48 protein-coding genes and 1 pseudogene (1 of these 49 only partly in view) are annotated in these 56,572 nt (G+C 62.3%); 17 read left to right on the top strand and 32 right to left on the bottom strand.

What is annotated here, in order from left to right:
• Positions 1-1,424, bottom strand: the 5' portion of a protein-coding gene (locus PSH66_RS16545; protein ID WP_042944802.1) for an amidase. 283 nt of this gene lie to the left of the window's left edge; the window shows 1,424 of its 1,707 coding nt (coding positions 1-1,424); it begins with the start codon at positions 1,422-1,424; its stop codon lies beyond the left edge, outside the window.
• A 56-nt stretch (positions 1,425-1,480) separates the two neighbouring features.
• Positions 1,481-2,269, bottom strand: coding sequence for a helix-turn-helix domain-containing protein (locus PSH66_RS16540; protein ID WP_305427239.1), 789 nt, complete (start codon positions 2,267-2,269; stop codon positions 1,481-1,483).
• 83 nt (positions 2,270-2,352) lie between these two features.
• On the opposite strand from PSH66_RS16540, the gene PSH66_RS16535 reads away from it, so the two are divergent.
• Together PSH66_RS16535 and PSH66_RS16530 are read left to right on the top strand one after the other, a co-directional pair.
• Positions 2,353-2,658: a DUF2834 domain-containing protein gene (locus tag PSH66_RS16535; RefSeq protein WP_078733019.1), complete on the top strand. Its 306-nt coding sequence runs from the start codon at positions 2,353-2,355 to the stop codon at positions 2,656-2,658.
• A complete protein-coding gene (locus PSH66_RS16530) occupies positions 2,651-3,073 on the top strand; it encodes an MAPEG family protein (RefSeq protein ID WP_078733020.1) in 423 nt (140 codons plus the stop codon). Before PSH66_RS16535 ends, PSH66_RS16530 begins: the two co-directional genes overlap by 8 nt.
• A 27-nt stretch (positions 3,074-3,100) precedes the next feature.
• Here PSH66_RS16530 and PSH66_RS16525 read toward each other — a convergent pair whose 3' ends face one another.
• The 3 genes from PSH66_RS16525 to PSH66_RS16515 all read right to left on the bottom strand — a co-directional run bounded on the left by PSH66_RS16525 (position 3,101) and on the right by PSH66_RS16515 (position 6,825).
• Positions 3,101-4,267: a GGDEF domain-containing protein gene (locus tag PSH66_RS16525; protein ID WP_305427238.1), complete on the bottom strand. Its 1,167-nt coding sequence runs from the start codon at positions 4,265-4,267 to the stop codon at positions 3,101-3,103.
• A gap of 96 nt (positions 4,268-4,363) precedes the next feature.
• Positions 4,364-5,494 (bottom strand): sensor histidine kinase, encoded by a 1,131-nt coding sequence (locus PSH66_RS16520; protein WP_305427237.1) that lies wholly within the window; start codon positions 5,492-5,494, stop codon positions 4,364-4,366.
• 119 nt (positions 5,495-5,613) lie between these two features.
• Positions 5,614-6,825, bottom strand: a complete 1,212-nt coding sequence (locus tag PSH66_RS16515; protein WP_078733023.1) for an MFS transporter — start codon at positions 6,823-6,825, stop codon at positions 5,614-5,616.
• A 97-nt stretch (positions 6,826-6,922) separates the two neighbouring features.
• Between PSH66_RS16515 and PSH66_RS16510 the strand changes: the two genes are divergently transcribed.
• Positions 6,923-7,744: a helix-turn-helix domain-containing protein gene (locus tag PSH66_RS16510; protein WP_003174285.1), complete on the top strand. Its 822-nt coding sequence runs from the start codon at positions 6,923-6,925 to the stop codon at positions 7,742-7,744.
• Here the strand turns inward: PSH66_RS16510 and PSH66_RS16505 are convergent.
• The 3 genes from PSH66_RS16505 to PSH66_RS16495 all read right to left on the bottom strand — a co-directional run bounded on the left by PSH66_RS16505 (position 7,729) and on the right by PSH66_RS16495 (position 12,598).
• Positions 7,729-10,317, bottom strand: a complete 2,589-nt coding sequence (locus PSH66_RS16505) for an EAL domain-containing protein (RefSeq protein WP_305427236.1) — start codon at positions 10,315-10,317, stop codon at positions 7,729-7,731. The genes PSH66_RS16510 and PSH66_RS16505 overlap by 16 nt on opposite strands.
• 74 nt (positions 10,318-10,391) lie before the next feature.
• Positions 10,392-11,576, bottom strand: coding sequence for an MFS transporter (locus tag PSH66_RS16500; RefSeq protein ID WP_305427235.1), 1,185 nt, complete (start codon positions 11,574-11,576; stop codon positions 10,392-10,394).
• On the bottom strand, positions 11,576-12,598 hold the full coding sequence (locus PSH66_RS16495; RefSeq protein WP_003174281.1) for an alpha/beta hydrolase: 1,023 nt from the start codon (positions 12,596-12,598) through the stop codon (positions 11,576-11,578). The genes PSH66_RS16500 and PSH66_RS16495 overlap by 1 nt, the downstream gene beginning before the upstream one ends.
• 164 nt (positions 12,599-12,762) lie before the next feature.
• Here PSH66_RS16495 and PSH66_RS16490 point away from each other — a divergent pair, with 164 nt between their 5' ends.
• Positions 12,763-13,686 carry an AraC family transcriptional regulator gene (locus PSH66_RS16490; protein WP_305427234.1) on the top strand — a complete coding sequence of 308 codons (924 nt, stop codon included), beginning with the start codon at positions 12,763-12,765 and terminating at the stop codon, positions 13,684-13,686.
• On the opposite strand, the gene PSH66_RS16485 is transcribed toward PSH66_RS16490, so the two are convergent.
• Together PSH66_RS16485 and proP are read right to left on the bottom strand one after the other, a co-directional pair.
• Positions 13,661-14,167: a GAF domain-containing protein gene (locus tag PSH66_RS16485; RefSeq protein WP_141063960.1), complete on the bottom strand. Its 507-nt coding sequence runs from the start codon at positions 14,165-14,167 to the stop codon at positions 13,661-13,663. The genes PSH66_RS16490 and PSH66_RS16485 overlap by 26 nt on opposite strands.
• Positions 14,168-14,218: 51 nt before the next feature.
• Positions 14,219-15,721: a glycine betaine/L-proline transporter ProP gene (gene proP, locus PSH66_RS16480; RefSeq protein ID WP_078733030.1), complete on the bottom strand. Its 1,503-nt coding sequence runs from the start codon at positions 15,719-15,721 to the stop codon at positions 14,219-14,221.
• Positions 15,722-16,022: 301 nt separating this feature from the next.
• On the opposite strand from proP, the gene PSH66_RS16475 reads away from it, so the two are divergent.
• The gene (locus tag PSH66_RS16475; protein ID WP_305427233.1) at positions 16,023-17,426 is read left to right on the top strand and encodes an MFS transporter; all 1,404 of its coding nucleotides are present in this window, start codon (positions 16,023-16,025) and stop codon (positions 17,424-17,426) included.
• On the opposite strand, the gene PSH66_RS16470 is transcribed toward PSH66_RS16475, so the two are convergent.
• Entirely contained in the window at positions 17,413-18,411 is a 999-nt protein-coding gene (locus PSH66_RS16470; protein WP_141063959.1) for a DMT family transporter, read from the bottom strand. The genes PSH66_RS16475 and PSH66_RS16470 overlap by 14 nt on opposite strands.
• 92 nt (positions 18,412-18,503) lie before the next feature.
• On the opposite strand from PSH66_RS16470, the gene PSH66_RS16465 reads away from it, so the two are divergent.
• Positions 18,504-19,418, top strand: coding sequence for a LysR substrate-binding domain-containing protein (locus PSH66_RS16465; protein ID WP_003174275.1), 915 nt, complete (start codon positions 18,504-18,506; stop codon positions 19,416-19,418).
• 76 nt (positions 19,419-19,494) lie between these two features.
• On the opposite strand, the gene PSH66_RS16460 is transcribed toward PSH66_RS16465, so the two are convergent.
• Together PSH66_RS16460 and PSH66_RS16455 are read right to left on the bottom strand one after the other, a co-directional pair.
• Complete coding sequence (locus tag PSH66_RS16460) at positions 19,495-20,787, bottom strand: sorbosone dehydrogenase family protein (protein ID WP_305427232.1); 1,293 nt, start codon at positions 20,785-20,787, stop codon at positions 19,495-19,497.
• Positions 20,784-21,197, bottom strand: coding sequence for a DUF2231 domain-containing protein (locus tag PSH66_RS16455; RefSeq protein WP_305427231.1), 414 nt, complete (start codon positions 21,195-21,197; stop codon positions 20,784-20,786). Before PSH66_RS16455 ends, PSH66_RS16460 begins: the two co-directional genes overlap by 4 nt.
• Positions 21,198-21,366: 169 nt before the next feature.
• Here PSH66_RS16455 and PSH66_RS16450 point away from each other — a divergent pair, with 169 nt between their 5' ends.
• Positions 21,367-21,846, top strand: coding sequence for an ATP-binding protein (locus PSH66_RS16450; RefSeq protein WP_003174272.1), 480 nt, complete (start codon positions 21,367-21,369; stop codon positions 21,844-21,846).
• Positions 21,843-22,616, top strand: a complete 774-nt coding sequence (locus PSH66_RS16445; protein WP_305427230.1) for a nucleotidyltransferase domain-containing protein — start codon at positions 21,843-21,845, stop codon at positions 22,614-22,616. Before PSH66_RS16450 ends, PSH66_RS16445 begins: the two co-directional genes overlap by 4 nt.
• 30 nt (positions 22,617-22,646) lie before the next feature.
• Here PSH66_RS16445 and PSH66_RS30200 read toward each other — a convergent pair whose 3' ends face one another.
• The 3 genes and pseudogenes from PSH66_RS30200 to PSH66_RS16435 all read right to left on the bottom strand — a co-directional run bounded on the left by PSH66_RS30200 (position 22,647) and on the right by PSH66_RS16435 (position 28,724).
• A complete protein-coding gene (locus PSH66_RS30200; protein WP_370694856.1) occupies positions 22,647-23,351 on the bottom strand; it encodes a methyl-accepting chemotaxis protein in 705 nt (234 codons plus the stop codon).
• 198 nt (positions 23,352-23,549) lie between these two features.
• Positions 23,550-24,389, bottom strand: a pseudogene (locus tag PSH66_RS30195) (cache domain-containing protein); the annotation flags it as partial.
• A gap of 348 nt (positions 24,390-24,737) precedes the next feature.
• Complete coding sequence (locus PSH66_RS16435) at positions 24,738-28,724, bottom strand: bifunctional nitrate reductase/sulfite reductase flavoprotein subunit alpha (RefSeq protein WP_305427228.1); 3,987 nt, start codon at positions 28,722-28,724, stop codon at positions 24,738-24,740.
• A gap of 578 nt (positions 28,725-29,302) precedes the next feature.
• Here PSH66_RS16435 and nirB point away from each other — a divergent pair.
• Both nirB and nirD read left to right on the top strand, forming a co-directional pair.
• A complete protein-coding gene (gene nirB, locus PSH66_RS16430; protein ID WP_305427227.1) occupies positions 29,303-31,864 on the top strand; it encodes a nitrite reductase large subunit NirB in 2,562 nt (853 codons plus the stop codon).
• Positions 31,864-32,226, top strand: coding sequence for a nitrite reductase small subunit NirD (gene nirD / locus PSH66_RS16425; RefSeq protein WP_003174265.1), 363 nt, complete (start codon positions 31,864-31,866; stop codon positions 32,224-32,226). Before nirB ends, nirD begins: the two co-directional genes overlap by 1 nt.
• 74 nt (positions 32,227-32,300) lie before the next feature.
• On the opposite strand, the gene PSH66_RS16420 is transcribed toward nirD, so the two are convergent.
• Genes PSH66_RS16420 through PSH66_RS16400 form a run of 5 tightly spaced genes read right to left on the bottom strand, consistent with a single transcriptional unit; the run spans position 32,301 to position 37,485 of the window.
• Positions 32,301-33,632 (bottom strand): ABC transporter substrate-binding protein, encoded by a 1,332-nt coding sequence (locus tag PSH66_RS16420; RefSeq protein WP_003174264.1) that lies wholly within the window; start codon positions 33,630-33,632, stop codon positions 32,301-32,303.
• A 36-nt stretch (positions 33,633-33,668) separates the two neighbouring features.
• Positions 33,669-34,736, bottom strand: a complete 1,068-nt coding sequence (locus PSH66_RS16415) for a branched-chain amino acid ABC transporter permease (protein WP_305427226.1) — start codon at positions 34,734-34,736, stop codon at positions 33,669-33,671.
• A gap of 22 nt (positions 34,737-34,758) precedes the next feature.
• Entirely contained in the window at positions 34,759-35,640 is an 882-nt protein-coding gene (locus PSH66_RS16410; protein ID WP_003174262.1) for a branched-chain amino acid ABC transporter permease, read from the bottom strand.
• 2 nt (positions 35,641-35,642) lie between these two features.
• On the bottom strand, positions 35,643-36,419 hold the full coding sequence (locus PSH66_RS16405; protein WP_078732978.1) for an ABC transporter ATP-binding protein: 777 nt from the start codon (positions 36,417-36,419) through the stop codon (positions 35,643-35,645).
• Between the two features lie 10 nt (positions 36,420-36,429).
• Positions 36,430-37,485 carry an AMP-binding protein gene (locus tag PSH66_RS16400; RefSeq protein WP_003174260.1) on the bottom strand — a complete coding sequence of 352 codons (1,056 nt, stop codon included), beginning with the start codon at positions 37,483-37,485 and terminating at the stop codon, positions 36,430-36,432.
• Between the two features lie 252 nt (positions 37,486-37,737).
• On the opposite strand from PSH66_RS16400, the gene xth reads away from it, so the two are divergent.
• Positions 37,738-38,532: an exodeoxyribonuclease III gene (gene xth / locus PSH66_RS16395; protein ID WP_003174258.1), complete on the top strand. Its 795-nt coding sequence runs from the start codon at positions 37,738-37,740 to the stop codon at positions 38,530-38,532.
• Between the two features lie 11 nt (positions 38,533-38,543).
• Here the strand turns inward: xth and PSH66_RS16390 are convergent, their stop codons facing one another.
• From PSH66_RS16390 to PSH66_RS16380, 3 genes are all read right to left on the bottom strand, one after another.
• Positions 38,544-39,080, bottom strand: a complete 537-nt coding sequence (locus PSH66_RS16390; RefSeq protein ID WP_003174257.1) for an AAA family ATPase — start codon at positions 39,078-39,080, stop codon at positions 38,544-38,546.
• On the bottom strand, positions 39,077-39,640 hold the full coding sequence (gene pnuC / locus PSH66_RS16385) for a nicotinamide riboside transporter PnuC (protein ID WP_141063950.1): 564 nt from the start codon (positions 39,638-39,640) through the stop codon (positions 39,077-39,079). The genes PSH66_RS16390 and pnuC overlap by 4 nt, the downstream gene beginning before the upstream one ends.
• 204 nt (positions 39,641-39,844) lie before the next feature.
• A complete protein-coding gene (locus PSH66_RS16380; RefSeq protein ID WP_003174255.1) occupies positions 39,845-41,479 on the bottom strand; it encodes a methyl-accepting chemotaxis protein in 1,635 nt (544 codons plus the stop codon).
• Between the two features lie 232 nt (positions 41,480-41,711).
• On the opposite strand from PSH66_RS16380, the gene PSH66_RS16375 reads away from it, so the two are divergent.
• Both PSH66_RS16375 and PSH66_RS16370 read left to right on the top strand, forming a co-directional pair.
• Positions 41,712-42,542 (top strand): undecaprenyl-diphosphate phosphatase, encoded by an 831-nt coding sequence (locus tag PSH66_RS16375; protein WP_003174254.1) that lies wholly within the window; start codon positions 41,712-41,714, stop codon positions 42,540-42,542.
• Positions 42,539-42,922, top strand: a complete 384-nt coding sequence (locus PSH66_RS16370) for a DUF1294 domain-containing protein (RefSeq protein WP_003174253.1) — start codon at positions 42,539-42,541, stop codon at positions 42,920-42,922. The genes PSH66_RS16375 and PSH66_RS16370 overlap by 4 nt, the downstream gene beginning before the upstream one ends.
• On the opposite strand, the gene PSH66_RS16365 is transcribed toward PSH66_RS16370, so the two are convergent.
• Both PSH66_RS16365 and PSH66_RS16360 read right to left on the bottom strand, forming a co-directional pair.
• A complete protein-coding gene (locus tag PSH66_RS16365) occupies positions 42,911-43,267 on the bottom strand; it encodes an MmcQ/YjbR family DNA-binding protein (RefSeq protein ID WP_305427225.1) in 357 nt (118 codons plus the stop codon). The two genes, PSH66_RS16370 and PSH66_RS16365, sit on opposite strands and share 12 nt — an antisense overlap.
• Complete coding sequence (locus PSH66_RS16360) at positions 43,264-44,172, bottom strand: LysR substrate-binding domain-containing protein (protein WP_078733414.1); 909 nt, start codon at positions 44,170-44,172, stop codon at positions 43,264-43,266. The genes PSH66_RS16365 and PSH66_RS16360 overlap by 4 nt, the downstream gene beginning before the upstream one ends.
• A 126-nt stretch (positions 44,173-44,298) precedes the next feature.
• Here PSH66_RS16360 and PSH66_RS16355 point away from each other — a divergent pair, with 126 nt between their 5' ends.
• Both PSH66_RS16355 and PSH66_RS16350 read left to right on the top strand, forming a co-directional pair.
• Positions 44,299-44,910: an FMN-dependent NADH-azoreductase gene (locus PSH66_RS16355; RefSeq protein ID WP_003174249.1), complete on the top strand. Its 612-nt coding sequence runs from the start codon at positions 44,299-44,301 to the stop codon at positions 44,908-44,910.
• Between the two features lie 211 nt (positions 44,911-45,121).
• A complete protein-coding gene (locus PSH66_RS16350; protein ID WP_003174248.1) occupies positions 45,122-46,159 on the top strand; it encodes a hypothetical protein in 1,038 nt (345 codons plus the stop codon).
• Here the strand turns inward: PSH66_RS16350 and PSH66_RS16345 are convergent.
• From PSH66_RS16345 to PSH66_RS16335, 3 genes are all read right to left on the bottom strand, one after another.
• Positions 46,153-47,328, bottom strand: coding sequence for an MFS transporter (locus tag PSH66_RS16345; protein WP_305427224.1), 1,176 nt, complete (start codon positions 47,326-47,328; stop codon positions 46,153-46,155). The two genes, PSH66_RS16350 and PSH66_RS16345, sit on opposite strands and share 7 nt — an antisense overlap.
• Before the next feature lie 163 nt (positions 47,329-47,491).
• Positions 47,492-49,078, bottom strand: coding sequence for an ABC-F family ATPase (locus tag PSH66_RS16340; RefSeq protein ID WP_078733410.1), 1,587 nt, complete (start codon positions 49,076-49,078; stop codon positions 47,492-47,494).
• A 142-nt stretch (positions 49,079-49,220) separates the two neighbouring features.
• Positions 49,221-50,459: an MFS transporter gene (locus PSH66_RS16335; protein WP_305429620.1), complete on the bottom strand. Its 1,239-nt coding sequence runs from the start codon at positions 50,457-50,459 to the stop codon at positions 49,221-49,223.
• Between the two features lie 155 nt (positions 50,460-50,614).
• On the opposite strand from PSH66_RS16335, the gene PSH66_RS16330 reads away from it, so the two are divergent.
• Positions 50,615-51,427 carry a bifunctional 2-polyprenyl-6-hydroxyphenol methylase/3-demethylubiquinol 3-O-methyltransferase UbiG gene (locus PSH66_RS16330; RefSeq protein ID WP_305427223.1) on the top strand — a complete coding sequence of 271 codons (813 nt, stop codon included), beginning with the start codon at positions 50,615-50,617 and terminating at the stop codon, positions 51,425-51,427.
• A 138-nt stretch (positions 51,428-51,565) separates the two neighbouring features.
• On the opposite strand, the gene PSH66_RS16325 is transcribed toward PSH66_RS16330, so the two are convergent.
• Positions 51,566-51,949: a TIGR03067 domain-containing protein gene (locus PSH66_RS16325; RefSeq protein WP_003174241.1), complete on the bottom strand. Its 384-nt coding sequence runs from the start codon at positions 51,947-51,949 to the stop codon at positions 51,566-51,568.
• A gap of 312 nt (positions 51,950-52,261) precedes the next feature.
• On the opposite strand from PSH66_RS16325, the gene lpxO reads away from it, so the two are divergent.
• The gene (gene lpxO / locus PSH66_RS16320) at positions 52,262-53,161 is read left to right on the top strand and encodes a lipid A hydroxylase LpxO (RefSeq protein WP_003174240.1); all 900 of its coding nucleotides are present in this window, start codon (positions 52,262-52,264) and stop codon (positions 53,159-53,161) included.
• An 18-nt stretch (positions 53,162-53,179) separates the two neighbouring features.
• Here lpxO and ligD read toward each other — a convergent pair whose 3' ends face one another.
• Together ligD and PSH66_RS16310 are read right to left on the bottom strand one after the other, a co-directional pair.
• Positions 53,180-55,672: a DNA ligase D gene (ligD, locus tag PSH66_RS16315; protein WP_305427222.1), complete on the bottom strand. Its 2,493-nt coding sequence runs from the start codon at positions 55,670-55,672 to the stop codon at positions 53,180-53,182.
• A gap of 24 nt (positions 55,673-55,696) precedes the next feature.
• Positions 55,697-56,536, bottom strand: a complete 840-nt coding sequence (locus PSH66_RS16310) for a Ku protein (RefSeq protein ID WP_078733405.1) — start codon at positions 56,534-56,536, stop codon at positions 55,697-55,699.
• Positions 56,537-56,572: the final 36 nt, after the last annotated feature.

Genomic DNA, 56,572 nt, shown 5'->3' with positions numbered 1-56,572 from the left:
GCGACGGTGGGGAAGAGCACCGCGTCCAGGCCCAGTGTGTCCATCCAGTCTTCCAGGTCGATGCGCCGGGTTTGCTCCAGGCCGTGCAGGCCGTCGGGAAGGCTGCTGATATCGTTCCACGGCGTGATGCCGCGCTGCGCCATGCGCACGTACTCGTCCATGCCGGCGGCGAGGTCGTCTTCGCGGTTGGGCAGGGTGCCGGGGTCGTGGGGGAAAATCTGCGGGCCGTCCACATCCGCCAGGCGATTGAGCGCCGGGTCGTTGTTGGCGCGCAGGAAGTCGTCGAACGCCCAGGCTGACAGTTCCCATAACTCATCGTGCAGGAATTCCTTGGACACCAAACCACGGGTAAATACCGTCGGCGCGCCGGGACGGTCGCCTTCGCAGTTGGACACCAGCGGGAAGTCCACTTCAATGACGTTGGCGCCGGCAGCCTCCAGCGCCTGGCGCGCGGCTTGCCACAAGTCGATCACGCTGGCGCGGGTGTTGATCTTCTGCCCGGTCGGCCCGCCGATGCCGGGGTGTTCGCTGGTGCCGGCGTCGGGGTCGGCATTGATGTACATGCGTGGCACGCCGAAGCGTTTACCGGCGAGGGCTTTAGTGCCGACAGCCAGCTCGGCATAAGAAGCCGGGCGCACCGAGGCAACGCTGGGGATCGGCACCCAGGGTTGCAGGCGCCACAGGTCGCCACGGGTGTCCGGGTCTTCGGCGACCACCACGTCGAGCACTTCCAGCAGGTCGGCCATGGTGCGCGCGAACGGCACCACCACGTCCATGGTCGGGGTCAGCGGCCAGTTGCCGCGCACCGAAATCACCCCGCGCGACGGGGTATAGGCGCACAGGCCATTGTTGGACGCCGGGCCACGTCCGCTCGACCAGGTTTCTTCCGCCAGACCGAACGCGGCAAAGCTGGCCGCCGTTGCGGTGCCAGCGCCATTCGAGGAGCCGGAGGCAAACGGCGCGGTGAGGTAGCGGGCGTTGTAGGGGCTTTCGGCGCGGCCATACACACCGCGCTGCATGCCGCCATTGGCCATCGGCGGCATATTGGTCTTGCCCAGGCAGATCGCGCCGCCGGCCCGCAGGCGTTCGATGGTGAAGGCGTCGCGATGCGCAACGAGCCTGGCAAACGCCGGGCTGCCGGAGGCCGCGGTCAGGCCTTTGACCAGGTAGCTGTCTTTGGCGGTGTAGGGAATACCGTCCAATGGCCCCAGGGTTTCGCCCTTGGCGCGGCGCGCATCGGACGCCTCGGCTTCTTCAAGGGCTCGCGGGTTGCGCACCACCACCGCGTTCAACGCGGTGGCGGTCTGCGGGCCGTCGTAGGCATCGATCCGGGCCAGGTAAGCCTTGACCAGTTCAACCGCGGTGGTCTGGCCGGATTCAAGCGCAGCGCGCAATTGGGCAATGGAGACTTCGGTAACTTGCATGACGTTTTCTTCGCCGCCTTCAGTTGTGGTATCTGCGCAGTCTACGTACAGGTATTTCACAAAACCAGCGCGGCATAATCGGCGTAGGCGCTGCGCATCACCTGCCAGGTTGCGTCGTCCGCAGGAATCAGATGCTCGATGCGCAACGAGGTCAGGGTGATGTCCTGAGGCATGCCGAAGGTGGTGAAGGTCGACAGAAAGCTCAACTCGCCCCGGCTTGAGCGGATGCGTGTGAGTACCAGCGGCGGCATTTCATCGGGCAATTCGGTATGGGTGGGCTGCGGCAGGTTCGCCAGCAATGCGGCCAGTCCCGGATTGCTCAGCGCTTCGCGGGTCGCCCGTTGCCAGGCCAGGGTGCGGATCTCTTCGGCGTTGAGCAGGTGATCACCCAGGCCGCCAGGCTGCAGCAAGGTAGTCAGCAGGTTCAGGCCATCGGCCGTCTGCGCCGGGATCCCTACCAACTCAAACAGCACAGCGGTGCCGGCGTTCGCCGCCAGCACCTGCCACTCGCTGCCCAACAGGATCGCCGGCGCGGGGTTATTGGCGTGCAGCACATGGCTGAGCGCTTCGCGAATCGCAGCCATGGCCGGCGAGGCGAGCGGAGTGGCGGTGTAGCGGGGGGCGTAACCGGCGGCGAGGAACACGCGGTTGGCGTATTCCAGTGGTGTGTCCAGTGCCGTCAGCAGCGTGTGCAAGGTAGCCGCGCCAGCCTTGGCGCGGCCGGTCTCGATACAGCTGAGATGGCGCTGGGAAACCCCAGTGATCAAGGCCAGTTCGAGTTGGCTCAACGCGGCCTGTCGGCGTAACTGGCGCAGGTATTCGCCGGCGGTAACAGGGGTGTCCATGGCGTGTCGATGACCTCCGAGGTCATTGCGAGGGGCCAAACCTTATCACTAAGGTGGGCCTCGATCACCTCAAGGAACAGACCATGCCCCGATCCTCTATCGCCCTGGCCGCGTTGCTCGGGTTTTCGCTCTACACCCTGGCTACGATGCTCACCGCCGAGCAATCGCTGCTGGCCTTCGGGCGAGAACTGATGTCACGGCCGGATACCGCGCAGGTGGTGATTGACCTGTACCTGATGGCGATACTCGCGTGTGTGTGGATGTACCGGGATGCACGGCGGCGAGGGCGATCGGTAGCCTCGGTGGTGCCGTACTTTGTGTTGACGGCGGTGTTTGTGTCGGTGGGGCCATTGCTTTACATCGTGGTCAATGGAGGGCGCGATGAATGATCCCCTTAAGCTCTACGCCCTGTGTGTGCTGGTACTGTGCGTGAAGATGTTTGCGATTTCCTGCTACCAGGGATACTTCCGCCTTCGCGCACGGGTATTCACTAACGTTGAAGATGCTGCGTTCTTCAGACGTGCTGCGCATTCAACGGAGCTGCCACAGGTTGGCCGAGCGAGTAAAGCCTGGGTCAATGACTTGGAAAATATTCCGCTGTTTTTTGTGCTGGGCGGGTTGGGTGTCGCGCTCGCGGCAGCGCCCGTGGCGACAGCCTGGTTATCCGGCGGTTTCACCCTGGCCAGGCTGGTGCATACGGTGACGTATCTGGCAGGGTGGCAGCCGTGGCGCACGCTGGCGTATGGGGTGGGGACGGTGTGTTTGTTGGGACTCGGCGGTGTGACGATGCTGCGGTTGATATGAACGGCGCCTGAGGCCACCGCACCGTCATCAGCCATAGGCACTCGGCCTCGTGTTGTCCACCAACCGAATACTGTCGCGCCCCCCACGCTTGGACTCATACAACGTCGAATCCCCTTGCTCAATCAGCGCCGCCAGACTCGCCGGTGGCTGATCGAACAGGTTCGCCCCAATACTCAATGTCACCGGTTCCGGGGTGCTGAAGCTTTGCGCCGCCAGTTGCTGGAATTGCCCGCGCAAGCCGCTGCCCAGTTCGACAACCTGTTCGGTTGACGCCGGGCTCAGCAGGATCACGAATTCATCGCCGCCCAAGCGTGCCGCCAGTGCGCCCTTGGGCACGACGCTGCGGATCATTTCGCTGAGCGCGATCAACAGACGGTCGCCCGCCGTGTGGCCATGGAGGTCGTTGACCCCTTTGAAATTATCGATATCGATCAGCAGCAGGGCGCCGGGTTGGGCCGGGGAGATCCGGGCCAGCAGGTGCGGGGCGCGCAGGTCGAGGGCGCGGCGGTTGTAGAGGGCGGTGAGTGGGTCGCGGGCGGCGAGGCGGGCGATCTGTTGTTCACGGCGGTAGCGCTCGGAGCCGGTCATGGACAGGGCGATCAACATGATCGCCATTGCGCCTTCCACCAGGGAAATCTGGATGATTTCGCCCTTGAATGCGGCGAGGTCGATCAGGGTGCCGGGGATCACCACCGAGAGGGCCTTGGCCACGTAGAACATCCCATGGATCAGCAGCACGAAACGCAGTTGCACCGCCCCCACGCTCAAGGATCGGCCATGGGGCCGCAGCAGGAAACTGGCGCGCAAGGTGGGCAGGGCGACCAGCAGGGACTGCACCGCCAGCATGGTTTTGGACCCTGTCGGGTCAGTCGGCAAGGCCAGCATGCCGAACCAGACAGCGACCATCAGGAACCACGCACGCGATACGCGCACTTGGGTAAACCGTGCCACGCCGAGCAAAAACAGAAAGTGTGCAGTCACCAGCAAACCGTTGGCGAACCAGACACCGATGACTAAAAAGCCGTTGATGCGTAGCAGGGCCAGGGTGGAGCCCAGGGTGATGGTGGCGAACCCGGCACTCCAGAACAGCAGCGACGGTTCGCGCACGCTGCGCCATTCCACCGCAAGATAGAGTGCGGCCGCGGCGGCCAGGGCGACGGTGAGGGCCAAAATCGTAGGAGGGTCGAGTGTCATGTGTTGCCGGATCTGCCTGAGGTGCGTGGACAAACGCGATTGTAAGCGTTCCGCCGGCATTTTCGGAGCATTGGTGGCTATAGGCTATTAACGTATTCAAGCGCCGTTCAGCGGCACAGTCACGCGAAACACCGTGCCGTGTTGGCTGTCGGACTCGACTTCGATCGAGCCCTGGTGGGCCGCGACGATTTCGGAGGCGATAAACAGGCCCAGCCCCAAGCCTTCGGTCGGGCCATGTTCAATCACCGAGCGTTGGGAAAAGCGCCCCATGGGATTGAAAATGAAGGGCAGCACATCCGGCGGGATCGGGGTGCCGTGGTTGTGCACGCTGAACACACAATTGTATGGCGTGACTGCCAGCGTCACGGCGATGGGCGAGTGCCGATCGCCGTGATGCACGGCGTTACCGATGATGTTGGAGAACACCTGTTCCATGCGCGCGCCGTCGAACTGTCCCACCACCGAGGCGTGTGGCTCAAAGCGCAGCTGCGCTTGCGGATCGAATGTCTGGATCTCCGCCACGATGCGCTCGCAGATCGGCGTCAGGTCGAGCGGCGTGCGCCTGACCGGAATGCCGGGGCCCATCTGGCAGCGTGTCAGGTCCAGCAGGTCGCCGACGATCTGGCTGGCGCGCTGAACACTGGTGTAGATCTGCGTGGCCACCCGGGTATTGCGTTCGCCACCCGATGACGAGCGTCTGAGCATGTCGGCACCGAGCAAAATCGCGCCCAACGGTGTGCGCAAGTCGTGACCGAGAATGCCGAGGAATACATTGCGCGAGGCTTCCACCGCGCGCGAATAGCTGGCGATGGATTCGGCGAGGGCCTGGTCGATGGCTTCATGAAACCGGTTCATGTCCTCCACATCCAGTGCCGTACCGCCCTTGATCTGCTTGAGCCACTGGCGCAGCACGCTGGTGCGCAGCGCACGGTACTCGGACACCATCTGGTCGATGGAGAACCCCGCCATCAGGCGTGTCACCGCGTGGGTTTCGGCAGGGGTTTCCTCTTCTTCCTGTGGGGCCAGGCCCTGGGCTTTGTCCAGCTGTTCCTGCACGGTCTGCGTGGTGCGCAGGTCCTGGGCGATGGCGTGCAGCATCTGCGCGGCGTGGTCGCGCAGGCCCTCCTGGTCCAGGGCGGCGCCCGGGGTCTGGATGGTGCTGGCGAAATCTTCCCAGTCCTGCAGGATCGGCTCGAGGTTGCTAAGGATAAAATCTGACAGGCGCATGCGGTAATCCTTGCAAGTGGCGATACGCAGAGACGCGCGCGGAGCTGCCAAACAGGGATTTAAGCACGATTTGGTCGGTGTGACGCTGCGCAGTGCAAGAGCGCTGCGCAGCGGGTCGGTCACACGCCTTTGGTCGACGGCAGCAGGATCGTCAGGATGCCCACCAGCGGCAGGAACGAGCACAGCTTGTAGACGTATTCGATGCCGTGGTTATCGGCGAGCAAACCCAGCAGGGCCGCGCCGATCCCGCTGAAACCGAACATCAGGCCGAAGAACACACCGGCAATCATCCCCACATTGCCCGGCACCAGTTCCTGGGCAAACACCACGATGGCCGAGAACGCCGAGGCCAGGATAAAGCCGATCACCACGCTGAGCACGGCGGTCCAGAACAGGTCGACATAGGGCAGGGCCAGGGTGAACGGCGCGGCACCGAGGATGGAGAACCAGATGACTTTCTTGCGCCCGATGCGGTCGCCGATCGGCCCGCCGAAAAACGTGCCCGCGGCCACGGCGCCGAGAAACAGGAACAGGTACAACTGGGAGCTGGCCACCGACAGGCTGAACTTTTCGATCAGGTAGAAGGTGAAATAGCTGGTGAGGCTGGACATATAGAAGTACTTGGAAAACACCAGCACGGCCAGCACCACCAGCGCAAAGGTCACGCGGCCTTTGGACAGACCATGGGTCGCCTTGCCGCCTTGCTTGAGCTTGAACAGGTTGAGATGGTTGCGGTACCAGCGGCTCAGGCCGTACAGCACCAGGATCGCAAACACCGCAAACAGGCCGAACCAGGCGATATTGCCCTGGCCGTAGGGAATGATGATCGCCGCCGCCAGCAGGGGCCCCAAGGCGCTGCCGGTGTTGCCGCCGACCTGGAAGGTCGACTGCGCCAGGCCATAGCGGCCGCCGGAGGCCAGGCGTGCCACGCGCGAGGTTTCCGGGTGGAAGGTCGACGAGCCCACGCCCACCAGTCCCGCCGCCAGCAGGATCGCCGGGAACGTACCGACAAACGCCAGCATCAGGATGCCGATCAAGGTGCACACCATCCCGGCGGGCAACAGCCAGGGCTTGGGATGGCGGTCGGTGTGGTAACCGATCCACGGTTGCAGCAGCGAGGCGGTCAGTTGGAAGGTCAGGGTGATCATCCCCACCTGGGTGAACGTCAGTCCGTAGTTGGCCTTGAGCATCGGGTAGATCGATGGCAGCACGGCCTGGATCAGGTCGTTGATCAGGTGCGCCAGGGCGCAGGCGCCAAGGATACGCATAACCAAGGGGCTGACGTGGGGTGTACTGGTTGCAGCAGCGGGTGACGCGGTGAGTGTCGACATGCAGGCATTCCATACAAGGCAGCGAACAGGGGCAACCAGTACTTAAGCCGGCTGCCCATTTCAAATTGTTTCGGGGTTTATGCTAGATTCGCACAAAATGCCTGTCTCACGAAATCGGGGCGACAACTGTCGCAAAAAGGGCGAAATGATCAAATCCCTGGATAAATTCCTGCAAGAGATCGACGAGGGCGATTGGGCCGTGATCAGTTCGGCCACCGATTACCCGGAAAACTGGGTGATCCCCGACCACAGTCACGAGAAGCATCAACTGCTCTACGCCACGGAAGGCGTGATGGTCGTGCATTCGGCGCAGAACCAGTGGACGGTGCCGCCCAATCGCGGCTTCTGGATGCCCTGCGGGCACGTGCATTCCCTGCGTTGCGTGGGGCCGCTGAAAATGCGCAGCGTGTTTGTCCGCGCCGACAGCTTCCCCAACCTGCCCACCGAGACCAAGGCGGTGAGCATCTCGCCATTGTTGAGTGAGCTGATCAAGGCTTCGGTCAGCCTCAAGCCGCCCTATGCCGAGGACTCGCGGGATGCGCGAATCATGCACCTGATCCTCGACGAACTGGCCCTGTTGCCCGCTTTGCCGCTATCCCTGCCGCAGCCTGCCGACCCGCGCATCCAGCACATTTGCCTGGCCCTGCAACAGGACCCTGGCGATGCGTCCACCGTCGCGCACTGGAGCGAGCGCCTGGACCTGGACCAGAAAACCATCCAGCGCCTGTTTCGCAAGGAAACCGGCATGACCTTCGGGCAATGGCGCCAGCAGGCGCGTTTGCTGCTGGCATTGGAGCGCATCGCGGTGGGAGAGAAGATTATCGACGTGGCCCTGGCGCTCGGCTACGACAGCCCGAGCGCGTTTACCAGCATGTTCAAGAAGCAATTCGGCAAGACGCCGAGTCACTTTTTCAAATAGCTCTTGGTTTGTTGCGTGTCTTGCGCGAGCAGACCGTTGAATGCGTCGACATCCATCGGCCGGCTGAGAAAGTAACCCTGGCCCTCGTCGCAGGCCACCGCCTTGAGCATGGCCAGGTGCTCGGCGGTTTCGATGCCCTCGGCGGTCACCGTGAGGGCCAGGGCGCGGCCGAGGCCGACGATGGCCTGGATGATGGCTTTGTCGTCGTCGCTGTCCTCCAGGCGGGTGAGGAAGCTGCGGTCGATCTTCAGCCCATCGAACGGAAAGGCGCGCAGGTAGCTCAGGGAAGAGTACCCGGTGCCGAAATCATCCATGGCAATACGAATACCCAGTTGTTTGAGCGTGTGCATCACCTCCAGGGCGCCGACGGCGTCTTCGAGCATCACGCTCTCGGTCATTTCCACTTCCACCCGCGCCGGATCGATACCCGAGGCATCCAGCGCATGACGTACGCGCTGGACCAGGTGGCCGCGCTTGAACTCGATGGGCGACAGGTTAACCGACACGAACAGGTTGCCCGGCCACTGGGCGGCGCAGGCGCAGGCGGTTGCCAGCACCCAGTCGCTGAGTGACAGGATCAGCCCCGACTCTTCGGCAATCGGGATGAAGGTGTCCGGGGCGATCAGCCCGCGCACCGGGTGTTGCCAGCGCACCAGCGCCTCGGCCCCGACCATCTGCCCGTCGGCGATGCGATAGCGCGGCTGGAAGTGCAGGCGCAATTCCCCATGTTTGATCGCATAGCGCAGGTCGCTTTCCAGGCGGCGTCGTTCGATGATGCGTGCGTTCATTTCGCCCGAGTAAAAGCGCCAGGTATTGCGCCCGGCGGCCTTGGCTTCGTACAGCGCGATATCGGCGTAGCGCAGCAGCTCGGTGACCTCGCTGGCATCATTGGGGGCCAGCGTGATGCCGATGCTGGCGCTGATAAACACGTCCTGCTCATCAATGCGAATGGCCTGCTCGATCGACCCGATCAAACGTCGGCACAGATTTTCGACGTCGTCCTGCGTGCCGGCATCGGTCAGGATCAGCACAAACTCATCGCCTCCGACCCGCGCCACCAGGTCGCCATGGCGCACGCAAGCGCTCAGGCGGCTCGACACTTCATTGAGCACGCGGTCGCCGGCGGCATGCCCGAGCAAATCATTGACCGGCTTGAAGCGGTCCAGGTCCAGGCTGAGCATGACCAGCGGGCGTTCCGGGGGCGGCAGCGCTTTGAGTTTGCTGTCGAGGAAGGCTTGCAGGCGCGTGCGGTTGGGCAAGCCGGTCAGGGCGTCATGCAGAGACAGAAACTCAATACGCCGACGCGCCTCGACTTCTTCCGTCACGTCGGTGGCCGTGCCGCGAAACCCGCCACAGGGCATTTGCCGCGCCGATAAGCGGGTGGTGCGCTCTTGCCCCTGAGCGTCCAGGTACAGGCATTGCACACTGAGGTCGGGGCGGCGTCCGGGCGTGCACAACCACTGTGAGAGCAAGCCGTCTTCGGTCTCCAGCAGGTCGTTCATGGCCGCGCCGATCCACGTATTACGGGCCAGCCCGGTCACGTTTTCGAAGCGTTCCGACAAATACGTGAAGCGCCAATCGGCATCGATCTCCCACACCCAATCGGAACTGGCCTCGACCACATCGCGAAAGCGCGCTTCACTGGTGGCCAAGGCGTTCTGGCTGCTTTGCAACGAGTCATGGCTGGCATCGAGGGCGAGGGCGGCCGCGGTGCTGCGCCGCAAAATCACCCAGGTCATCAGGCACACCAGCAACGCGGCCAGGCCCAGCAGCGGCAGGGCCACGCCCATCAAACGCTTGCCGGGCTGCTCCGGCTGCCAGTACAGGCTGCCCGCGCTGCCCTTGTCGCCAAGCGGCAGGGAGACGCCCTTGGCGATGTCGGCGGGTGTGGCGATGTGCAGCTTGGCCACGCCGAAGTCATCGCCGATCACGCCCAGTTTGGCGCCGTCGAGAATGTTGACAAAAATCAGCACCGAGGCTTGCCGGTCGTCGGCAACCACCGTGGGGTCGGTGCCCGGCGTGATGGCGGCGGCGGCCACGAGCGCAGGGCTGCCGCGCACGTTGATGAGGGTACTCACCGCTGTTTCGTTTTCAATCCCCGCCCGCGCCTGTTCGAGAATGGGTGCCATGGACTGGTCGAGCCACTCGCTGATCTCGATGGGTTGCTGTTCGCCTTCGACCACTGCATACACCGTGCGGTCGGCATCGTTGACCACAAACACGCCCTGAAAACCGAAATCATGAAACAGCGTTGCGCCGACATTGCCGCGCGTATAGGCCCAGTCGTTGTCTACCTGCAGGTGCAGATGCTTATAGGCGTCGCTCCAGAAGGCGTAGTCCTTGACGTTCAACCGCATGGACTTTTCCATCGACTGCATGGCTTTGCGCGTATGGAATGCGCTTTCGGCCTGCTCCGAGTGATCCATGTCATGGGCGAGGTAGATCAGCGAGTAAGCCGCGGCCGCAAAGACACCGGCCAACAGGATCATGAAGTTGAACAGTGAGGTGCGCGTCAGCGACAGGCTGGTGCGCGTGGAGAGCGAGCGGACGATAGGTGCGAGAGAGTTGGGCATTATTTCGCGCAGGGCCTCGCGGCAAGTCAGGGGTTTGACAGGCTATCGGCGGCCCTGGGGAAATATTTAACCCATCAGGCGTTGCAGCAGTGTACTGCGCGTTCACTGGCGCGTTGTGCCATCCGCGCGAGCAGCGCCGCCACGCAGAGCAGCGCCGCGCTCAACTCAAACGTCGCCTGATAGCCGCTGAAGTCAAATACCACACCACCCATCGTGGCGCCCGTCGCGATGGCCAACTGAATGATCGCCACCATCAAGCCACCCCCGGCCTCGGCGTCCTCGGGCAGGGTGTTGGCCAGCCAGGTCCACCAGCCTACCGGTGCGGCAGTGGCCACCAGGCCCCAAGCGCCTAGCAACAGAGTGGTCAGCAGCGTCGAACTGCCGAAGGCGACCAACGCCATCGCAATCAGGGCCATCAATACCGGGATAGCGATCAACGTGCGGTACAGGCTGTGCTTGAGGAAACGCTCGATCAGGAACGTGCCTGCCAGGCCGGTCAGGCCCAGTGTCAACAGCACCAATGACAGCCCGGACACGCTCACCTGCGTGACGCTCTCCAGAAACGGCCGCAGGTAGGTGAACAGCATGAACTGGCCCATGAAAAACACACTCACGGCCAGCATGCCCATCACCACGGGCGCCTGCTTCATCAAACACAGTACGTTGGCGGTTTTTGCGCTCGCGCGGGTCTTGATCGGTGGCAGGCTTACCAGCAGCCATACCAGCGCAATCACCGCCACCGGCACCACGCAGAAAAACGCCCCACGCCAGCCAATCACACCACCGAGAAAACTGCCCAGGGGCGCGGCGATCACCGTTGCCAGTGCGTTGCCGCCGTTGACCATGGCCAACGCACGCGGCACCTGAGCCTCGGGCACCAAGCGCATGGCGGTGGCGGCCGACAGCGACCAGAAGCCGCCGATGGCGATGCCGATCAGCGCGCGGCCCAGCATGAATACCAGGTAGTTCGGCGCGAACGCCACGACCGTGCCGGACATGATCATCAACAGTGTCAGCGCCATCAGCAGGCGCTTGCGGTCAACCCGTGCCGCTACGGTGGCAATCATCAGGCTGGTGAACAAGGCAAACAACCCCGACACCGAAATGCCCTGGCCGGCCTGGCCCTGGGTCACGCCGAGGTCAGCGGCCAACGGGGTCAGCAGGCTCACCGGCATGAACTCCGAGGCAACCAGCGCAAACGCCGCCAGGGACAGGGCAAGCACCGCGCCCCAGCGCGGTGCCTGTGAGTCATGAACCATCACTTGAGATGACTGTTGAAGAAGGCGGTGAGCTTGGCGAACGGGATCAGCTCGACCCGATCATAAAGGTCCACATGACCCGCGTTGGGAATGATCACCAGCTCCTTGGGCTCGGCCGCACGCTGGTAGGCGTCCTCGCTGAACTCCAGGGAATGCGCGTTGGCGCCGGCAATCAGCAGCAGTGGGCGCGGAGAGATCGTCTCGATGTCGTTGAACGGGTAGAAATTCATGAACTTCACGTTACTGGTCAGCGTCGGCATGGTGGTGGTCTGCGGCGAGGCCCCGGCGGGTGTGACCTGGCCGCGCGGTGTGCGGTAAAAATCGAAAAACTCGTCGCCGATCGGGTTGCCGGTCAGTGTCAGGGGCGTCCCGCCGGTGTAGACGGTTTCGCCACCCTGGAATTCCACATACCGCTGATTGGCCGCTTGCAACAGGATGTGGCGGCGTTGCTCCAGGGTCAGGCCGTGCTTGAGGCCATTGCGATTGGCCGCGCCCATGTCATACATGCTGACCGTGGCGATAGCCTTGAGGCGTGGGTCGATCTTTGCCGCGGCGATGGCGAAACTGCCGCTGCCGCAGACACCGATCACGCCGATGCGTTCGCGGTCGACAAGGGACCGGGTGCCGAGGAAGTCCACCGCTGCGCTGAAATCCTCGGTGTACAGGTCGGGCAGCACGGCATTGCGCGGTGTGCCGGCGCTTTCGCCCCAGAACGACAGGTCCAGCGACAGTGTGACGAAACCCTGTTCGGCCATTTTGGTGGCGTACAGATTGGCGCTCTGTTCTTTGACGGCGCCCATCGGATGGCCGACGATCAGGGCGGCGTTTTTCGACGACGGTGCAAGGTTCTTCGGCACGAACAGATTGCCCGCAACCTGCATGCCGTATTGATTGTTGAAGGTGACTTTTTCAACGGTCACCTTGTTGCTTGTGTAGAAGTTGTCGGCACCGTTGGACATGTCGGCTCCCAGAGCAGTAAAAGACGTCACCAGCAGACCCAGGGTGAGCAAGAGGCGTTTCATGGGCGGATCCTTGAAGGGGTTGGTCCGCACATTTTCCCCAGGGCGGGCGCGGTTCTGTAGGGCATTACACTGGATTACTTGCCTGATCCTCTGAGTCTGCGGCATTGCGGCAGACGCCCAAGGGCGGGTCGGGGTAAAGTCCGGTGATCAGAAAAGGGCCTGTCATGAAGATCACTCAATCGCCGCTGGATGCGCTGGTGCAGTCCATTGGTTCAAGGGTTACCACCCCCGGCGACTACCCGATGCCGATTCCGGGTCTGGGTTTTTACCGGCGTGAGCACCCTCAGGCGCCAGTGGTGTGCATGGTCGAACCGTGCATCGTGCTGGTCGTCCAGGGTAGGAAGCAGCTGTGGGTGGGCGGCGAGGGCTATCCCTACGACACCTCGCGTTTCCTGGTGACATCGCTGGATATTCCGGCCAATTCCGAAGTGCTTGAGGCCAGCGCCCGGCAGCCCTGCCTGGGGCTGACCTTCGGGTTGGACCTGCGCATCCTGGCCGAACTGATCGCGCAGAGTGAGCTGCCGCCCCAGCGGGAACGCTCGGTACTCAAAGGCGTGGGGATCGGTACGGTCACGGACGGCCTGCTGGAAGCGCTTGCACGGTTGGTGGCATTGCTCGACGAGCCGCAAGCCATCCCAGTGCTCGCCCCGTTGATTCAGCGCGAAATCCACTACCGGCTATTGCAGAGCGATCAGGCCGGTCGGTTGCGCCGGATCTGCGCGGTCGACGGGCAGGGCTACCGGATCGCCAAGGCCATCGACTGGCTCAAGCTCAATTATGATGGGGCGTTGCGCGTGGAAGAATTGGCGGCGCGGGTGCAAATGAGCGCGGCGACGTTTCATCATCATTTTCGCCAGCTCACGGCAATGAGCCCGTTGCAGTACCAGAAGTGGTTGCGCTTGAACGAGGCTCGCCGGTTGATGCTCAACGAGCATCAAGACGTGTCCAGCGCGGCGTTCAAGGTGGGCTACGAAAGCCCGTCGCAGTTCAGCCGCGAGTACAGCCGGCTGTTCGGCGTGCCGCCCAAACGCGACATTGCCGGGTTACGCGGCAAGTCGATGCTCAGTGATCAGTCGCGGTCAAATTAGCGAAAAAAATACAGCCGATCAGCCGGGCGAACAGGCTGAGGGTTTCCGGCAGGTTGGGGTCGTCGAACAGCATCGCGCGGGAATCCAGCGCGCACAGTGCGCCGAAGAGGCGGCCGTCGGGGAGGAAGATCGGTGCTCCCGCGTAACTTTCGATTGCGTATTGCTTGACCACGGGCCGCGCGGCAAAGCGGCCGTCTGCGCTGACCTGGGGGATGAACAAGGTCTGGGGGTTGACGCAGAACTCGCTGCACAGGGTGGTTTCCAGGTCGAGTACATCGTCCACGTCGATGCCCATTTCCATGGGGTCGTACGCCGAACACACGATCCATTCCTGGTCAGTGAACTTGGCGATGCCGGCAAATCGCATATTGGTAAGACGCGTGACCAATTGCAGGATGCTGGTGGTGGCTTCTATTTCGGCAATCGCCGCGCGTTCTTGCGCGCTGAGTAACGATTGTGGGGCGGTGACGCTCGCAAGCATGCTGGACTCTCCTTTAACGCGGTGGCCTCGGCCGCCACGCAGGGTCAGGGTTTAGTTGATACGTGGATGTTGTTGCACCAGGTTCTTGCGCTTGGCTTCCAGTTCGGCAATCTCGGCATCGATGTCTTCGATCTTCTGCTCGATATTGTCGTGGTGTTCCTGCAGCAACTCCTTGGCTTCTTCCATGTCCGACGCCGCCGGTGCCGCGCCACGCAGGGGCTTGTTGGCGGTTTCCTTCATGGTCAGGCCAGTGATCAGGCCGACCACGGCGAACACCATCAGGTAATAGGCGGGCATGTACAGGTCGTTGGTACTTTCCACCAGCCAGGCCACGGCGGTCGGGGTGACACCGGCGATCAACACCGAAACGTTGAACGCGCTGGCCAGTGCGCTGTAGCGCAGGTGAGTGGGGAACATTGCCGGCAATGTCGAGGCCATCACGCCGATAAAGAAGTTGAGGATCACCGCCAGGATCAGGAGGCCGGCGAAGATCAGGCCGATCTTGCCGCTGGTGATCAGCATGAACGCCGGAATGGACAGAAACAGCAGGCCGATACTGCCAGTGATGATGAACGGCTTGCGGCCGATCTTATCGCTGACAAAGCCAATGAACGGCTGCACGAACAGCATGCCGACCATGATCGCGATGATGATCAGCACGCCGCTGTTTTCTTTGTAGTGCAGGTTGTGCGACAGGTAGCTGGGCATGTAGGTGAGCAGCATGTAGTACGTCACGTTGGTGGCCGCGACGATCCCGATGCAGGTCAGCAGGCTGCGCCAATGCTGGGTGGCGACTTCCTTGAACGAGACTTTGGGGCCGTGGCTCAGGCCTTCGCGGTCGCCTTGTTCAAGTTTGTCCATATGCTGCTGGAACGCCGGGGTTTCTTCCAGCGCGTGGCGCAGGTACAGGCCGATGATGCCCAGGGGCAGGGCGAGGAAGAACGGCAGGCGCCAGCCCCAGGCTTCGAAGTCGGCTTCACCCAGCACGCTCGAAATCAGCACCACCACACCCGCACCCAGCACGAAACCGGCAATGGAGCCGAAGTCCAGCCAACTGCCGAGGAAACCGCGCTTGCGGTCCGGCGCGTATTCGGCGACGAAAATCGAGGCCCCGGTGTATTCACCGCCGACCGAGAAACCTTGGGCCATCTTGCACAGCAGCAACAGGATCGGCGCCCAGATACCGATGGACGCATAGCCGGGGATCAGGCCGATGGCGAATGTACTGAGCGACATGATCACGATGGTCGCCGCGAGGACTTTCTGCCGCCCGTATTTATCGCCGAGCGCGCCGAAGAACAGGCCGCCCAGGGGGCGAATCAGGAACGGCACCGAGAACGTACCGAGTGCGGCGATCATTTGTACGCTGGGCGAGGCGTCCGGGAAGAACACCTTGCCGAGCACATAAGCGACAAACCCGTAGACGCCAAAATCGAACCATTCCATGGCATTGCCCAGGGCGGCGGCGGTGATCGCCTTGCGCACCTTGGTGTCGTCGACAATGGTGATGTCATTCAGCCCGATGGGCTTGACGCTTTTTTTTCGTAATTTCATGCGGACCACTCTAAAACCGAACAGGGGAGGTGCTATCACCGCGACAGCACCGCTCTGTCAGTTCAGATACAAGCGCGGGTGAAATAATTCACCTCCAGGCGTGTTTTTTCTCGATTGACGAAAAATCGCTTTTGTCATCCTACAACCGGGTTTTCTTGAAACGTCTGGTAACCAAGCAATGCCTGGACAATTCGCGAATTTTCAGATTGACACGCCGATGGCTGCCCGATATAAAAGCCGCAGTTGTACGACGACATATGACGTTGTCTATGTCCTACCTAACAAAAATAAAAGTGATGCCATGAATCTGAACGAGCCCATCAGTGCCCATCGTGTTGGCCAGGCGGTCGGCAACTATCGCTGGACCATCTGCGCGATGCTGTTTTTCGCCACCACCGTCAACTACCTCGATCGCCAGGTGCTCAGCCTGCTGGCGCCGCAGCTGTCGACGCAGTTTGGCTGGAGCAACACCGACTACGCCAACATCGCGGCGGTGTTCCAGTTTGTGTATGCGATCTCGATGCTGTTCGCCGGGCGCTTTGTCGACAAGATCGGCACCAAGGCCGCCTATGTGATCGCGATTGCGATCTGGTCCACTGGCGCGATCATGCACGCGTTCTCAGTGCCGATGGGCGAGGGCATCGCTGCCGTCAGCGGCGCCATCGGGCTGGCGGTGATTCCGGTGTCGATTGCCGGTTTCATGCTCTCCCGCGCAGTACTGGCGATCGGCGAGGCGGGTAACTTCCCGATTGCAATCAAGGCCACCGCCGAATATTTCCCGAAGAAAGAACGCTCCCTGGCCACTGGCATTTTCAACTCCGGTGCCAACGTCGGCGCGATCCTGGCGCCGATCTGCGTGCCCTTGATTGCCAGCATGTGGGGCTGGGAAGCGGCCTTCATGGTCATCGGCATGCTCGGCTTCGTGTGGGTCGCGGTGTGGGCGGCGGTGTACGAAAAGCCCGAGCAGCAAAAACGTCTTTCGGCCGAAGAACTGGCCTACATCCGTAGCGACCAGACCCTGCAGCCGTTCGCCAAGGCGCCCGCCGGCACGGTCGAGAAAAAAGTCTCGTGGTTCAAGCTGCTGACCTACCGCCAGACCTGGGCCTTTGCCTTCGGCAAGTTCATGACCGACGGCGTGTGGTGGTTCTTCCTGTTCTGGCTGCCCACTTACCTGTCGGCGCAGTACGGCATGAAAGGCGCCGATATCGTGATGCCGCTGGCCGTGCTGTACAGCATGACCATGGTTGGCAGCATCGGCGGCGGCTGGTTCCCCAGCTACTTCATGGCGCGCGGCGATGCGCCGTATGACGGGCGTATGAAGGCCATGCTGGTGATCGCATTGTTCCCGCTGGTGGTGTTGCTGGCGCAGCCGCTGGGCTATATCAGCTTCTGGGTGCCGGTATTGCTGATCGGCGTGGGCGCCTCTGCGCATCAGGCGTGGTCGTGCAATATCTTCACCACCGTGTCCGACATGTTCCCGCAGAAAACCGTGGCCTCGGTGGTGGGAATTGGCGGCATGGCCGGCGGCCTCGGCGGCGTGGTGATGACCAAGATCGGCGGCTGGGTGTTCGATTACTACAAGTCGATCAACGACATCCACACCGGCTACATGATCATGTTCGCTATCTGCGCGCTGGCCTACCTGGTGGCTTGGAGCGTGATGAAGAGCCTGGTGCCGCGTCACAAGGAAATCACTGACCTGTAAAGCGGCCGGGGCTTGAGTCGATCAAGCCCCGTTTTACAGGGGCGCTTGCCCCGGTCAGGATGATCCGCACCGCCATCACCACTCCCATCAACACGGCGGCCAGGCCAGCGGCTTCCATCGGCGTTGGCCAGCGCTCGTGAAACCACAGGCCGAGCAGCGTGGCGAACAGCGACTCGAGGGCAATCAGTTGCCCGCTCAGCACCATGGGCAGGCGCCGGGTTGCGGCGTTCCAGGCCCAGGCACCCACCACGGTGGACATCACCGCGATGATCAAACCCCAGGTATACAACGGCCCTGCCTGGCTCAGGCTGAAGCCCAGGGTTGGCAGTTTGAGCAAGCCCAGGGCCAGCACCCCAGGTAGCAGGCACAACGTCGAGATACCCGCACCCACCAGCATCAAGGCGCTCCAAAGCCCGGTGGCCGACGCCGGCAGTTTCATCAATTGCCGTTGGTTGATCACACTGAAGCCAATCCACAAGGCCACTGCACTCACCGAAAAAAACAGCCCGCCCAGCCAGGCGACAATGCCCAATGACGGCTGATGCACGCTGCTGAGGTTTGACAGCAACAAGCCTGCCGTTACGCAGGCCAGCGGTGCCGCCAGCCGACGCCACTGTATGGTCTTGTCGCGGGCGTTGCCGACCAGCGCGAGCAACACCGGAACCAGACCGACAAACGCGGGCGTCAGTACCGGGCCGCCGAACACCACACCCGCAGCGATGCACACGCCGTACCCCAGGCAACCGAGGGCACCGAGCGCAGCGGCGACGCACCATTGGCCAGGCCCGAGCACACGCAGGTGGGCCCGGCACAGCAGGGTGCCCACCAGGCCCACTATTCCTGCGATCAGAAACCGCACCACCATAAGGTCGTAGAGGCTGTAGGCGCCGCTGACGTAAGGGGTGATGAAGTTCAGCGCCCAACCCAGGGTCGCCACCACCGCCAGCATCACGCCGGCGAGCATCGATGTTTGCATTGAGTTCATCAGGGTTATCCATCAGGGAATGGATGCATGGTGCCCAGGCGTGCCGCTGTGCTACAAACGAGTTCTCGGCCCTGAATGCATAACCTGAAATCATGAATACACTCGGCAAGACCCTACCGCCCCTGGCCAGCTTGTTGCCGTTTGAAGCGGCGGCGCGCCTGGGCAGTTTTTCCAAGGCCGGTGATGAGCTGCACATCACCCAGGCCGCCATCAGTCGCCAGATACGCGGGCTGGAGGACAACCTCGGGGTGAAGCTGTTTTATCGGCGCAACCGTGCGGTGTTCCTCACCCAGGAAGGACATGACCTGGCGCGGGTAGTCAGCGACGCATTGCACAGCATCCGTGACAGCGCCGCGCGCCTACGGGCCTCACCGCACAGCAATCGGGTGGTACTGCTCTGTCAATTGTGTGAGGCGTTTTATTGGCTGATGCCGCGCCTGTCGAGCTTTCACCAGCAATACCCGCAGATCGAAATCCAGGTGGTGACTTCCACCCGACCCTTGACGGAATTCACGGGTCCCTTCGACGTCGCCCTGCAAAGCACGCGGCGCGCCAGCGGCGCGCATCCGTTGATGTTCACCGCCTCCGACGAAGTATTTCCGGTGTGCAGCCCAGCTTACCTCGCCACGCCAAAACCCCTGTCACTGGCCGATTTGCAGTCATGCACGTTTTTGCACCACAGCTCCGAGCCTCCGCACCTGATGGAGTGGGAGAGCTGGTTGCAAGTGTTCGGTCAGGCATTGGCCGAGGATGCGCGCAGTGTCACGTTCGATAGCTACCCGCTGATGTTGCAGGCGGCGGTGGAGGGGCATGGGGTCGCCATGGGTTGGCAGCGTACGGCGGGCCGTTTGATTGAAAGTGGTGCGCTGGTGCGGCCGTGCGCCGAGCGGGTGTATCTGCCCGAGGCGATTTCGATTTACCGGCATCAAGAGGCGGGCAGCCGGGCAGAGATAGCGGCGTTGCTGGGCTGGCTGGAGGCGCAGTTGCAGAGTGAAGGTGACAGCTGACCACCTTTGGGGTCCCCGTCACCCCCCACTGCGTCCCCCACATTTGGATCTCCATCAGGCAGACAGGTATCAGTGGCTACTGAGTCCGCGTCACCCGCCACACGGTGTTGGCCAGGTCATCGGCGATGATCAGCGCACCTTTGGGGTCCACCGTCACCCCTACCGGACGACCGCGGGTCTTGCCGTCATCCCCACGAAAGCCGGTCGCAAAATCAATCGGTTCGCCCGAAGGCTTGCCATCACGGAACGGCACGAAGATCACCTTGTAGCCCACCGGGTTCGGGCGGTTCCAGCTGCCATGCTCGCCGACGAACACGCCATCGGCAAACTTCTCGCCCATGGCCGGGATGGAAAAGTCCACGCCCAGTGCGGCTACGTGGGAGCCCAGGCTGTAATCCGGCTTGATCGCGGCGGCGACTTTGGCCGGGTTCTGCGGTTGCGCGCGCGGGTCGACGTTCTGGCCCCAGTAGCTGTAGGGCCAGCCGTAGAAGGCGCCTTCACGCACCGACGTCAGGTAATCGGGCACCAGGTCGGGGCCGAGTTCGTCACGTTCATTAACCACTGTCCACAGTTGCCCGGTGCCGGGTTGAAGGGCCAGGGCCGTGGGGTTGCGCAGGCCGGTGGCGTAGGGTTTATGCGCGCCGGTGGCGGCGTCGATCTGCCAGACCATGGCACGGTCGATCTCCACTTCCATGCCACGCTCGGTGATGTTGCTGTTGGAGCCGATGCCCACATACAGCTGGCGCCCGTCGGCGCTGATGGCCAGGGATTTGGTCCAGTGATGGTTGATCTGCGCCGGCAGGTCGGTAACCTTGGTCGGTACGCCGTCGGCTTTGGTCTGGCCATCGGTGTAATCGAAACGCAGCAGTGCATCCTGGTTGGCCACATACAGCTTGCCATCGGCATACGCCAGGCCGTAGGGCGCGTTGAGGTTGTCGGCGAAGACTGTTTTCAGTTCGTAGGTGCCGTCACCGTCGGCATCGCGCAGCAGGGTCAGGCGATTGCCGCCCTTGACCTGGGTGTTGCCTTGGGCCTTGATCACGCTGGCGATCACATCCTTGGGCTTGAGCTTGGCCGCACTGCCGCCGCGGCCCTCGGCGATGAGGATGTCACCGTTGGGCAGTACCAGGGTCTGGCGCGGGATGGCCAGGTCGGTGGCGATGGCGGTGATGCTGTAGCCTTCGGGTACCTTGGGTTTCTGCTCGCCCCAGGGGGTTGGCTCGGCGATTTTCATGCTCGGTATCAGGCTGCTCTGTTGCTCCGGCAGCTTGGGATCGGGGCCGCGGGCCTGGGTCTTGTCACCTTCGCCACCGCAGGCGCTCAACAGCAGGGCCGCAGTCAACAGCGTCAACGTGTGCGACGTTTTCATCGGGCACCTCCCGAACGCAGGCCGGTCCAGGTCGCCGCAAGCGTCAGCACGCTCACAATTGCCGACAGCACCAGGCCCGCGGGCATCATCGCGTAGGCGTCCTTGGCATGCTGGAAGGCGTTGATCAGCCCGAGCACCCAGGTTGCCAATACCAATAGAAAGTACACAAGCGGTTGCCCGGCCTTGTGTCCGGCGCGCACCAGATTGACCAGCGCAAACAACAGCGCGAGCCCGGCAAACACCAGCGCGCCGGCGATCAGCCAGGAGGCGAAGTTGGCCCATTGAATCTGGTAGGTCTGACCGTAGGCAATGTCACTGAGCAGGGCGCCAAGGAACAACGGCACGGTGCCCGCGAGCAACGTCGCGTGCAGCGGGCCTGGCGTGGGTCGATAAGTTGCGAGGGTAGTCATGGTGGTGGCGGCTCCTTGTTGCTTTCCAACGTATCAACGCCCCAGGTCGGGGCAGCACATAGGAAGTGAACGCAGCGCCAGTAGGAAAGTTCAGGGCAATTGACGCTGAAATGTTATGAAACAGAGTCAAAGATGGCATGCTTCAAGGCCACACAAAGGAAAGCACCCCATGCCGACCCTGCACCTGCTGTGCGGCAAGATCGCCTCGGGCAAGTCGACGCTTGCCAACACCCTCACCGCTGAACACGGCGCGATACTGCTCGGCGAAGACCATTGGCTTGCGCAGTTGTACCCCGGTGAAATTCTGTCGCTGGCAGATTACCTGCGCTGCGCCCAGCGCATTCGTGGCGTCATGGGGCCGCTGGTCATCAATCTGCTGGCGTCAGGCAACAACGTGGTGCTGGATTTTCCGGCCAATACCCTGAGCCAGCGCGAATGGCTGTTTGGCCTGGCCCAGGCGGCCCAGGTGCCGCACCGCCTGCACTACCTCGAACTCGACGACGACACGTGCCGCGCACGGCTGCATGCGCGCAATGCGCGCGGTGAGCATGATTTCGCCGCGACGGATGCCGAGTTTGATCTGATCACGCGCCATTTTTGTGTGCCGAGTGAAGAGGAGGGGGTGGTGATTGAGGTACATCGCGCATGAGAACTGCGGCTACGGGCCTGGATGCGCAAGGCTTTATCCTCACTGTCTCGGATCGACCGGTGCAGCGTGAATACCAGCCGATGCTTGCCGATGTTTGCGCTTCGCTCCCGCAGGCGGGCATCGGGTTGGACGGAATTTATCTTTACGGCAGCGTCGCGAGAGGGGATGCCGTACCCGGTGTTTCCGACCTGGACCTCACGTTGGTGCTGCACGAACCGGCAACTGCGCAGGTGTTGGAACAATTGGAGGCGACCCGCCACGAACTGGAGCAGCGACATCCCCAGGTCACCAAGATCGATTTCGATATCGGCAGCCGCTCGCAGGTACTGGCGGCCGAAAACAGACATAGCTGGGGCTACTGGCTCAAGCACCATTGCCGTTGCATCTGGGGCAACGACCTGGCGCAGCACTTCGAGCGGTTTCGGCCGTCCCGTGAAATCGCCCTGGCGGTGAACGGTGACGTTGAACAGGTGCTGGCCGGGTACCTTGCCCGCATCGCACGCGCCGATACCGAGCAGGTGCGCTTTCGCCTGCAGCGTGAAGCCTCGCGAAAACTGATCAGGGCCACGCATGCCGTGTGCCTGGATGATGCATCGTCATGGCCTCAAACACTTGAAGAGCATGCAGCGATGTTCGTCCGATGTTATCCGGCCAAGGTGACCCAAGTAGCGTTCTTTTTGTTCGAAGCCAGAAACCCTGAGGCTGAGGCCGGTCACTTTTCTACCCAGCTTCAAGCTTTTCTGAGCTGGATGGTTTCACTTCAACAATAGCCACCGCCGGTCTGGGTTGTTGCCAACGTTCTACGACTTGAACCGCCCCACCAGCCCATTCAGCTCATCCGACAGGTCCGACAACCGTCCCGAGTCGTCCTGGGCCGAGTTGGCCAGGCTTTCCACCAGCCGCGCTTCGTCGTAGATCTGCTGGATATGCCGGTTGATCTCCTCAGCCACGCTGTGTTGTTCCTCGGCGGCGGCGGAGATCTGCAGGTTCTGGTCGCGGATTTCGTTGACCGACAGTTCGATCCCCTCAAAGCTGCCCCGTGCGCTTTCGATGGACGACACGCTGGCCTTTGACAGGTCCAGGCAACTGCTCATTTTTTGCGTGACTTCCTCGGTCTTGCTGCCGAGGGTGCCGAGCAGGTGTTCGATTTCGCCGGTGGAGTCCGAGGTGCGCTTGGCCAGTGCGCGCACTTCGTCGGCCACCACGGCAAAGCCACGGCCCTGGTCACCGGCGCGGGCGGCTTCGATGGCGGCATTGAGTGCCAGCAGGTTGGTCTGTTCGGCAATCGCACGGATGGTGCCGAGGATCTGGTTGATGCTGCGGCTACCGGCTTCCAACTCGACCATGGCCTGGGACGATTCGCTCAGGCGCCGGCCCAGGCGGTTGACGTTGTCGGTGGTGACCTCGATCTGCTGCTTGCCCTCGGCCACACGGCGGTGGCCGTTCTCGGCCGACTCGGCGGCGCTGCTGCAAGAGCGGGCCACTTCGTTGGCCGTGGCGACCATTTCATTGAACGCGGTCGACACCAGTTCCACCGCTTCGCGCTGGCGTCCGGCGGCCTCGTTCATGTTATGCGCCACCTCGCTGTTGACCTTGGAGGCGTTCTGCAAGTTGGTCGAGGCGGCGCCGATGTGCTGGATCAGTTGGCGAATGGCCGCGAGAAACTTGTTGAACCAGCCCGCCAGTTCTGCGGTTTCGTCCTTGCCTTGCACCTGCAGCGAGTGGCGCAGGTCGCCTTCACCCTCGGCGATGGACTGCAAGCCGGTGCTGACCTGGCCGATGGGCTTGACGATGACCTTGGAAAACGCCGCCGCGAGCAACCCGAAGACCAGCACCAGCACGGCGACGATGATCGCGGTGATGTAGGTCATGCGCGTGGCTTCGGCCATGACTTCGTTGTGTTCGATCAGGCCGATATAACGCCAGCCCAGGCCAGGGGAGGTCCACACGTTGGCCATATAGCGCACGCCATTGATCTCCACTTCGGTAGAGCCCTGCGTTGTATCCGCCAGGTGCGCATAGGCCGCGCCGAGGTCCTTGAGTGGTTTGAAGCTATGGGCCGCGTCGCGCGGGTCGACCAGCACCACGCCGTCTTCGATCAGCATCACGTAGCCGCTTTCGCCAAGCTTGATGCTCTTGACCAGCTCGGTGAGGTTTTTCAGCGACACGCTGACCACGAATACGCCCTTGGCTTTGCCGGCGTTGTCCAGCAACGCCCGCGCGGTGCCCACCAGGGCCACGTCGTCTTTGTCGTAGTAATACGCCGGGGTGCGCACGGTTTTGCCGGGGCTGGCCATGGCCGCCTTGTACCAGGGGCGCGCGCGCGGATCGTATTTGGCCAGTTGCGGGTCATCCGGCCATTTGACGTAGGTGCCGTCTTCCAGGCCGATGGACAGGATCGCCGCCGCCGGGTGGGTGGCGCCAAAGCGCGCGAAGCGGTCGATCACGGCTTGCGCCGGCGCGGGCATCGGCTGGCTCGCCGCGTCGGCGGGCTGGTAGTTCTTCAGCGTATCGATAGTTGTGTACACAGGATCGGTGGCCATCTGATCGACGTTTTGCTGCGTGCCGTCGAAGAACTGGCGGATGTTGCCATCGATCTGGCGGATTTCCCGGGTACTGCCGTCGATGAACTGATCGACCGCCTGGGTCCGTGTGTTCATCACAGAGATCACGGCCACCAGGCTTACCGGGATAAACGCAACGGAGACAAAAGCCAGCACCAGCTTATTCTTTATTTTCATCGAGACGACCATCGGCGTAGAGGGCGGTTAAATCGTCACGTTCTATAAAAAGAACACCGGCGATTTGCTATCAATGATTTCTCGGCCCTGACTGGATAAAACTTTAGGGTTTTTTGTACACAATACAAAACTCGATTGTTCTGTATCCAATCAGTACACATCACGCAGATAACGTTTCTGCTCGCTCAACTGGCGCCAGTACTCGATGGCACTCTCTGCGCCAAGCCCGCCGTGGGTTTGAGCCACCTGGCGCAATGCCTGGTCGACATCCTTGGCCATGTGGCTGGCATCGCCGCAGATGTAAAGCCTGGCGCCGTCCTGCAACCAGCGCCACAGCTCGGCGCCCTGTTCGCGGATGCGGTCCTGCACGTAGATTTTTTGTGCCTGGTCACGGGAAAACGCCAGGCTCAAATGGGTGAGCAAACCGTCGCGCTGCATGCCTTGCAGTTCGTCCTGATAGTAGAAGTCGCTGGCGGCGTGCTGTTCGCCAAAGAACAACCAGTTGCGCCCCTGATGCCCCAGGGCGCGGCGCTCCTGCAAAAACGCGCGGAACGGCGCCACACCGGTTCCGGGGCCGATCATGATCATGGGCACATCGCCGTCGCGGGGTGTACGGAAGTGTTTGGACGGCTGCACGAACACCGGCACCTCGCCGTCACCGACACGGTCGGCGAGGAAGGTCGAGGACACGCCCTTGCGCTTGCCATAACGCACCGCCGCCACGGTGAGGTGGACTTCCCGAGGGTGCGCCTTGGCACTGGAGGCGATCGAATACAAGCGCGGTTGCAGGCGCCTGAGGGTGCCGAGCAACTCGTCCGCCGAACAGTCGATGGGGTAGTGCTGCAGCACATCCACCAGTTGCCGGCCCCACAGCCAGTCGTTCAGTTCGCTCTTGTGCTCGGGCCGCAGTAACTGCTCAAGGCCTGGGTTGGCGCTGCGCTCGGCGATAAAGGCGAGGGTTTCGCTGCTGGGCCGGGCGATTTCGAAATGCTGGGTCAGGGCCTGTTGCAGCGGCACGTCGCCGAAGGTGTCGATGCTCACCGTGGTGTTGGCGTCAAGGCGCGTCAGGTCAAGCAATTCGCTGACCAATTCCGGGCAGTTGCGCGGCCGCACACCCAGAGCATCACCGGCTTCATAGGTCAGCCCGGAGTCCGCCAGATCGAGGGCGAACTGGCGGGTTTCCTTATGTGGGCTGTGGGGGTTCAGGTGCCGGTTGAGCAGCAGCCGTGAGCCATGCAGCTTGGTTTTGCCGGCAGGTGTGGCTTGGATGATGGACTTGGTCGGGTGCAGGGTTTGCTGCAAGCGCATCAGCCAGGCATCGGCGCGCTCTTCGAATTCGGTGTCGCAGTCCACCCGCTCCAACAGGCGCGTGGCGCCCAGTTCCAGCAGCCGCTGGTCGAGGCGCTTGCCGTGTTTGCAGAACTGGTCGTAATTAGGATCGCCCAGGGCCAGCACCGCAAAGCGCAGGGACTCCAGGCGTGTCTCGACGGTGCTGAGGCTGTGCCAGAACGCTTCGCCATTGTCCGGCGCGTCGCCGTCGCCGAAGGTGCTGCTGATCAGCGCCAGGTTCTGCGTGCTGGCCAACTTGCTGGCCGGGAAGTCCGCCATCGCGCTCAGCTCCACGCTGATACCGGCCTCCCGCAGGCGTTTGGCAAACCGTTCGGCCAGCGCTTCGGCGTTACCGGTTTGCGAGGCCCACAACAAGGTGACATCGGGGGAGGGCGCCGGGGTGGTTTGCGTGCGACTGAATAGCCCCCCGAGCAAGCCGTCCAGCCACACGCGCGACGCCTGGGCCAACGGTGCGCTCGCCGGCATCACCGGCACCCCTTCGACCTGGCGGCCGACACTCGATTGCAGGCCGCTGAGGAACCCGGCGAGGTAGGTGCGCTCGCTCTCACTCAGGAGCGGCGCCGGTACATTGCGGATACCGGCGAGTTCGGCGAAGGCGTCCAGGCGCGATATGGCGAGGTTCCCTGCTAGGTCAGGATGGGTGGTGCCCGGTTGGTCGAGGAACTGGTGGTCGATCAGCTCGACCCGCGCCAGGGCAACCGCGCAGCACTTGAATTCGGGCTGCAGCGAAATCGGGTCGACGGCGTCGTGGGTCACGGCGTTGATCGCCAGGTGTTCGCCAAACACATCGTTCCAGTGAAAGGGCGCAAAACAGCTGCCGGGGCGTACGCGGTCGGTGATCACCGCGGGCAGCACCGCGCGGCCACGCAGGGAGCGCACCTCTATCGAATCCTTGGCCTTGATGCCCAGGCGTGCCGCATCCTCCGGGTGAATTTCCACGAACGGGCCGGGGTTGAGCTTGTTCAAGGTGGCGACCTTGCCGGTCTTGGTCAGGGTGTGCCACTGGTGCTGCACGCGGCCGGTGTTGAGCACGAAGGGGAAGGTGTCATCGGGCATTTCCGCCGGCGGCATATGCGGGCGGGCGAAGAACTGACCTTTGCCGCTGTCGGTGGCGAAGGTGATCGCGCCGTTGTGCACGTAGCGGATCGGGTTGCGAGCCGGCGCATCGGTGGCGGCGAGGGGCCATTGCAGCGGTTGTTCACGCAGACGCGAGTAACTGGCGCCGCGAATGTCGTAGCCGGTCTTGGGGTTCCAGGCGCGTTTGATCTCTTCAAACACCTCGCTGGCGCAGGCGTAGGTGAAGGCGTCGGCAAAGCCCATTGCACACGCGACCCTGGCGATGATCTGCCAGTCGGGCAAGGTGTCGCCCGGCGCCTCGACGGCTTTTTGCATCAGGGTCAGGTTGCGTTCGGAGTTGATCATCACCCCTTCGGCCTCGGCCCACAGCGCGCCGGGCAGCAGGATGTCGGCGTAGCGGTTGGTCTCGGTGTCGAGGAACGCATCCTGAGTGATCACCAGTTCGGCGCTGCGCAAGCCGTCGATCACGGTCTGCCGGTTCGGCACGCTGGCCACCGGGTTGGTGCAGATGATCCAGCAGGCCTTGATCTGCCCGGCAGCCATTTCTTCGAACATCGCCACGGTTCCGCCGCCGGCCTCGCGCGGCAGGCTCTCAGGGGGGATCTGCCACAGGTCCTCGATAAAGGCGCGATCGGCTTCCACCAGCATCGAGCGTTGCCCCGGCAGGCCAGGCCCCATATAGCCCATCTCGCGGCCGCCCATGGCGTTGGGTTGGCCGGTGAGGGAAAACGGCCCGCTGCCGGGGCGGCAGATCGCGCCGGTGGCCAGGTGCAGGTTGCACAGGGCGTTGGTGTTCCAGGTGCCGTGGGTGCTCTGGTTCAGCCCCATGGTCCAGCAACTCATCCACTCGGCGGCCGCGCCGATCCAGTCGGCGGCTTGACGAATATCCGCTTCGGCCAGGCCGGTGATTTCGGCGACGGTGTGCGGCGGGTAGTCGTCAAGGAAACCGGGCATGGCCTCCCAGCCCTGGGTGAACGCAGCAATAAAGGCCGGGTCGGTGTGGCCGTTTTTCACCAGCAGGTGCAGCAGGCCGTTGAGCAAGGCGAGGTCGGTGCCCGGTTTGATCGGCAGATACAGGTCGGCCTTATCGGCGGTGGCGCTGCGCCGTGGGTCGACCACGATCAGCTTCGCCCCGGCCTTGACCCGGTCCATCATGCGCAGGAACAGGATCGGGTGACAGTCGGCCATATTCGCGCCGATCACAAAGAACAGGTCGGCGCGCTCGAAGTCATCGTAGGAGCCGGGCGGCCCGTCGGCGCCCAGCGACAGTTTGTAGCCGCTGCCGGCGCTGGCCATGCACAGGCGCGAGTTGGATTCGATATGGCGGGTGCGCACGAAGCCCTTGGCCAACTTGTTGATCAGGTATTGCGCCTCCAGCGACATCTGCCCGGACACATAGAACGCCAGCGCATCGGGACCATGGGTGTCGAGGATGCCGCGCAGGCGGCCGGCGGTTTCGCTGATGGCCGTGTCCATGGCCAGGCGTACCGGGTCGTGGTCACGCTGCTCACGCAGGTAGGCATTTTCCATGCGCCCTGAATCGGCGATGGCCTGCCCGCAAGTGGTGCCCTTGGTGCACAGGCGACCGGCGTTGGTGGGGTGGGCCTTGTCGCCGATCACCTTGACCACTTTATTGTGTTCGACCTGCATGACGATGCCGCAGCCCACCCCACAATAAGGACACACGCTGCGTACGTTCTGGTTTGCCATCCGTCACCCTCGATACTTTTTCTGCCCGACAACAAAAAAGCGCCCTGCAACCCTCCGTTGGAAACGGGGGCTGCACGGCGCCTTTGTCGTGTGTGGGCAATCAGCGTTGATTGCTCTTGACGTGTTCCTAGCAAGTCACGCGCCAGCTTCTCATTTCAATTGGATAACGCACCGTGGCGAGGGCGCTTGCTCCCGTCCGACAGCGCAGCTGGAGCCCGCTTCAAGGGCCGCTTCGCAGCCCAGCGGGAGCAAGCTCCCTCGCCACAGAAACGCACTTTTATGAGGCGAGGTGCACCAGCGGGAGGCGCAATCAAAGGGGATCTGGCAGGGGTAGGCAGCTTTAGTGGCCGTGCATGCGGCTCCGTGGCCAATTGGCACAGAGCCTGCAAGCTCACCCTCAACCCCACTCGGTCAACGACGATCGACAGGCCATACAGGTCATGGGCATAAAGCGATGGATCCGGCGATGTCGTCCGAACCGATCCCGCCAAAGAACAGGCAAAGACGCCTGGAACCGAAAGGTTTCAGGCGTTTTTTTTTGCTTTTTTTAACCGTGATGAGTGTTGTCGGGTGCTGATATGAATTCCAAAAACGCCAATCTGAAAGAGCTGAAAACCCTGGTCGTCGTCGGCAATGGCATGGTCGGCCACCACTGTGTGGAGCAACTGATCGAACGCGGTGCGCTGGAGCACTACCATCTGCATGTGTTCAGCGAAGAGCCGATGCGTGCCTACGACCGTGTGCATTTGTCCGAGTACTTCACCGGCCGCGATGCCGAGTCGCTGGCGCTGTCCGAGGCGTCGTTGTACCAGACGCCGGGCATCACCTTGCACTTGGGCGTGCCAGTACTGGAAATCGACCGCGCGCGCCGCGAGGTGATCACCGCCCAAGGCTGCGTGGCATACGACACCTTGGTACTGGCGACCGGCTCTTATCCGTTCGTGCCGCCGATTGAAGGCGCCGAAGGCGATTCGCGCCTGGTGTATCGCACCCTGCAAGACCTTGATGCCATTCGCGCCGCGGCGGCCAATGCCCGGCGTGGCGTGGTGGTCGGCGGTGGCCTGCTCGGCCTGGAAGCGGCCAATGCCCTCAAAAGCCTCGGCCTGGAAGCCCACGTGGTTGAATTCGCGCCGCGCCTGATGCCGGTGCAATTGGATGATTTTGGCGGCTTGGCGCTCAAGGCCCAGATCGAGCGTTTGGGCGTCGGTGTGCACCTGTCCCGCGCCACCCAGTCGATCAGCGCGGGCGAGCAGTACCGCTACCGCATGAACTTTGCCAATGACGAATTCCTTGAAACCGATCTGATCGTATTCTCCGCCGGTATCCGCGCCCAGGATGCCCTGGCGCGCCAGGCCGGCCTGGAGATCGGCCCGCGCGGCGGCGTGGCGATCAACGACGAATGTTTGAGCTGTGACCCGCATATTTATGCGATTGGCGAGTGCGCCTCGTGGAACGGCAGCCTGTTCGGCCTGGTCGCGCCGGGCTACCAGATGGCCCGAGGCGTCGCCGCGCTGTTGTGCGGGCAGGCCGCCGAACCCTTTGTCGGTGCCGATATGTCGACCAAACTCAAACTGCTCGGCGTCGACGTAGGCTCCATCGGCGACGCCCATGCCCACACGCCGGGCGCGCGCAGCTATCAGTTCATCGACGAGGCCAGCGCCAGTTACCGCCGGCTGGTGGTGGACGCCAGCGGCAAGCACGTGATCGGCGCGGTGCTGGTCGGCGATAACAGCTACTACGACACCTTGCTGCAATATATGCAGAACGCTATCGCGTTGCCGGCCGAACCGGCCAGCCTGATCCTGCCGTCGTCCGCCGGCGCGCCGACGCTGGGCCCTGGCGCGTTGCCGGAATCGGCCACCGTCTGCTCGTGCCACAACGTCAACAAGGGCGCGATCTGCTCGGCCATCGATGCCGGCTGCAGCGACCTCGGCCTGCTCAAGTCGCAGACCAAGGCCTGCACCGGTTGCGGGGGCTGCGCCGGCTTGCTCAAGCAAGTCTTCGAGCATGAGCTGATTGCCCGTGGCGTCAGCGTCGACAAGAGCCTGTGCGAACACTTCGCCTATACCCGTCAGGAGTTGTACGCCCTGGTACGCGTGGAAGGGATCCTCACCTTCGAGGAACTGTTGGCCAAGCACGGTCGTGGCCATATTGGCTGTGATGTATGCAAACCGGCGGTGGGCTCGATCCTGGCGTCGTGCTGGAACCAGCCGATCATGGACACCTCGTTGGTGCCGTTGCAGGACACCAACGACACCTTCATGGCCAATATGCAAAAGAACGGCACCTACTCGGTGGTACCGCGCATTCCGGGCGGCGAGATCACTGCCGACAAGCTGATCGTGATCGGTGAAGTGGCGAAGAAATACGACCTTTACACCAAGATTACCGGCGGCCAGCGCATCGACCTGTTTGGCGCGCAACTGCATGAGCTACCGGACATCTGGGCCGAGCTGATCGCGGCCGGCTTCGAAACCGGGCATGCCTACGGCAAATCCACGCGTACGGTGAAGTCTTGCGTGGGCAGCACCTGGTGTCGCTACGGCGTGCAGGACAGCGTGAAAATGGCGCTGCTGATCGAGGACCGCTACAAGGGCCTGCGTTCGCCGCACAAGCTCAAGTTCGCGGTGTCCGGCTGCACCCGTGAGTGCGCCGAAGCGCAGAGCAAGGATGTCGGCGTGATCGCCACCGAGAAGGGCTGGAACCTCTACATCGCCGGCAACGGCGGCATGCGCCCACGCCATGCCGAACTGTTTGCCACTGACCTCGACGACGCCACGCTGATCCAGTACATCGACCGCTTTCTGATGTTCTACATCCGCACCGCCGACAAGCTGCAACGCACCTCGGTGTGGCGCGAAAGCCTGGAAGGCGGCCTGGATTTCCTCAAGGACGTGATCCTGCACGACAGCCTGGGCCTGGGTGCCGAGCTGGAAGCGCAGATGCAGCAGGTGGTGGATCGCTACGAGTGCGAATGGGCCAACGCCCTCAAGGACCCGGAAAAACTCAAGCGTTTCCGCACCTTCGTCAACGACAAGCGCCCCGACCCGGACATCCACTTTGTCCAGGAGCGCGGCCAGCGTCGGCCGATCATGGCCGCCGAACTCAACCTGATTCCCGTCATCGAGGAGATTGCCTGATGAGCCAGCCCAACACTCAGCGACACCTGGCCACCTGGAAAAGCGTGTGCAACGAGACCGACCTGGTGAGTAACTCCGGCGTGGTGGTGTGGCTCGACGGCGCGCAGGTGGCGCTGTTCTACCTGCCCGATATGCAGGACCAGACGCTGTACGCCATCGACAACCACGACCCGGAATCCGGCGCGAACGTGATCGGACGTGGCCTGGTGGGCAGTATCAAGGGGGATCTGGTAGTGGCTGCGCCGATCTACAAACAGCACTACCGGCTACAGGACGGCCAGTGCCTGGAGGCGCCGAACCAGCGCTTGCGGGTGTGGCCGGTGCGGTTGAACGAGGGGGTGGTGGAGCTCGGAGTCAACTGAGGCAATGCGGCCCAAATGTGGGAGGGGCGGTGCGACGGTTCGACTTGCTCCCACATTTGAAGCGCATTTAAACCTCATTGCTCTTTGCTGCAATCCCTCGGCGCAATGCCTTTCTCTTTCGCATACTGCGCCGCCGATGCCTCGATGATCGGCCGCAGCAAGGCGCGGTCGGCCTGCACCCAGTCGCTGATCAGGTTCCAGCGTTGCCCATCCCACTGCTGGAAGCGTACCGCGCCGCCGCCTTCGTGGTCGGCGCAGGAGAGTTTCAGCGGTTGCACCAGGCCTTTGGCGCCCAGGGCTTGCAGGCGTGCGTCGTCCAGGTTGAGGTGTTCGAAGCCCCAGCGAACCTGCTCGCCGGTCAAGGGCTTGGCACCGTATTTTTCCTGCGCCAGGCGCACGGCTTCGACGTTGAGAATGCCGTTCACCACGCCGAGGTTGTAGTACACCGTACCGAAGCGCTTCGGATCGGCCAGGTTGCCTTTGCCGGCGTCCACCACGCTTTGCTTGATGCCTTGCAGCACCGGGAAGTCGGTGCCCGATGGGTGCGTGGTGATCGAGATAAAACCCTTCGCCGCGTTGCCGGCCGGCACCACGTCTTCTTCCGAGTTGCTCCAGATATTGCCGATGATGTGATCGGCGGGGTAGCCGACTTTCTGCGCCGATTTGAGCGCCACCGGGTTCATCACGCCCCAGCCGCGCAGGATCACCCAGTCCGGTTTGAGGCGGCGGATGTTCAACCATTGCGATTGTTGTTCGTTGCCGGGGTGCGGCACTTCGAGCAACGTCAGCTCAAAGCCCGCGTTTTTCGCCAGGGTTTCCAGTACGCCGTTGGTTTCCTTGCCGTAGGGCGAACCGTGATAGAGCACGGCGATTTTCTTGCCCTTGAGTTTGTCGGCACCGCCTTCGCGCTGGCCGATGTAATTGATGATCGCCGAGACTTCCGAGTACGGGTTCAGCTGCAGAGGGAAGACGTAGGGGAACACACTGCCGTCGGTGGAATCGGTACGGCCGTGGTTGATGGTGATCAGCGGCAGTTTGTCGGCCGTCGAGCGGTCCAGCGTGGCGTAGGCGATGCCCACCGACAATGGGTTGGTGGCCGCCGCCGGTGCGCCATTGAGCCCACCTTTGAGGCGTTCGTAGCATTCGACGCCTTTTTCCACCACGTACTCGGTCTCGCATTCGCTCCAGGTCAACTTGACCCCATTCACGCCGCCCTTGGCGTTGACGTATTGCAGGTAATCGATAAACCCGCCGAAGAAGCCCGTGCCGCCGGCGGCGTAGGGCCCGACCCGGTAGCTTTGCAGCGGAAAGTACTGTTCGTTGGCAGCCTGGGCGGTACCTGCGAGGGTGGCGGTGATCACGGCCAGGCCCAATGCCAGGCGGCGCAGCGATAAGCGGTGTGTCATGAAGGCGATTCCTCGGGAGCGATAGGGGGTATGAGTTCAGTAACGCAGCGGCCAGACCCTGGCCCGTTGACGAAAGCGCTGCCACAGGCGGGCCAGCCCTTCCGGTTCCTTGATCAGGAAGGTGATGATCAGCGCGCCGAACAGCATCTTCTGGATGTTTTCCAGCTGGCCCGCGTCCATCAAACCGGCGGGCAACAACGCGAAGAGGTTGCCCAGCAGGATTGGGAACAACACGATGAACGCCGCGCCCAGCACGTTGCCGAGCACACTGCCCAGGCCGCCGATAATGATGATGAACAACACTTGGAATGAGCGGCTCAGGTCAAAGCCGTGGGGCTCCACGGTGCCCAGGTAGGTGAAGGCCCACAGCGAACCGGCGACGCCCAGGTAGAAGCCACTGATGGCGAACGCGAGCAGCTTGGCTTTGAGCAGGCGAATGCCGATCACGGCCGCGGCAGTGTCCATGTCGCGCACCGCCATCCAGTTGCGGCCCAGCTCGCTGCGCACCAGGTTTTTGCCGAGCCAGAACAGCGCGACCACCACGGCCAGCGTCAGCACATAACGGCCGCGCGGCGAGCTGAAATCCAGCCCGGCAATCAACAGCGGCGGTGAAGTGATCACCCCCGAGGCGTTGTCGTTGGTAAACCAGCTGAAGCGGGTGAGCACCCACTCCACCACGAACTGCGCGGCCAGGGTTGCCACCAGCAAATAGAACCCTTTGATCCGCAGGCTCGGCAAGCCAAAGAACACCGCCACCAGCGCGGCGATCACGCCGCCCAGGGCAAAGCTCACCAGCAGGGGCAACCCCGGCACGCGCAGTTGCAGGTTGTAGGCGGCGAACGCACCCACCGCCATGAACGCCGCCGAGCCCAACGAGAGTTGGCCCGCGTAGCCGGTCAGCAGGTTCAGGCCCAGCCCGGCCAGGGACAGCACCAGCAGCGGCACCAGAATCGCGCTGAACCAATAGTCATTGCCCAGCCAGGGCATCGCCACAAACGCAAAGCCCAACAGCAGCCATAGCCCGATACGGTCCTGGCGCAGGCGAAAGGTGCGGCGCTCGGCCGCGTAGGAGGTGCTGATTTGACCGACTTCTTGATACAGCATGCAGGCAGTTCCTCAAAAACCATCAAACCCGTTCGATTGCACGCTCGCCGAACAACCCGGCCGGTCGTACCAGCAAAAACAGCAGGGCCAGGACGTAAGGCACCCAGTTTTCAATACCGCTGCCGATGATCGGCCCGAGGTAGATCTCGGCGATTTTCTCCGCTGCGCCGATGACCAAACCGCCGACAATCGCACCGCCAATGGACGAGAATCCGCCGATGATCAGCACCGGCAACGCCTTGAGCACCACCAGCGACAGCGAGAACTGCACGCCCAGGCGCGCGCCCCAGAGCAAACCCGCCACCAGCCCGACAAACCCGGCCACCGCCCACACCAGTGCCCAGATGCGCGGCAGGCGAATGCCCACCGCCATCGACGCCATTGGGTCATCGGCCACCGCGCGCAACGACAGGCCGATGCGGGTCTTGTTGAACAGCAGGGACAGGGCCAGCACCAGCAGGGCGGCGGTGCCAGCGGCAAACAGGTCGAATTGCGAGAGCAGCATGCCGCGGATTTCCAGCGGCTCATCGGCGATGCCCAGGTCCAACCCGTGCACCTGGGCGCCCCACAGAAACTGCGCCAGCCCTTCGATCAGGTACGACAGGCCCAGGGTGGCCATGAACAGGATGATCGGCGGGCGATTGACCAGCGGCCGCAGCACCACTTTCTCGATCAGCAGCGCCAGCACCACCAGGCTTGCCAGCGTGGCCAGGAATGCCCAGGCAAACGGAAAGCCGCGCTCAAGCAGGCTGACGAAGGTCAGCGCGGCGAACAGCACCATGGCGCCCTGGGCAAAATTGAACACGCCGGAGGCCTTGTAGATCAGCACAAAACCAATCGCCACCAGGGCGTACATCACGCCCGCCAACAGGCCGCCGATCAGCACTTCGAAGAAAAATTCCATGTTCAGGTACCCAGGTAAGCGGCAATGACATCCGGGTTGGCACGGACCTGCTCAGGCGTGCCGTCGCCGATCTTGCGACCGTAGTCGAGCACCACCACGTGATCGCACAAGCCCATCACCACGCCGATGTCGTGTTCGATCAACACCACGGTGGTACCGAACTCGCGGTTGATATCGCGGATGAATTGGCTCATTTGCGCCTTTTCCTGGGCGTTCATGCCGGCCATGGGTTCATCCAGCAGCAACAGGGTCGGTTCGCAGGCCAGGGCGCGGGCCAGTTCGACCCGCTTTTGCAGGCCGTAGGGCAGGGTGCCCACCAGTACGTGGCGCCAGGGATGGATCTGCAAAAAGGCGATGACCTTTTCCGCGTGCAGGCGGTGGGCGTCGTCCTCGCGCGGGGCGCGGCCCAGGCGCAGCATCTGTTCGACCCAGGTGCTGCGGCGCTTGAGGTTGCGTCCGGTGAGCACGTTGTCGAGCACGCTCATACCCTTGAACAGCGCGATGTTCTGGAAGGTGCGCGCGATACCGCCCTCGGCGGCCTGGTGCGCACGCATGCGTCGACGGGTCTGGCCGGCATAGCGGATGCTGCCGCTCTGGGGGTGGTAGACGCCGTTGATCACATTGAGCAGCGAGCTTTTACCGGCGCCGTTGGGGCCGATCAGCCCGCAGATGTCGCCGGCCCTGACGTCGAAGCTGATGGAGGTGATGGCCTTGATGCCCTTGAACGACAGGGAGATGTCATCGAGCCGCAGTAATACCGATTCAGTGGGTGCGCGCATGGAGGGCTCGTCAGACAGTCTGGGACAGTAAGTGGTCGGTGGGTTCGTGGCGCGGCGAAGGCTCGTGCCAATGTCTGGGATCAACGCCCAGCGCGCCGAAGAATGCCGCGCTCTGCGCGCTCAGTGGCGGCCCCACCAGCAACGGCACGCGCAGGCGGCTCATGCCCAGTACATCGAGCAACGGACGACGCACCAGCCAGTGGCCCAGCCAGCGTCGAACGGGCGAGGACGTGGGCTGCATGGCCCAGCGGTACAGGCGATGGCTGAACGTCCCCGGTAGCGGCAGACGTTCAGCCACCCACTGTTCCAGGCGCCCGTAGGATTCGCGGGTGCCCAGCACCAGGGTCGGGCCCAGCTCGCGGCGGTCGGTGTCGCGGGTGGCCAGGGCTTCCGGGAAATTCAGGCGAAAGCCGGCGTGCAGCCAGGGCGCGAGCAGGTAGCGCGCCTGGCCGCTGGCGGCGAATACCCTGGCGGCGAGCGCTTCTTCGTCGCAGGTCAAGTGTTCACGGGTGATCAGGGTGCGGGCGCCGGCCAGCAATTGGGCATGGCTTAATTGAGCGGTGGTGTCTGTGTGATACACAAAGGCGAGGGCGCTGGTTTGCGTGGCGCAGGCGGGGACGGGAGCGTTGGTGGTCAAGTCGGCATAGGCGATCAAACCAGCGGTGTGCAGGCGATTCAGTCCGCGTCCGTCGAGGTACACCCGCACGCCGTGTTCACCAATTTGCTGCACCGCGTGCACATCTTCCGCCAGCACAAAAGCCGGTCGCAATTTGGCCAGCAGCGTGCGGTTGTCGCGCTCCGGGTCCAGCAACGTGACGCTGCCGCCCAGCCACTGCGCGGCCAATGCCAGCAGCAAGGCTTCGGGGCGCGCCTGGCTGATGATCAGCAGGTCATCGCTGCCACTGAAACCGCGCTGGTGCAGAGCAGCGGCGAGCCCACCGACATCGGCAGCCAGTTCGCTCCAGGTGCGCACCTGCCAGATGCCCAGACGCTTGTAGCGCAAGGCAACCGCTGAACCGCGGGTCTGGGCTTGGCGCAACAGCGCCTGGGGCAGGGTGTGGGGCATGGGGGCATCCTTCAGGGTTATATGAAGGTGATTGCACGCACCATGCCAGAGGAATAACTTGTTTTATTTCAAATGGATATGATCGTATTTGCGGCGCGGGGCTGTGTGGATTCAGCACAAGCTGTCCGGCGACTGTTGCTGCGCCAACACTCGCGCCGGCCCTGAGCGCCGCGATTCCACAGGGCATGCGTGGATGGAACATCTGTGCGCCTTCCAGGCTCTACCCAAAGAGCCCTGGAAGGATCCCACCCCATGAAAGCGCTGAAAATCGCCACCTTCAATCTCAACGGTCTGCGTGCCCGACTGCCCAACGTGCTGCAGTGGCTGGCGCGTGAGCAGCCCGATATCGTGTGCCTGCAAGAACTCAAGCTGCCGCAAAGCCTGTTCCCCTACGCCGACTTCGAAGCTGCCGGTTACGGTGCGATTTGCCTGGGCCAGGCGTCGTGGAACGGTGTGGCGATCCTGGCGCGGGATGCCCAGCCGCTGGAGAGCCGGCGAGGTTTGCCCGGTGATGACAGCGACAACCAAAGCCGCTATATCGAAGCGGCCGTGCACGGCGTGTTGGTCGGCTGCCTGTATTTGCCCAACGGCAACCCGCAACCTGGGCCGAAATTCGACTACAAGCTGGCCTGGTTCGAGCGGTTGATCGACTACGCCGGCGCGCTGCAGGCCAGTGAGCATCCCGTGCTCCTGGCGGGGGATTTCAATGTGGTGCCTACTGACCTGGACATCTATAACCCGCGCTCCTGGCTCAAGGATGCCCTGCTGCAACCCGAGAGCCGCGCCTGTTATCAGCGGCTGCTGGCCCAGGGCTGGACCGATGCGCTGCGGCATCTGTATCCGGATGAGCGCGTGTATACGTTCTGGGACTATTTTCGTCAGCACTGGCAGAAAAACTCTGGCCTGCGCATCGACCACCTGTTGCTCAACCCGGCACTCACGCCTTATTTGAAAGATGCCGGTGTGGACGCCTGGGTGCGTAACGAACCGCATGCCAGTGATCATGCGCCGACCTGGATTCAACTGGCTACGCGTAAAAAACGTTAAGGCCAGGACTGTCAGGCGTGTGAAGGCGCGACCAGCAACTGCTCCACTGCCGCGAACGCTTGGCTGCGGCGCGCTGCCCAATCTCCGCGAATCACCACCACCGGCTGGTGATGCTGCTGCATCCAGTCCAGGCTGCCCTGGAAAAACGCGCGACGGTCTGCCAGCTCCGGCTGACAGCGTTGACCGTCGGCGGTCCATTCGACGTCTTCGGGCGAGAGCAGCAGGTGCAGGTCGTAGTGGCGCGCCAGCAGCTCATCGTCCAGCCATGCCGGGTAGTCGCCGAACAGGGTCTGGCTCCAGAGTTTGTTGGTGAGCAGGTGGGTGTCGAGGATCAGCAGCCTGGGTTGCGTTGCACGCGCGGCGTCTTCCCAGGCCAGTTGGCCGAGGGCGATGTCAGGAATGTCCGCCAGGCAGGTGTCGCGCTGATGATGGTCGATGAAATAACGCACGTATTCGCCGACCATCAAGCCACCGAAGTGCGCGTGCAACTCAGCGGCGAGCCAGCTTTTGCCGCTGGATTCGGGGCCCGCCAGTACCACCACCTTCATGTGCGCAACGCCGGGTCGGCGCGCCATTCGCGCCAGCCTTGCACGGCGATCACGGTGAACAGTGCATAAAGCGCGGCGATGAGGTAGAGGCCCTTATAGAGGAACAGCCCGACAAAGATCACGTCCACCGCAATCCACAGCGGCCAGCACTGCAGGCGCTTCTGCGCCATCCACATTTGCGCCACCAGGCTGAAACCGGTGAGCGCGGCGTCGAGCCACGGTTGTGCAGCGTCGGTCCAGTGGGCCATGGCCGCGCCGAGCAACAAGCTGCCCACGGCGCCGACGGCCAGGCTGACCATGATCGCGGGCCAACCCAGGCGCGTGACCTGGCGCTCTTGCCTGACCTCGCCGGCGCGGGTCCACTGCCACCAGCCGTAGACTTGCAAGGCGGCATAGACCACCTGCAGGAGCACGTTGGAATAGAGTTTCACGTCGTAGAACACCCAGGTGTACAGCAGCACCATCACCAGGCCGATGGGCCAGCACCAGGGGTTTTGCTTGACCGTCAGCCAGACAGCGATCACCCCCAGGGCGGCGGCGAACAGTTCAAGCCCGGACATGGTGGATCCTTGGGAGAGTGGGAGAGGGCGGTGATTGTAACCAGAGGTCAGCAATCTTCAAAACGCTGGAGGGCAAATGTGGAAGGGGCAGTGCGATGATTCGACTTGCGCCCGAAGCTTTGCGTAGCTGCCGAGCCTCGCCAAGGCTCGGCAGCTACGGATTACCTATATCGGGGGCAAGCCCCTCCCACATGTGGAGCCGCATCAGACCTTGAATTGGCGCAGCAACCCGTCGAGCTGTTCACTCAAGCCGCGCAGCTGCGCACTGGCCAGGCTCGACTGTTCCGCCGCTATCGCCGTGCTGTGGGACAACCCCGCCGCCTCGGTAACGTTCTGATTGATATCTTCCACCACATGGGCTTGCTGCAGGGTGGCGCTGGCAATCGACGCGTTCAGGCCGTTGAGGTTGCGCAGGGCCTGGCCGATGGCCGTCAGGCTCGCACCCGCCTGGCCGGCTTGTTCGATGGTCAGCTGCGAAGCGCTGTGGCTGTCGCTGATCACCTTGACCGCCGCTTCCGAGTGGCCCTGCAGGCGCTCGATCATCAGCTGGATTTCGGCGGTGGATTTTTGCGTGCGCTGGGCCAGCAGCCGCACTTCGTCGGCGACCACGGCAAACCCGCGACCTTGCTCGCCGGCACGCGCGGCTTCGATCGCGGCGTTGAGCGCCAACAGGTTGGTCTGGTCGGCGATGGAGCGGATCACTTCCAGCACGCCTCCGATCTGCGTGCTTTCGCTGGACAGGGTGCGGATCACTTCCACGGCCTGGCTGATGGTGTTGGACAACTGGTCGATCTGCTGCAGGCTGCCGTCGATATTGACCTGGCCCTGCTGGGCCTGTGCTTCGGCTTCGCGCATTTCGCTGGCGGCGTGCTCGGCGTTCTTGGCCACGTCCTGCACGCCGTAGGTGACTTCGTTGATCGCGGTGGCCACCAACTCCATCTGCTGCGACTGTTGCTGGCTGCGCTCATGGGCCTGGCTGGCGTTGTTGCCCAGCTCCGTGGAGGACTCGCCCAGGGCGTTGGCGCAGGCCTGCAACTGGCCGACCACCTGGCGCAGCTTGGCCGTGAAGCTGTTGAAGTGCTGGGACAACTGGGTCACTTCGTCGCGTCCGTGGGTGTCGAGACTGCGGGTCAGGTCGCTTTCGCCGCTGGCGATATTGCCCATGGCATTCACCGCCGCCTGCAGCGGTTGCACGATGCTGCGGGCAATCAGGGCCACCAGCAAACCCATCACCAGCGCAATGCCCAGCAGGATGAACGACGCTTTCCATACCTGGGCGCTGAACTCGGCCTGTACATCGTCGACGTACACGCCAGAGCCGATGATCCAGCCCCAGGGTTCAAACAGTTGGATATACGAGGTCTTGGCCACTGGTGCTTCGGCACCCGGCTTGGGCCAACGGTAGTTGACGACGCCGGCGCCCTTGGCCTTGGCCAGGCTGGCGAACTCGTTGAAGATCGCAAACCCGTCCGGATCGCGGATCGCCGAAAGGTTCTGGCCATCGAGCTTGGGATTGGTCGGGTGCATGATCATCACGGGCGTGAGGTCGTTGATCCAGAAATAATCGTCATGGTCGTACCGCAGCCCGCGCACCGCGCTCAGGGCTTGTTTTTGCGCGGCGTCGCGGGTCATCACGCCGGTGGTTTCGAGGCTGTGATAAAACGTCAGGATGCCGCTGGCGGTCTGCACCACGTGTTGGGTCTGTTGTCTTTTGGCCTGGTAAAGGTCGTCATGAATCTGCTTGAGCATCAGCAGACCCAGGGCCATCAGCATGAGCACGGCGACTATCAGGATCAGCCAAAGGCGGCGGCTGATCGACATATTGCGCAAACTGTTCATCGTCCTGTCACTCCGGGCTTTTTATAATTGTGGGCGTCGCATCGACTTTTACGCCTTGTCTGATAGGCTTTCGGCCTGAAATCGTAAAACCTGAGTACTGCCTGATTTTTCACGAAATTTTGCAGGCCGGCGTTGATCATCATCAACGCCGGGCCATAAAACGCACGCGTCGTCAGTGAACCAATTAAAAGATCAACAAGGCATGCCACTGGGCATGACCTTTGGGGGAAGCATGGATTTTTGGACCGCCATTCAGGCATTGATTCTTGGGGTAGTCGAGGGGCTTACGGAGTTCCTGCCGATTTCCAGCACCGGGCACCAGATCATCGTTGCCGATTTGCTCGACTTCGGCGGCGAGCGCGCGATGGCGTTCAACATCATCATCCAGCTCGGCGCCATCCTGGCGGTGGTCTGGGAGTTCCGGCGCAAGATCCTGGACGTGGTCACCGGCTTGCCGACCCAGCGCAACGCCCAGCGTTTCACGGTCAACCTGTTGATCGCGTTCCTGCCGGCGGTGGCGCTGGGGGTGATATTCGCCGACCTGATTCACCATTACCTGTTCAACCCGATCACCGTGGCCACGGCGCTGGTGGTGGGCGGCATCGTCATGTTGTGGGCCGAGCGCCGCGCGCATGAAGTGCACGCCGAGACTGTTGACGACATCACCTGGAAAGACGCTCTGAAGATCGGCTTCGCCCAATGCCTGGCGATGATTCCGGGCACTTCGCGCTCCGGTTCCACCATCATCGGCGGCCTGTTGTTCGGCCTGTCGCGCAAGGCCGCCACCGAGTTCTCGTTCTTCCTGGCCATGCCGACCATGGTCGGCGCCGCGGTGTATTCGGGCTACAAGTACCGCGACCTGTTCCAGCCGGCCGATCTACCGGTGTTCGCCATCGGTTTTATCACCTCGTTCATCTTCGCGATGATCGCGGTCAAGGGCCTGCTCAAGTTCATCGCCAGCCACAGCTATGCGGCGTTTGCCTGGTACCGCATCGGGTTCGGCCTGTTGATCCTGGCGACCTGGCAGTTCGGCTGGATCGACTGGTCGGCCGCCAAGGCATGAATATCCAGCACCCGCGCTTGAAAGCGGTGATTTTTGCGTTGTTATGCGCGGCGCCGCTGTTGGGGTCGGTATTGGTGTGGCGGCGCGGCGAAACGGTGATTCCGCTGGCGGCCTATGGCGTGGTCAGTGTCATTGCATTCCTGCTGTACTGGAGCGACAAGCGCAAAGCCCAGACCGAGCGTTGGCGTACCCCGGAAAACATCCTCCACGCCGTGGAACTGGCGGGCGGTTGGCCGGGGGCGTTGATTGCCCAGCAGGTGTTTCGTCACAAGACGCGCAAGGTCTCTTACCAGGTGCTGTTCTGGGTGATTGTGTTGCTGCACCAGGTGTTCTGGCTGGACCAGTTGTTTCTGGGCGGCACCTTGTTGTCAGTCCTCTAGCCGCAAGCCGATCTGCGTGCGCTTGGGCAGTTTGCTCACCACCAGTTGGTGGGAGCGCCGCAGCAGGTCGCGCAACTCCTCGGCGCCCAGCGGGTAGGGCGTGTTCATGATGATCCACTGCGCACGCGCCAGGTACGGCGCGGGGTGGATGCCGGGGCGGTCCACGTGGCCCAGGAAAAGGTCCTTGTCGACCTTGAACGCCAACGAGTCGCCGCGCAGGCCCTGCAGGGCGAACATCTTGTTGCCGGCGATCGAAAACACCCGCACGCCACCCCATTTGTAGTCTTCCCGCGCGCCGGGCAGGCTCAGGCAGAACGTGGCGACTTGTTCTTCGGTCATTTTCATAGCAGGCGGTCTCCGCAGCTTTTAAAGCCTTCTTCCAGGTAATCGATCCAGGCGCGAATGGCCGGCAGCACGCCACGTCGATGCGGGTACACCGCCTGCAGCCAGCCGCCCGGCAGTGACCATTGCGGCAGCAGTTGCACCAGACGGCCACTGGCCAGTTCTTCTTCGCAATACATCATCGGCAGCACGGTGAAGCCCAGGCCCATGATGGCGCAGGCCTTGCGCACATTGAAGTCATCAACCCCCAGACGTGCTTCCATCACCAGGTCCTGGGGGTTGCCCTGGGGATCGAGAATGCGTTGGTGCACCATGCGATCCGCTTCCAGTGCGCCAAGTATCGGCAGCTGCTTGAGGTCGTCGAGGGTGCCGACCTGTCGTCCGTTTAAAAAGTTGGGGCTGGCAACCAGCACGGTCTGGGCCGGGCGCAGGCGCTTGGTGACCAGCAACGGGTCTTCGTCGCCCAGATCGCGCACGCGAAGGGCCACGTCGATACCTTCGGCGACCAGGTCGACACGGCGATTGACCAGGGTCATCTCCAGTTGCACCTGGGGGTAGGCGGCAAGAAACCCGGCGACCACGTCGGGCATCATGTTTTGCGCCAAACCCACCGGGCAAGTGACCCGCAAACGCCCACGCGGCTCACTGGACATACTGGCCACGGCTTCATCGGCCATCTCGGCTTCCAACAGCATCGCCTGGCAATGGCGCAGGTAGCGTTCGCCCACGGCGGTAAGGGTCAATTGGCGGGTGGTGCGTTGCAGCAAGCGTGCGCCCAGGCGTTCTTCCAGCTCGGCGATGCGCCGCGACAGTCGCGACTTGGGGATGCCCAGCAGCCGTCCGGCGGCCGCGAAACCGCCGGCTTCGACGACTTTGGCGAAATAGTAGAGATCGTTCAGGTCTTGCATACTGCTGCCTATTGTCCTGTCAGTAGGACAAACTATCGCATTTCAGGCGGCTTATCGACTATTGGATTGATGCGTAGGATCAACGCCATCAGATCGCCCTTGTCGATCCCACCTCGGAGATCCACCATGAAACTCTTGCACATCGATTCCAGCATCCTCGGCGACAACTCGGCTTCCCGTCAGCTCAGCGCTGGCGTAGTGAAAGCCTGGCAAGCCGCTGAGCCGGGTGTGGAGGTCACTTACCGCGACCTGGCCAGCGACGCCATCAATCACTTTTCCGGCGCGACCCTGGGCGCATTGGGCACCGCTGCCGAATTGCGTGATGCCGCACAGAAGCACGAAGCTGAACTGAGCGCCTCGTCGCTGGCCGAGTTCCTTGCCGCCGATGCCATCGTCGTCGGTGCGCCGATGTACAACTTCACCATCCCGACGCAACTCAAAGCCTGGATCGACCGCATTGCCGTCGCCGGCCAGACCTTCCGCTACACCGAAGCCGGCCCGGAAGGCCTGTGCGGCAACAAGAAAGTCATCATCGTGTCCACCTCCGGCGGCCTGCATGCGGGTCAAGCGTCCGGCGCTGCCCACGTCGACTACTTGAAGCTGCTGTTCGGCTTCCTTGGCATCACCGACATCGAAGTGGTGCGCGCCGAAGGCCTGGCCTATGGTGATGAAGTGCGCAACAAAGCCATGAGCGACGCCAACGTACGTATCAACGAAGAATTGTTCGCCGCAGCGTAAGACTTGTGTAAATTTGGCCTCTACTCGGTTTCAATCTGAGGTCGGGCGCCTAAACTCTGTATTCTGCTCGTCTGAACGCGAACGGAGTACGGAGTTTTTTCGTTTGTACGCTGTCTTTTCTGATGTGGCCCAGGTTGTGCAAGCATGGGTTCAATACCCTGGACTTTTCATTCGACATGTCGGTTCTCACGCAGCAAAGGTGGACGTCCCCATGATGCGTCTTTGTGCTGTTATGGTTCTCTCCCTGCTCGGCAGCCTGATTTCAGTGCACGCCGCGCCTGCGCCGCACCCCCATTGGAGTGTGGGCTTTCATCGCATGAGTTTTCTCGACCCGCTGGACTTGCAGCCGATGAAAGCCGTCGCGTTCTATCCTTCCACCGACGCCGAGCGCTCCACGCAATTGGGCGCCTATCGCGTCGCCGCCACCGAAGACTCCAAAATCGCCATCGGCCGTTTCCCGATGCTGATGCTGTCCCATGGCAACACCGGTACGCCACTGGCGTTGCATGACCTGGCCACGTCGCTGGCGCGCAAAGGCTTTGTGGTGGTGGCGGTGCTGCATCCCGGCGACAACTATAAAGACCACAGTCGCTTAGGCACGCTGAGCAACCTGTACGGCCGGCCGATCCAGATTTCCGAAGCCATCACCGCGACGTTGGCGGACCCGATGCTGTCGCCTTTCGTCGACGTCGATCAGGTGGGCGTTATCGGCTATTCCGCCGGTGGCGAAACCGCACTGATCCTGGCGGGCGCCAAACCGGATTTCGACCGCCTGCGTCGCTATTGCCAGGAGCGCCCGGAAGACCGCGACGCCTGCACTACCAAGGGCGAGTTGGTGATGGACCGCGATGACTTGCAACCGCAATCGGACCCGCGTATCCATGCACTGATGTTGATGGCGCCCCTGAGCCTGATGTTCGGTCGCCATACCCTGGCCGACGTGCATGTGCCAGTGCTGCTCTACAGCGGCGACGGCGACAAACTGGTCGCGGTGGACAAAAACGCGGCGGCCCTGGCGCGCAAACTGCCGCAGCCACCGGATTTCAAACTGCTGGCCGGGGCTGGGCACTTCGTGTTCATGGCCCCGTGCGACAGTGATCAACTGGCGGCGATGCCGGCCATTTGCACCGATGCCGATGGGGTTGACCGCGAAGGCATTCACCGTGACCTGATTTTCGAGGCCGGGCGGTTTTTTGCGCATACCCTCAGCGAACCTTCACGCGCCGGCCTGCAAACGGCTGATCAGTAGGCGCGGCGCATGAGCAGCAAGGTCAGGCCCAAGGCTGTGGCCGATAGCAGTGCCGCGCAAAAGAAGATCCAGCCATAGCCCAGGTTCAGCGCAATAAAGCCCATCAACGGCCCGGCAATCGCCAGAGCCAGGTCGAAGAACACCGCATAGGCACTCAAGCCCGCGCCCCGGCTGCTGTTGGGCACCTGCTTGATCGCTTCCACGCCCAGGGCCGGGTAGACCAGCGATAAACCGAAACCGGTCAGCCCGGCGCCGATCAACGCCACGCTGGTGGTGGGCGCCAGCCAGAGCAGCGCCAGGCCCAGGGTTTCGATGGCCATGCAGGCAATCGCTGCGCGAAACCCGCCAAAACGGCTGATCGCCGAGATGAATACCAGCCGCGACAGGATAAAACACACGCCAAATACCGTGAGGCAGTACGCCGCGCCGGCCCAGCCGCGATTGAGGTAATACAGGGTGATGAAGGTGGTGAGGGTGCCGTACCCGATTGACGCCAGGCACAGGCTGGCGCCAAACGGGGCGATACGCCCGAACACCGCCAGGAATGGCAGGCGCTCACCGCGTATCACCGGCACCGACGGCTTGTTGCGGATCAGCACCAGGCCCAACGCGGCCAATACCGTCAGCGCAATCCCCAGGCTGTTGTAGCCATAGTCGGCCACCATCACCACACCCAGTGGCGCACCCACGGCGATGGCGCCATACGAGGCGATACCGTTCCAGGAAATCGAACGCGCCGTGTGCTCGGCGCCGACCTGGCCCATGCACCAACTGATGGTACCCACGCCGATCAAGCCTTGGGCCACGCCCAGCAGCAGCCGTGCGACGATCAGAATGCCCAGGCTCAAGCCGGGCACGCTGTGCAGCAGAGTCGCGAAAAACGTCAGCACGCCACTGACCAGAATGCCCGCCAGCCCCAGCACGATCGCGCGCTTGGTGCCGACGTTATCCGACACGCGCCCGGCCATGGGCCGGCTGAGCAGCGTGGCCAGGTACTGCGAACCAATGGTCACCCCGGCCACCACCGCGCTGAAACCCAGTTGCTCATGCACATAGCCAGGGATGACCGCAATCGGCAGGCCGATGCAGATAAAGGCGATAAAGGTGTAGAAGACGATGGAGACGATCTGCAGGGTGATCGACAGGGAGGAGGGGACGGCGTTGGACATGGATATTCGTTCGCTGGCGGGCGGTGAGGGCATCATGGCAAGGGCTTGGGGGAAAAGGAAGCAGCCTAACTATTAATCACAGCGCTCAATCAGACGCAAAAAGCCCCGTCACAGTGGACAGGGCTCTATCTTGCTGCTTGTAGCTAACAGCTGATCGCTGTTCTTAAAACACCACGCCCTGGCTGCGCAGGTAGTCGTCATAGGTGCCGCTGAAGTCGATCACGCCGTTGGCGCTCAACTCGATGATGCGGGTGGCCAGGGACGATACGAACTCACGGTCGTGGCTGACGAAGATCAGCGTGCCTGGGTAGTTCTCCAGCGCCAGGTTCAGCGCTTCGATCGATTCCATGTCCAAGTGGTTGGTCGGTTCGTCCATGATCAGGACGTTCGGCTTTTGCAGGATCAGCTTGCCGAACAGCATGCGACCTTGCTCGCCACCGGAGATGACCTTCACCGACTTCTGGATCTCGTCGTTGGAGAACAGCATGCGACCCAGTGTGCCGCGGATCATTTGCTCGCCTTGGGTCCATTGGCCCATCCAGTCGAACAGCGTGACGTCGTCTTCGAAGTCGTGGGCGTGGTCCTGGGCGTAGTAGCCCAGTTCCGCGGCATCGGTCCACTTGATGCTGCCCGCGTCCGGCGTCAGTTCATTGACCAGGGTGCGCAGCAGGGTGGTCTTGCCGATACCGTTCGGGCCGATGATCGCCACGCGCTCGCCCGCTTCAACCTGGAAGCTGAAGTCCTTGAACAGCGGTTTGCCGTCAAAGCCTTTGGCCATGCGCTCGACGATGACCGCCTGGCGGTGCAGTTTCTTGTTCTGTTCGAAACGGATGAACGGGCTCACGCGGCTCGACGGCTTGACCTCGGCCAGCTGGATCTTGTCGATCGCCTTGGCGCGGGAAGTGGCCTGCTTGGCTTTCGAGGCGTTGGCCGAGAAGCGGCTGACGAAGGATTGCAGCTCGGAGATCTGCGCCTTCTTCTTGGCGTTGTCCGACAGCAGTTGCTCGCGGGACTGGGTCGCCACGGTCATGTACTCGTCGTAGTTGCCCGGGAACAGGCGCAGCTCGCCGTAGTCCAGGTCAGCCATGTGGGTGCACACGCTGTTCAGGAAGTGACGGTCGTGAGAGATGATGATCATCAGGCTGGAGCGCTGGGTCAGAATGTTTTCCAGCCAGCGGATGGTATTGATGTCCAAGTGGTTGGTCGGTTCGTCGAGCAACAGCACTTCGGGATCGGAGAACAGCGCCTGGGCCAGCAAGACCCGCAGTTTCCAGCCTGGGGACACTTCGCTCATCGGGCCGAAGTGCTGTTCCAGGGGGATACCCAGGCCCAGCAGCAGCTCACCGGCGCGGGACTCGGCGGTGTAGCCGTCCATCTCGGCGAATTCGGTTTCCAGCTCGGCCACGGCCATGCCGTCTTCCTCGCTCATTTCCGGCAGCGAGTAGATACGGTCGCGCTCGGCCTTGACCCTCCACAGCTCCTCGTGGCCCATGATCACCGTATCGAGCACGGTGAACTCTTCATAGGCGAACTGGTCCTGGCGCAGTTTACCCAAGCGCACGTTCGGTTCGAGCATGACCTGGCCGCCGGACGGCTCGAGGTCGCTGCCGAGGATTTTCATGAAGGTCGACTTGCCGCAACCGTTGGCACCGATCAAACCATAACGGTTGCCGGCGCCGAACTTGACCGAGACGTTCTCGAAGAGCGGCTTGGCGCCGAACTGCATGGTGATGTTAGCTGTGGAGATCAATTACTTTACCTATCAATGGGTTGCGAGCATGGCGGCAGGCGCCGTCAGGCATGCATCAACAGCGACATCAAGGCGCGAAACCCGGTCGCTGAGCAAAAAATGGGGGATGTGTGTTGGAATTTGGCGCGCATTGTCGCATATCTCAGGCGACAGTTGTATGGCACGCGAAAGAGGGGCGTTCCAACGTTTCCGGCATCGCCAGCCATAACAGCGCCAGCGCCACCGCCGCCACACCGGCCAGGGTCAGGAACGCTGCGTCGTAGCCGGCCTGTTGCACCACGAAACCGGCGAGACTGTTGCTCAAGGCCGCGCCCAGGCCAAACACTGTGGACAGCGCGCCGAGGCTCACGTTGAAGCGCCCGGTACCTTGGGTCAGGTCCTTGACGATCACCGGGAACAGCGCGCCGAAGACGCCCGCGCCGATGCCATCGAGCATTTGCACCGCCACCAGCCAGTAAGGATCGTTGGACAGGGTGTACAGCACGCCCCGTAGCGGCAGGATCATGAAGCCGACCAGCAACAACGGCTTGCGCCCCCATATATCGGCCTTGGCGCCCACCAGCCAGGCCACCGGCACCATCACCAGTTGCGCGGCAACGATGCACGCCGAAGTCAGCGGCGTGGCCATGTGCAGGTTGATCTGCGACAGCTTCTGACTGACCAGCGGCAACATCGCTGCGTTGGCCAGGTGGAACAGCGCGCAGCAGACCGCGAACAACAGCAACGGCCGGTTGGCCAGCAACACCTTGATGCCGGACGGCTGCTCATGATCGCTGTGATGAGCGGGATCGAAGCCTCGCGCCACCTCATGATCAATGGCTTTGGCCGACACGCAACTGACCGCGACGACACTGGCCACCGCCATAAAGGCCATCAGGTAAAACACCACCACCGGACCGAACAGGTACGCCAGGCCCCCGGCCAGCATGGCAGCCACGGCATTGCCGGCATGGTTGAACGTTTCGTTGCGTCCGGTACGACGGGTAAACGCGCGGGGCCCGGTGATGCCCAGGGAAATGGCGGATATCGCCGGGGCGAAGGCTGAGGCGGCGACGGCACTGGCCGCCTGGGTCAATGCCACCCAGCCGAACGAACTGACAAAGGGCAGCATCAGGCACGCGGCAGTGACCAGTAGCGCGGCCACCACGATCACCGCGCGTTTGCTGCGGGTGCGATCAATCAGTGCGCCCGCCGGGCCCTGGCTGATCAAACCGGCGATGCCGGCGAGCGTCATGACCACGCCGATGCTCGCGGGGTCCCATTGGTGCACCGCGAGCAGGTAGATCGCCAGATACGGGCCTAGGCCATCGCGAACATCCGCCAGGAAGAAATTCAGGCTGTCCAGCGACAGGGTGTTGCGCAGGTCGGAGTGGTGGGCCACGGCGATGTCTTCGGGAGGGGCGTTCAACGGCTGAGCGCTCATTGCGTAAATGACCTGCACGATTTGACATTAGTTTCACGCGCGCCAGGGTATTTTGTTCGACGAACAGGTGGCTTATGTTCCTTACTCGGTTTAGTGATTATCTGGAGACGCAAATGGACATGCCTTCGGCTCAAGAAGCAATTGCCTGCAACAAGGACGCCTGGAACCAATCCGCCAGCCTGCATAGAACCACCGAGACCTGGACCGCGCTGCAGAGGGCGGTCGGCAATCCCGAGTTTTCCTGCCTCGACGGCACCCTGACCGGCGTGCTGCAGGATATCGGCGTGGCTGGCAAGGACGTGATTCAACTGTGCTGCAACAACGGACGTGAAAGCCTGTCACTGTTTGGCCTCGGTGCGAGGTCGGTGGTGGGGGTGGATCAGTCCCGGGCGTTTCTCGAGCAGGCCCGCGAGTTGGCCGCACGCTCGCCCCACGATCCTGAATTTATCGAAAGCGATATCCATCACCTGCCACCGCGCCTGCACGAGCGCTTCGACATTGCCCTGGTGACCATCGGCGTACTCGGCTGGATGCCGGATGTGGCGCTGTTCATGCAGCATGTCGCCAGCACCTTGAAACCCGGCGGAGCGCTGGTAATGTATGAAACCCATCCGTTCCTCGAGATGTTCGATCCGAAGGCCGAAAACCCGTTGCAGCCTTCCAGTTCCTACTTTCAGCGCGAGCCTTTTGTCTTGCGCGAAGCCATTGTCTACGAAGGCCAGGCCGAGACCGCCGGGCCGACGTCCTATTGGTTCGTACACACCCTTGGGGACATTCTCAACGCGGCGATAGGCGCCGACCTGCAGATCAGCGAGTTGCAGGAGTATGCGCATTCCAATCGTGAAGAACTCTACGACCAGTACGAGTACCAGTCCGCGCAATTGCCGCTCTGCTTTACCCTCGTCGCGACCAAGCGGCCCGCCTGAGCCATTCATGCGCCCGAAAAAAAGCCCGCGAGGGAAGCGGGCCAAGGGATTCACTGGAGTAGGTAGGCTTTACCCTATCGGCCAGAACGTGAAGGCCTTGTGAAAAAAATGTCGCACGTTCGGATGACCTACCGCTCATTAACGTCTGACGAACGTCCGCATGGTCTGGCCCGGACCGGTGCTGAACCTGATTGGCCTGGGCATGCCCTCATCGGCAGCGATAAACACAAACACATCGCCTTCAAGCCGGTAACTGGCGGGTAACTCTTTGCCTGCGTCAGCGCCTATGGCGTCGATCCAGGTAATGCGCTTGGGGAAAGTGCTGCTGTCCAGGAAAAACCGACCCGCCAGCAGTACCTCGCCATGCACTGTCGTGACTTGGAAGCGATCGCCGGTAATCGTGGTGATTGCTCCGGGGGCGCTATGGGCGTCGGCCGGGTTCAGTACACCGTTGTCTTCAAGTGAGGTCTGCTCCCACGCACCTTGTAGGGCCTGGAAGTCTGGATCTGAAAGGGGAGGCATGAAAATCCTTTTCTGAGGTACGGGTGCTTTGACGCGTTATTGGCCGGTTGGCCGATTCAAATGGGTGAGGGCGCAGGGCCTGCTCCTCGCCGCTATCATCCTCTCGAATAGCCGCCGTAGACAGCTTTTCACAAATTTTGGCTAACCTTTGGTTACAAAATATGGCTAAATATGGGCCAATGCTCATGCACCGGTTGCCATCCAACCGGTCGTGCCGCCTGTGTGAATTGTGATTTCAGGTGCTGCTATTATCCTCGGCCGTTGTGGGCACGCAGGGGTAGCCTGTTTTCTTCTGACGTGTGACGAAATCCCTTGAAACTCATCATTGTTGCTCTCTACGTTGTCTCCATTGCGTATGTACACCTGCGTGGCCGGGTGCGACACACGCTGGGGCGCCAGCTCAGTGATCATTCGACCTTCCTGGCGCCGATCAACTGCTTTTTGTACCTGTTTTCCAAACTGCCAAGCCGGCCGTACCTGTCTCCCAGCGATTTTCCCGACCTGAGCCCTTTGCAGGAGCACTGGGAAGAGATTCGCCAGGAAGGCCAGAACTTGTTGCGCGCAGGCGAGATCAAGCGTTCACAGCAGTACAACGACGTGGGCTTCAACTCGTTTTTCAAGTCGGGCTGGAAGCGTTTCTACCTCAAGTGGTACGGCGACAGCCATCCGTCGGCCATGAAGCTGTGCCCGCGCACCACGCAGTTGGTGCAAAGCATCGGCTCGATCAAGGCGGCGATGTTCGCCGAGCTGCCGCCGGGCTCCAAGCTGGTGCGCCACCGTGACCCGTATGCCGGTTCCTACCGCTATCATCTGGGCCTGGACACGCCGAATGATCCGGGTTGCTACATCAATGTCGACGGCGAAAACTACTATTGGCGCGACGGTGAGCCGGTGATGTTCGACGAGACGTTCATCCATTACGCCGAAAACACCACGCAGCATAACCGCATCATTCTGTTCTGCGACGTAGAGCGGCCAATGAAATACCGCTGGGCGGCGGCGTTCAATCGCTGGTTCAGCCGTACCGTGATGGCTGCCGCCGGCTCGCCGAACGATGAGGGCGACAAGACGGGCGCACTCAACCGTGCCTTCACGCGCCTGTACAAGATCCGCTTGCGCGGCAAGGCGCTGAAAAAGCGCAACCGGACGCGCTATTACCTGGAGCAGTGGGTGATCTTCGCCGCCCTGGCGTTGCTCTTCATATGGATCTGAAACCGCTTCGGGCGCCTGTCACTGCGGTGGCTTGGCGCCCAGCTTGTCCCACATTTTCCTGCTGATTTTCTGCCGATTGGCATAACCCGCCCACGGGTCTTCCTTTAACGCCTGCAAGCGCTGCGTCAGGTTGGCAACGGTCCATTGCTGGCTGCCGCGCAACCCTTCCAATTCCCCACGACTGACCGGCACCGACACCGGCAACCCCGGCCGCGCGCGCACCGAATAGGCCGCCACGGTGCTGGCGCCGCGGGCATTGCGCAGGTAATCGATAAAGATCTTGCCGACGCGATTTTTTGGCCCGCTGGTGGCGGTAAAGCGTTCGGGCAGTTGTGCGGTCATGAATTGCGCGACGGCCTTGGCAAAGGCCTTCACCGTGTCCCAATCGTCGCGGCGTGCCAGCGGCACCACCAAGTGCAAGCCTTTGCCGCCGCTGGTTTTGACGAACGCCTCAAGCCCCAGTTCGTCGAGTACCGACAAGGTCAGTTGCGCCGCTTCCAGCATGGTTTTCCAGGGCAGCGCCGGGTCCGGGTCGAGGTCGAGGACAAACAGGTCCGGGGTTTCGATCTTGTCGGAGGTCGCCCCCCAGGTGTGCAGCTCGACGGTACCCATCTGCACGGCTCCCACCAGCGCCTGGGCGTTGTCGATTTGCATCAGGCGCGCATGACCGGGGTCCAGGGACGGGTCCAGTTGCCGGATGTGGGGAATTGCCAGGCGCTCGGCGTGTTTCTGGAAGAACTGCTCGCCCTCGATTCCTTCCGGTGCCCGCAGCAGGGACACGGGCCGTTGGTGCAGGAAGGGCAGGATCCATTCGCTGATGCTGTCGTAGAACTGCGCCAGTTGCTGTTTTTGCGTGCCGCTTTGCGGGTCTATCACGCGTTCGGGGTGGGTGATGTTCACGTTCTTGACCGGTTGCTTGTTCTTGAGGGATTTGGCCGCACGCGGCTGTTCATGCACGATCTGGGCGGCAGGCTTGTCGGTGCGCAGGCTGACGAATGCGGCCTGGCGCACCACGCCTTCGCGGGTCCATTCGGCAAATTGCACCTCGCCGACCAGCGTCGGTTCCACCCAGTGCACGCCGCGCGCCTGGGTACTGGTCAAGGTTTTTTGCAGGGGAGACGTTTTACGTTCCAGGGGCTGCAACTGTGCGTAAATGTTCTTCAGCGATGCCTGGTCGAAACCGGTGCCCACGCGACCGGCATAGACCAACCCTGACGCGTCATTCACCGCCAGCAGCAACGCGCCGAAGCCGCTGCGCGAGCCTTGGGGGCGCGTATAGCCGACGATCACGAACTCCTGGCGCAGGCGGCACTTGAGCTTGATCCAATCGCTGTTGCGACTGGACACATAGGGGCTGCCCAAGCGCTTGCCGATCACGCCTTCCAAAGCGAGGTCGCAGGCGCTTTCGAAGATATCCTGATGGTGCGCGGTAAAGGCTTCGGAGAACCGCAGCAGCTTGCTTCGACTACGACCCAGCGCGGCCTTGAGTGCCGCACGACGCTCCTCGACGGGCGCCTGGCGCAGGTCCTGCCCCTCAAGAAAGGGGGCGTCGAACAGGTAATAGACGATGTCCAGGCTGCGGCCGATATCGAATGCATTCTGCAGCGCCTGGAAATCCGGCAAGCCATCGCCGTTAAGGCTGACTACCTCGCCGTCGAGCCAGCTGTCCTTGAGTTTGAGCGCTTGCAGGGCCTTGGCCTGGCGCGGCAAGCGGTCGGTCCAGTCATGGCCATTGCGCGTGAACAAACGTACCTCGCCGTCGCGGATGCGCGTCAGCATGCGGTAACCGTCGAACTTGACCTCGTACTGCCATGCCCCTTCGGGGGCGCGGTCAACCAGCGTGGCCAACTGCGGGGTGAACTCCTCGGGCAGGGCGGTGGTTTTTTTGCTGGGCTTTGGCTTGGCTTTGGCTTTGGGCTTGGCTGTGGTCCGGGCCTTGGGCGTGTCGATGGTGGCTTCGCTGAGCACGCTGTTCGGTTCGGCCTCGACAATGTCGTAGTCGCTCGCGGGGCGAGCTTGCTGGTCCTTTTCCTTGATCAGCAGCCATTGCTCCTTGTCGCCGCTGCCCTTGAGGCGGGTGCGCACCAAGGCCCAGTCGCCGGAGAGCTTTTCGCCGACCAGGGTGAACTTGAGTTTGCCGGCGGCGTAGGCCTTATGGGGATCGTCATGGGGTTGCCACACGCCCCGGTCCCACACAATCACGTCCCCGGCGCCGTATTGGCCTGCCGGGATGCTGCCTTCAAAACTGCCATAACTGAGCGGGTGATCCTCGACATGCACCGCCAGGCGTTTGTGGCTGGGGTCCAGGCTCGGGCCCTTGGGCACGGCCCAGCTCTTGAGCACGCCGTCCAGTTCCAGGCGAAAGTCATAGTGCAGGTGGCTGGCATCGTGTTTCTGGATCACGAAGGACAGCGCCGACGCCTTGCGTTTACGCGCGGATGCCTCGCCCGAGGGTTCGGCGGTGATCTCGAAATCGCGTTTGCGGTTGTACTCACTCAGGGGCTTTGCCATAGGATTCTCCAGGCACCGGCAGGCTCAAGAGGCCTTTTTCGAGGATTTCTTCGCGGCGGTTTTTTTGGCCGCCGGTTTGCCTGCCAGGCTGCGCTTGAGCAGTTCGGTCAGGTCGATCACGTCGGCCGATTTGCGCTCGTCGCTGCCCTCCTGGGACTCCACGTCTTCGATCTTGCCGGCCTTGGCCTTCTTGGCCACCAGCGCCATGATCTTGTCCTGGAAGCTGTCGCGATACTCATCCGGCTGCCAGTCGGCACTCATGTCTTCCACCAGGCGCTTGGCCATGTCCAATTCGCCCTTGGCCAGGCTGGGCTTGGTCACATCGCTGCCCAGTTCCAGTTCATCCAGGCCGCGGACCTCGGCGGGCCAGCGCAGCATGACCAGCACCAGGGCCGACTCCAGCGGCATCAGCGCCGCCAGGTGCTGCTTGGTGTGCAGCACGACATTGGCCAGGGCCACCTTGCGGGTTTTCTTCAAGGTTTCACGCAGCAGTGCATACACCTTGCCACCGCGTTTATCCGGCGCGAGGAAGTAAGGGGTGTCGATGTTCTGCAGCGGGATCTGGTCGCTGGCCACAAAGGCGATGATCTCGATGGTCTGGGTGGATTTGGGATGGGCTGAGCGGATTTCTTCTTCGCTGAGGATCACGTAACGGCCTTTTTCATAGGCCACCCCCTTGACGATGTTCTCCTTGGTGACCTCCTTGCCGGTGGTCTTGTTGATGCGCTTGTAGCCCACCGGGTCCATGCTGCGTTTGTCGAGCCAGTCGAAATCCACGCCTTGCGAAGACGTGGCCGATACTAGCGACACCGGGATATGGACCAAACCGAAGCTGATAGCGCCTTTCCAGATTGCCCTTGGCATGCGTGCGATTCCTCTGTCAGAGCCTGTGTTCTGGTG

The organism is Pseudomonas sp. FP597 (assembly GCF_030687435.1).
GTDB classification, from domain to species: Bacteria; Pseudomonadota; Gammaproteobacteria; order Pseudomonadales; family Pseudomonadaceae; genus Aquipseudomonas; species Aquipseudomonas lactucae.
This window is presented reverse-complemented; position numbering and strand designations above follow the sequence as displayed.

Bases quoted from the DNA above. Each gene is read 5' to 3' on its own strand.
- PSH66_RS16355 (WP_003174249.1), top strand. From the start codon at position 44,299: ATGAAACTCTTGCACATCGATTCCAGCATCCTCGGCGACAACTCGGCT.
- PSH66_RS16500 (WP_305427235.1), bottom strand. From the start codon at position 11,576: ATGGTTCATGACTCACAGGCACCGCGCTGGGGCGCGGTGCTTGCCCTG.
- PSH66_RS16450 (WP_003174272.1), top strand. From the start codon at position 21,367: ATGCCGACCCTGCACCTGCTGTGCGGCAAGATCGCCTCGGGCAAGTCG.
- PSH66_RS16525 (WP_305427238.1), bottom strand. From the start codon at position 4,267: ATGACACTCGACCCTCCTACGATTTTGGCCCTCACCGTCGCCCTGGCC.
- pnuC (WP_141063950.1), bottom strand. From the start codon at position 39,640: ATGTCCGGGCTTGAACTGTTCGCCGCCGCCCTGGGGGTGATCGCTGTC.
- PSH66_RS16465 (WP_003174275.1), top strand. From the start codon at position 18,504: ATGAATACACTCGGCAAGACCCTACCGCCCCTGGCCAGCTTGTTGCCG.
- PSH66_RS16470 (WP_141063959.1), bottom strand. From the start codon at position 18,411: ATGAACTCAATGCAAACATCGATGCTCGCCGGCGTGATGCTGGCGGTG.
- PSH66_RS16365 (WP_305427225.1), bottom strand. From the start codon at position 43,267: ATGAAAATGACCGAAGAACAAGTCGCCACGTTCTGCCTGAGCCTGCCC.
- nirB (WP_305427227.1), top strand. From the start codon at position 29,303: ATGAATTCCAAAAACGCCAATCTGAAAGAGCTGAAAACCCTGGTCGTC.
- PSH66_RS16415 (WP_305427226.1), bottom strand. From the start codon at position 34,736: ATGCTGTATCAAGAAGTCGGTCAAATCAGCACCTCCTACGCGGCCGAG.
- PSH66_RS30200 (WP_370694856.1), bottom strand. From the start codon at position 23,351: ATGGTCGCCACGGCCAACGAAGTGGCCCGCTCTTGCAGCAGCGCCGCC.
- PSH66_RS16485 (WP_141063960.1), bottom strand. From the start codon at position 14,167: ATGCTTGCGAGCGTCACCGCCCCACAATCGTTACTCAGCGCGCAAGAA.
- PSH66_RS16400 (WP_003174260.1), bottom strand. From the start codon at position 37,485: ATGCCCCACACCCTGCCCCAGGCGCTGTTGCGCCAAGCCCAGACCCGC.
- PSH66_RS16420 (WP_003174264.1), bottom strand. From the start codon at position 33,632: ATGACACACCGCTTATCGCTGCGCCGCCTGGCATTGGGCCTGGCCGTG.
- nirD (WP_003174265.1), top strand. From the start codon at position 31,864: ATGAGCCAGCCCAACACTCAGCGACACCTGGCCACCTGGAAAAGCGTG.
- PSH66_RS16475 (WP_305427233.1), top strand. From the start codon at position 16,023: ATGAATCTGAACGAGCCCATCAGTGCCCATCGTGTTGGCCAGGCGGTC.
- PSH66_RS16455 (WP_305427231.1), bottom strand. From the start codon at position 21,197: ATGACTACCCTCGCAACTTATCGACCCACGCCAGGCCCGCTGCACGCG.
- PSH66_RS16495 (WP_003174281.1), bottom strand. From the start codon at position 12,598: ATGAAACGCCTCTTGCTCACCCTGGGTCTGCTGGTGACGTCTTTTACT.
- PSH66_RS16330 (WP_305427223.1), top strand. From the start codon at position 50,615: ATGGACATGCCTTCGGCTCAAGAAGCAATTGCCTGCAACAAGGACGCC.
- PSH66_RS16370 (WP_003174253.1), top strand. From the start codon at position 42,539: ATGAATATCCAGCACCCGCGCTTGAAAGCGGTGATTTTTGCGTTGTTA.
- PSH66_RS16405 (WP_078732978.1), bottom strand. From the start codon at position 36,419: ATGCGCGCACCCACTGAATCGGTATTACTGCGGCTCGATGACATCTCC.
- PSH66_RS16345 (WP_305427224.1), bottom strand. From the start codon at position 47,328: ATGTCCAACGCCGTCCCCTCCTCCCTGTCGATCACCCTGCAGATCGTC.
- PSH66_RS16445 (WP_305427230.1), top strand. From the start codon at position 21,843: ATGAGAACTGCGGCTACGGGCCTGGATGCGCAAGGCTTTATCCTCACT.
- PSH66_RS16520 (WP_305427237.1), bottom strand. From the start codon at position 5,494: ATGCGCCTGTCAGATTTTATCCTTAGCAACCTCGAGCCGATCCTGCAG.
- PSH66_RS16505 (WP_305427236.1), bottom strand. From the start codon at position 10,317: ATGCCCAACTCTCTCGCACCTATCGTCCGCTCGCTCTCCACGCGCACC.
- PSH66_RS16490 (WP_305427234.1), top strand. From the start codon at position 12,763: ATGAAGATCACTCAATCGCCGCTGGATGCGCTGGTGCAGTCCATTGGT.
- ligD (WP_305427222.1), bottom strand. From the start codon at position 55,672: ATGGCAAAGCCCCTGAGTGAGTACAACCGCAAACGCGATTTCGAGATC.
- PSH66_RS16390 (WP_003174257.1), bottom strand. From the start codon at position 39,080: ATGAAGGTGGTGGTACTGGCGGGCCCCGAATCCAGCGGCAAAAGCTGG.
- PSH66_RS16310 (WP_078733405.1), bottom strand. From the start codon at position 56,536: ATGCCAAGGGCAATCTGGAAAGGCGCTATCAGCTTCGGTTTGGTCCAT.
- PSH66_RS16515 (WP_078733023.1), bottom strand. From the start codon at position 6,825: ATGTCGACACTCACCGCGTCACCCGCTGCTGCAACCAGTACACCCCAC.
- PSH66_RS16325 (WP_003174241.1), bottom strand. From the start codon at position 51,949: ATGCCTCCCCTTTCAGATCCAGACTTCCAGGCCCTACAAGGTGCGTGG.
- proP (WP_078733030.1), bottom strand. From the start codon at position 15,721: ATGAAATTACGAAAAAAAAGCGTCAAGCCCATCGGGCTGAATGACATC.
- PSH66_RS16360 (WP_078733414.1), bottom strand. From the start codon at position 44,172: ATGCAAGACCTGAACGATCTCTACTATTTCGCCAAAGTCGTCGAAGCC.
- PSH66_RS16535 (WP_078733019.1), top strand. From the start codon at position 2,353: ATGCCCCGATCCTCTATCGCCCTGGCCGCGTTGCTCGGGTTTTCGCTC.
- PSH66_RS16540 (WP_305427239.1), bottom strand. From the start codon at position 2,269: ATGGACACCCCTGTTACCGCCGGCGAATACCTGCGCCAGTTACGCCGA.
- PSH66_RS16460 (WP_305427232.1), bottom strand. From the start codon at position 20,787: ATGAAAACGTCGCACACGTTGACGCTGTTGACTGCGGCCCTGCTGTTG.
- PSH66_RS16530 (WP_078733020.1), top strand. From the start codon at position 2,651: ATGAATGATCCCCTTAAGCTCTACGCCCTGTGTGTGCTGGTACTGTGC.
- xth (WP_003174258.1), top strand. From the start codon at position 37,738: ATGAAAGCGCTGAAAATCGCCACCTTCAATCTCAACGGTCTGCGTGCC.
- PSH66_RS16435 (WP_305427228.1), bottom strand. From the start codon at position 28,724: ATGGCAAACCAGAACGTACGCAGCGTGTGTCCTTATTGTGGGGTGGGC.
- PSH66_RS16350 (WP_003174248.1), top strand. From the start codon at position 45,122: ATGATGCGTCTTTGTGCTGTTATGGTTCTCTCCCTGCTCGGCAGCCTG.
- PSH66_RS16380 (WP_003174255.1), bottom strand. From the start codon at position 41,479: ATGAACAGTTTGCGCAATATGTCGATCAGCCGCCGCCTTTGGCTGATC.
- PSH66_RS16410 (WP_003174262.1), bottom strand. From the start codon at position 35,640: ATGGAATTTTTCTTCGAAGTGCTGATCGGCGGCCTGTTGGCGGGCGTG.
- PSH66_RS16510 (WP_003174285.1), top strand. From the start codon at position 6,923: ATGCCTGTCTCACGAAATCGGGGCGACAACTGTCGCAAAAAGGGCGAA.
- PSH66_RS16375 (WP_003174254.1), top strand. From the start codon at position 41,712: ATGGATTTTTGGACCGCCATTCAGGCATTGATTCTTGGGGTAGTCGAG.